At 42.1% G+C, this 47,444-nt stretch carries 43 protein-coding genes, 1 pseudogene and 1 other annotated feature; all 44 genes and pseudogenes read left to right on the forward strand.

The genetic code is table 11. From position 1 onward, the window contains the following. The first annotated feature begins 65 nt into the window (after positions 1-65). The 44 genes and pseudogenes from proB (at position 66) to sdbB (ending at position 47,257) form a co-directional block, all read left to right on the forward strand. Positions 66-1,175, forward strand: a complete 1,110-nt coding sequence (gene proB, locus HMPREF9389_RS03385; protein WP_032906525.1) for a glutamate 5-kinase — start codon at positions 66-68, stop codon at positions 1,173-1,175. A 21-nt stretch (positions 1,176-1,196) separates the two neighbouring features. Then, positions 1,197-2,459: a glutamate-5-semialdehyde dehydrogenase gene (locus tag HMPREF9389_RS03380; RefSeq protein ID WP_002930311.1), complete on the forward strand. Its 1,263-nt coding sequence runs from the start codon at positions 1,197-1,199 to the stop codon at positions 2,457-2,459. A 2-nt stretch (positions 2,460-2,461) separates the two neighbouring features. Further along, a complete protein-coding gene (gene proC / locus HMPREF9389_RS03375; RefSeq protein ID WP_002930312.1) occupies positions 2,462-3,262 on the forward strand; it encodes a pyrroline-5-carboxylate reductase in 801 nt (266 codons plus the stop codon). Between the two features lie 65 nt (positions 3,263-3,327). Then, positions 3,328-4,287: an aminoglycoside phosphotransferase family protein gene (locus HMPREF9389_RS03370; RefSeq protein WP_002930314.1), complete on the forward strand. Its 960-nt coding sequence runs from the start codon at positions 3,328-3,330 to the stop codon at positions 4,285-4,287. 119 nt (positions 4,288-4,406) lie between these two features. After that, positions 4,407-5,537 (forward strand): radical SAM family heme chaperone HemW, encoded by a 1,131-nt coding sequence (gene hemW / locus HMPREF9389_RS03365; protein WP_002930315.1) that lies wholly within the window; start codon positions 4,407-4,409, stop codon positions 5,535-5,537. Between the two features lie 3 nt (positions 5,538-5,540). Next, complete coding sequence (locus HMPREF9389_RS03360) at positions 5,541-6,290, forward strand: acyl-[acyl-carrier-protein] thioesterase (protein ID WP_002930317.1); 750 nt, start codon at positions 5,541-5,543, stop codon at positions 6,288-6,290. A 2-nt stretch (positions 6,291-6,292) separates the two neighbouring features. Next, the gene (locus tag HMPREF9389_RS03355) at positions 6,293-7,063 is read left to right on the forward strand and encodes a TIGR01457 family HAD-type hydrolase (RefSeq protein WP_002930319.1); all 771 of its coding nucleotides are present in this window, start codon (positions 6,293-6,295) and stop codon (positions 7,061-7,063) included. Beyond that, positions 7,056-7,685, forward strand: coding sequence for a TIGR01906 family membrane protein (locus HMPREF9389_RS03350; protein ID WP_002930320.1), 630 nt, complete (start codon positions 7,056-7,058; stop codon positions 7,683-7,685). Before HMPREF9389_RS03355 ends, HMPREF9389_RS03350 begins: the two co-directional genes overlap by 8 nt. Before the next feature lie 13 nt (positions 7,686-7,698). Then, the gene (locus tag HMPREF9389_RS03345; protein WP_002930322.1) at positions 7,699-8,682 is read left to right on the forward strand and encodes a CPBP family intramembrane glutamic endopeptidase; all 984 of its coding nucleotides are present in this window, start codon (positions 7,699-7,701) and stop codon (positions 8,680-8,682) included. A gap of 168 nt (positions 8,683-8,850) precedes the next feature. Then, positions 8,851-9,594, forward strand: coding sequence for a DeoR/GlpR family DNA-binding transcription regulator (locus HMPREF9389_RS03340; RefSeq protein ID WP_002930325.1), 744 nt, complete (start codon positions 8,851-8,853; stop codon positions 9,592-9,594). Further along, entirely contained in the window at positions 9,591-10,502 is a 912-nt protein-coding gene (gene pfkB, locus HMPREF9389_RS03335; protein ID WP_002930326.1) for a 1-phosphofructokinase, read from the forward strand. The genes HMPREF9389_RS03340 and pfkB overlap by 4 nt, the downstream gene beginning before the upstream one ends. Beyond that, a complete protein-coding gene (locus tag HMPREF9389_RS03330; RefSeq protein ID WP_002930327.1) occupies positions 10,499-12,460 on the forward strand; it encodes a PTS fructose transporter subunit IIABC in 1,962 nt (653 codons plus the stop codon). The genes pfkB and HMPREF9389_RS03330 overlap by 4 nt, the downstream gene beginning before the upstream one ends. 274 nt (positions 12,461-12,734) lie before the next feature. Beyond that, positions 12,735-13,109 carry a DUF1149 family protein gene (locus tag HMPREF9389_RS03325; protein ID WP_002915309.1) on the forward strand — a complete coding sequence of 125 codons (375 nt, stop codon included), beginning with the start codon at positions 12,735-12,737 and terminating at the stop codon, positions 13,107-13,109. Between the two features lie 2 nt (positions 13,110-13,111). Then, complete coding sequence (locus HMPREF9389_RS03320) at positions 13,112-13,960, forward strand: DegV family protein (protein WP_002930328.1); 849 nt, start codon at positions 13,112-13,114, stop codon at positions 13,958-13,960. A 40-nt stretch (positions 13,961-14,000) separates the two neighbouring features. Next, the gene (gene dapB, locus HMPREF9389_RS03315; protein WP_002930329.1) at positions 14,001-14,768 is read left to right on the forward strand and encodes a 4-hydroxy-tetrahydrodipicolinate reductase; all 768 of its coding nucleotides are present in this window, start codon (positions 14,001-14,003) and stop codon (positions 14,766-14,768) included. After that, a complete protein-coding gene (locus HMPREF9389_RS03310; protein ID WP_002930331.1) occupies positions 14,765-15,964 on the forward strand; it encodes a CCA tRNA nucleotidyltransferase in 1,200 nt (399 codons plus the stop codon). The genes dapB and HMPREF9389_RS03310 overlap by 4 nt, the downstream gene beginning before the upstream one ends. Beyond that, complete coding sequence (locus HMPREF9389_RS03305) at positions 15,961-17,829, forward strand: ABC-F family ATP-binding cassette domain-containing protein (protein ID WP_002930333.1); 1,869 nt, start codon at positions 15,961-15,963, stop codon at positions 17,827-17,829. The genes HMPREF9389_RS03310 and HMPREF9389_RS03305 overlap by 4 nt, the downstream gene beginning before the upstream one ends. A gap of 40 nt (positions 17,830-17,869) precedes the next feature. After that, entirely contained in the window at positions 17,870-18,280 is a 411-nt protein-coding gene (locus tag HMPREF9389_RS03300; RefSeq protein WP_002930335.1) for a GNAT family N-acetyltransferase, read from the forward strand. 112 nt (positions 18,281-18,392) lie between these two features. Next, positions 18,393-19,352, forward strand: a complete 960-nt coding sequence (locus tag HMPREF9389_RS03295; RefSeq protein WP_002930338.1) for an ROK family glucokinase — start codon at positions 18,393-18,395, stop codon at positions 19,350-19,352. Positions 19,353-19,456: 104 nt separating this feature from the next. Continuing rightward, a complete protein-coding gene (locus HMPREF9389_RS03290) occupies positions 19,457-20,296 on the forward strand; it encodes a thymidylate synthase (protein ID WP_002930341.1) in 840 nt (279 codons plus the stop codon). 124 nt (positions 20,297-20,420) lie between these two features. Further along, entirely contained in the window at positions 20,421-20,933 is a 513-nt protein-coding gene (locus tag HMPREF9389_RS03285; RefSeq protein ID WP_002930343.1) for a dihydrofolate reductase, read from the forward strand. A gap of 2 nt (positions 20,934-20,935) precedes the next feature. Continuing rightward, complete coding sequence (locus tag HMPREF9389_RS12165) at positions 20,936-21,106, forward strand: hypothetical protein (protein WP_002895584.1); 171 nt, start codon at positions 20,936-20,938, stop codon at positions 21,104-21,106. 51 nt (positions 21,107-21,157) lie between these two features. Beyond that, on the forward strand, positions 21,158-22,387 hold the full coding sequence (clpX, locus tag HMPREF9389_RS03275; RefSeq protein WP_002917310.1) for an ATP-dependent Clp protease ATP-binding subunit ClpX: 1,230 nt from the start codon (positions 21,158-21,160) through the stop codon (positions 22,385-22,387). 10 nt (positions 22,388-22,397) lie between these two features. Next, positions 22,398-22,985, forward strand: a complete 588-nt coding sequence (yihA, locus tag HMPREF9389_RS03270) for a ribosome biogenesis GTP-binding protein YihA/YsxC (protein ID WP_002930345.1) — start codon at positions 22,398-22,400, stop codon at positions 22,983-22,985. Positions 22,986-23,132: 147 nt separating this feature from the next. Further along, positions 23,133-23,831, forward strand: coding sequence for a glucosaminidase domain-containing protein (locus tag HMPREF9389_RS03265; protein ID WP_002930347.1), 699 nt, complete (start codon positions 23,133-23,135; stop codon positions 23,829-23,831). Between the two features lie 122 nt (positions 23,832-23,953). Further along, a complete protein-coding gene (gene mmuM, locus HMPREF9389_RS03260; protein WP_002930349.1) occupies positions 23,954-24,901 on the forward strand; it encodes a homocysteine S-methyltransferase in 948 nt (315 codons plus the stop codon). 113 nt (positions 24,902-25,014) lie between these two features. Beyond that, on the forward strand, positions 25,015-25,812 hold the full coding sequence (locus HMPREF9389_RS03255; protein ID WP_002930351.1) for a formate/nitrite transporter family protein: 798 nt from the start codon (positions 25,015-25,017) through the stop codon (positions 25,810-25,812). A gap of 248 nt (positions 25,813-26,060) precedes the next feature. Continuing rightward, entirely contained in the window at positions 26,061-26,402 is a 342-nt protein-coding gene (locus HMPREF9389_RS03250; RefSeq protein ID WP_002930353.1) for a hypothetical protein, read from the forward strand. A 106-nt stretch (positions 26,403-26,508) separates the two neighbouring features. Further along, entirely contained in the window at positions 26,509-27,138 is a 630-nt protein-coding gene (locus tag HMPREF9389_RS03245; RefSeq protein ID WP_002930354.1) for a hypothetical protein, read from the forward strand. Between the two features lie 111 nt (positions 27,139-27,249). After that, positions 27,250-27,385 (forward strand) — a sequence feature (ribosomal protein L10 leader region). A 36-nt stretch (positions 27,386-27,421) separates the two neighbouring features. After that, entirely contained in the window at positions 27,422-27,922 is a 501-nt protein-coding gene (gene rplJ, locus HMPREF9389_RS03240; RefSeq protein WP_002897628.1) for a 50S ribosomal protein L10, read from the forward strand. Positions 27,923-27,995: 73 nt separating this feature from the next. Beyond that, entirely contained in the window at positions 27,996-28,364 is a 369-nt protein-coding gene (gene rplL, locus HMPREF9389_RS03235) for a 50S ribosomal protein L7/L12 (protein ID WP_002900419.1), read from the forward strand. A gap of 286 nt (positions 28,365-28,650) precedes the next feature. Then, positions 28,651-34,101 carry a ZmpA/ZmpB/ZmpC family metallo-endopeptidase gene (locus tag HMPREF9389_RS03230; RefSeq protein WP_002930356.1) on the forward strand — a complete coding sequence of 1,817 codons (5,451 nt, stop codon included), beginning with the start codon at positions 28,651-28,653 and terminating at the stop codon, positions 34,099-34,101. 382 nt (positions 34,102-34,483) lie between these two features. Further along, a complete protein-coding gene (locus tag HMPREF9389_RS03225; protein WP_002930364.1) occupies positions 34,484-36,220 on the forward strand; it encodes an ABC transporter ATP-binding protein in 1,737 nt (578 codons plus the stop codon). 13 nt (positions 36,221-36,233) lie between these two features. After that, a complete protein-coding gene (locus HMPREF9389_RS03220; protein WP_002930366.1) occupies positions 36,234-38,012 on the forward strand; it encodes an ABC transporter ATP-binding protein in 1,779 nt (592 codons plus the stop codon). Between the two features lie 54 nt (positions 38,013-38,066). Then, on the forward strand, positions 38,067-38,621 hold the full coding sequence (locus tag HMPREF9389_RS03215; protein WP_002930369.1) for a GNAT family N-acetyltransferase: 555 nt from the start codon (positions 38,067-38,069) through the stop codon (positions 38,619-38,621). Between the two features lie 399 nt (positions 38,622-39,020). Further along, the gene (gene brnQ / locus HMPREF9389_RS03210; RefSeq protein WP_032906530.1) at positions 39,021-40,349 is read left to right on the forward strand and encodes a branched-chain amino acid transport system II carrier protein; all 1,329 of its coding nucleotides are present in this window, start codon (positions 39,021-39,023) and stop codon (positions 40,347-40,349) included. A gap of 156 nt (positions 40,350-40,505) precedes the next feature. Further along, a complete protein-coding gene (ccdA2, locus tag HMPREF9389_RS03205; RefSeq protein ID WP_002930373.1) occupies positions 40,506-41,216 on the forward strand; it encodes a thiol-disulfide oxidoreductase-associated membrane protein CcdA2 in 711 nt (236 codons plus the stop codon). A 27-nt stretch (positions 41,217-41,243) separates the two neighbouring features. Continuing rightward, positions 41,244-41,579 carry a hypothetical protein gene (locus HMPREF9389_RS03200; RefSeq protein ID WP_002930375.1) on the forward strand — a complete coding sequence of 112 codons (336 nt, stop codon included), beginning with the start codon at positions 41,244-41,246 and terminating at the stop codon, positions 41,577-41,579. Between the two features lie 70 nt (positions 41,580-41,649). Next, on the forward strand, positions 41,650-42,213 hold the full coding sequence (locus HMPREF9389_RS03195; protein WP_002930377.1) for a redoxin domain-containing protein: 564 nt from the start codon (positions 41,650-41,652) through the stop codon (positions 42,211-42,213). 15 nt (positions 42,214-42,228) lie between these two features. Beyond that, complete coding sequence (msrB, locus tag HMPREF9389_RS03190; protein WP_032906532.1) at positions 42,229-43,338, forward strand: peptide-methionine (R)-S-oxide reductase MsrB; 1,110 nt, start codon at positions 42,229-42,231, stop codon at positions 43,336-43,338. Between the two features lie 59 nt (positions 43,339-43,397). Continuing rightward, positions 43,398-44,132: a response regulator transcription factor gene (locus HMPREF9389_RS03185; RefSeq protein WP_002930381.1), complete on the forward strand. Its 735-nt coding sequence runs from the start codon at positions 43,398-43,400 to the stop codon at positions 44,130-44,132. Continuing rightward, positions 44,129-45,832: a cache domain-containing sensor histidine kinase gene (locus HMPREF9389_RS03180; protein WP_002930382.1), complete on the forward strand. Its 1,704-nt coding sequence runs from the start codon at positions 44,129-44,131 to the stop codon at positions 45,830-45,832. The genes HMPREF9389_RS03185 and HMPREF9389_RS03180 overlap by 4 nt, the downstream gene beginning before the upstream one ends. 221 nt (positions 45,833-46,053) lie before the next feature. Next, positions 46,054-46,667: pseudogene (locus HMPREF9389_RS03175) on the forward strand (cytochrome c biogenesis CcdA family protein). A 14-nt stretch (positions 46,668-46,681) separates the two neighbouring features. Beyond that, entirely contained in the window at positions 46,682-47,257 is a 576-nt protein-coding gene (sdbB, locus tag HMPREF9389_RS03170; protein ID WP_002930386.1) for a thiol-disulfide oxidoreductase-associated lipoprotein SdbB, read from the forward strand. Positions 47,258-47,444: the final 187 nt, after the last annotated feature.

Below are 47,444 nucleotides of genomic sequence, written 5' to 3' on the forward strand. Positions count from 1 at the left end.
GGGTGGTTATGATTTTTCTGTAAATCGTGGTATAATAAGACAATCTAGCAGTGAAGGAAAAGGAAATGAAAGCAAAGCGAATCGTATTTAAGGTGGGGACTTCGTCATTAACCAACGCAGATGGTAGTCTGTCACGCGCCAAGGTAAAGGAAATCACTCGGCAGTTGGCTCTTTTGCATGAGGCGGGACATGAGTTGATATTGGTCTCATCAGGAGCTATTGCCGCAGGTTTTTCTTCTCTGGGCTTTAAAAAGCGACCGACAAAGGTGGCTGATAAACAAGCCTCAGCTGCGGTTGGACAGGGTTTGCTCTTGGAAGAATATACAACCAATCTTCTTTTGAAGCAAATCATTTCTGCTCAGATTCTTTTGACCCAGGATGATTTTGCAGATAAGCGTCGGTACAAGAATGCCCATCAGGCCTTATCTGTCTTGCTCAATCGCGGAGCTATTCCCATCATCAATGAAAATGACACTGTGGCCATCGAGGAGCTCAAGGTCGGGGATAATGATACACTGAGTGCGCAGGTGGCAGCTATGGTTCAGGCGGACCTCTTGGTACTCCTGACAGATGTAGATGGACTGTACACAGCTAATCCCTCTACCAATCCAGATGCTCGACGTCTTGAAAAGATTGAGAAGATTAGCTCTGAGCTGATTGAGATGGCAGGGGGTGCAGGAACGAGCAATGGAACTGGTGGTATGCTGACAAAGATTAAGGCAGCAACACTTGCGACCATGTCTGGTGTTCCGGTCTATATCTGCTCCTCACTCAAGACGGATGCTCTGCTGGAAGCGGCGGAGGAAACCAAGGATGGCAGTCTCTTTTTGGCCCAGGAGAAAGGTCTAAAAACGCAGAAGCAATGGCTGGCTTTCTATGCTAAGAGTCAAGGGGAAATCTATGTAGACCAAGGAGCAGCCGACGCTCTCAGAAATAAGGGAAAAAGTTTGTTGGTGTCCGGTCTTGTATCTGTATCGGGAAGCTTTTCCTATCAAGATACGGTGACAGTTTATGAAGAAAGCAGCGGATCTATTCTTGGTAAAGGGCGCGTGCGTTTTGGCAAGTCAGCTCTTAAAGATATGCTCAAGTCCAATAAACCTAAAGGAGTCGTCATTCATCGGGATGACTGGATTTCTCTGACACCGGAATTAAATGATTTATTTGCAGAATTTTAGAAGACAAGGAAAGGAGAAGCTATGACCTCAACACAAGCGATTTTTGAAAAGGTTCAGAAAGTCAAGAAGACGATCAATACGGCCACAACGGCTGAGAAAAACCATGCTTTGGAAGAAATGGCAAAGCAGCTCTGGCTTTCTCGTGCAGATATTTTAGCAGCCAATGAATTGGATATGACCACAGCTAAAGGTGAGATTTCAGATGTGATGCTGGACCGCCTCTATCTGGATGAGGATCGCATTGCTGCCATGGCAGAGGGTATTCGCCAGCTGATTGATTTGGAGGATCCTGTAGGGCATGTCTTGGAAAGGACCGAGCTTGATAACGGCCTTGTCATCAGTAAAAAGCGGGTGGCTATGGGCGTGATTGGGATTATCTACGAAAGCCGGCCTAACGTCACCTCTGACGCAGCAGCTCTGGCTCTAAAGAGCGGTAGCGCAGTCGTTCTCAGAAGTGGTAAGGATGCTTATCAGACAGCGCTAGCTATTGTCACAGCTCTGAAAAACGGCTTGGCTCAGACGGAGATTTCGCCGGATTGTATCCAGTTGGTTTCTGATACCAGTCGGGCTTCCGCCCAGGCTATGATGAAGGCCAAGGGCTATCTGGATTTGCTCATCCCTCGTGGAGGTGCCGGGCTGATTCAGGCGGTCGTGGAAAATGCTACTGTGCCGGTTATTGAGACAGGTACTGGAATTGTCCATGTCTATGTAGATAAGGATGCTGATCAAGACAAGGCATTGGCCATTATTGAGAATGCCAAGACCAGTCGCCCTTCTGTCTGCAATGCCATGGAGGTACTGCTGGTTCACGAAGCGATTGCAGCTGAATTTTTACCACGTTTGCAGAAGATACTGGTGACAGATCGTGATGCTGCGCAAGAAAAACCTGTTGAATTACGTTTGGATGAGAAAGCAGCTCAGTATATCTCAGGAACACAAGCTAAATCGGAAGATTTTGACACCGAATTTTTGGACTATATCTTAGCGGTTAAGGTGGTGCCTTCGCTAGAAGAAGCGGTGGAGCATATTGAGGCTCACAGCACCCATCACTCGGATGCCATTGTGACGGAGAACGATGCATCAGCAGCTTACTTCACAGAGCAGGTGGATAGCGCAGCAGTTTATGTCAATGCCTCAACCCGCTTTACAGATGGCGGTCAATTTGGCCTCGGCTGCGAAATGGGGATTTCTACTCAAAAACTGCATGCTAGAGGTCCTATGGGGCTGAAAGAGTTGACCAGCTATAAGTATGTCATCCAAGGGACTGGTCAAGTGAGGAAATAATGATGAAAATTGGATTTATCGGCCTGGGAAATATGGGCGGCAGTCTCGCTCGTCTAGTTGCCCAAGATGAAAGATTTAGAAGCGAATTACTCCTGGCTAATCGCAGTCGTGACAAGGCTGAAAAGATTGCTGCAGAACTTGGTGGGCAGCCGGTCAGTAATGAAGAGGTTTTTACTCAGGCAGAAGTGATTTTTCTAGGTATCAAACCAGCTCAATTTGCTGACTTGCTGGCTGAGTATCAGGAAATTCTAGACAAACGGGAGTCTATTTTGTTGGTTTCAATGGCTGCTGGTCTAACCTTAGAGCTATTAGAAAAAATGACATCTAGTCACCATCGTTGGATTAGGATCATGCCTAATACTCCAGTAGTCGTAGGTGAGGGCGTTATTAGCTTTGCCTTATCCCAGCAGGCGAATCAAGTGGATGAAGACTTGTTGTGGGAACTTCTGTCTTCGGCTGGCCTTTTAGTCAAACTAGAGGAAAAGCAGTTGGATGCGGCGACAGCTCTTGCTGGCTGTGGACCAGCTTTCGTCTATCTCTTTATAGAGGCTTTAGCGGACGCTGGTGTCCGAGCAGGACTCAGTCGTGACATATCGCTTGAACTGGCCAATCAAACTCTCTTAGGCGCTGCCAAGCTAAGTCAGGTCAGTGGGCAACATCCTGCCCAACTCAAAGACCAGGTCTGCAGTCCGGCCGGTTCGACCATCGCCGGGGTAGCCAGTCTGGAAGAAAATGCCTTTCGAGGAACAGTCATGGATGCCGTTCAAGCTGCCTACAAGAGGACGCAAGAGTTGGGGAAATAAAGAAATCTACCAGTTTTAAGCTGGTAGATTTTGTATAGATTGGTAGTCAAATCAGAGGGGAAACTATGTTCTTTCAACAATTTACAGATGAAAATTTTATCTTGAATATTTTTCATAAATGGTATGGTCATGATTGTCAGATTTCTCAGCTCTCAAAAGGTAGTGAAAATCTAAATTATTTGATTGATGGCCAGTTGGTGGTTCGTGTGCTTTATTTAGCCGAAAGTTCGCCAATTTTTTCGCAAGCCTTTCCGTATCTAGAAAGAGAAGTGTATTTTGTCAATACTTTATACGAGAACAAGTTAAATCCGCTTCGGTATCTGTCTTTTCCAGATGGGAAGTTCATTCATCGGCTGGATGTGAAGGATGGGAGTCTCTTTTTTCTGAAATATCCTTATTTAAGAGGTGACCGAATGACATTCTCTTCCTCTAATCTGTCAGAACTTACTCGAAAATTAGCAAATATACATGATTTTTCTCAGAGATATTTGATGACATTTGAAAGAGTCCCCTTTTATGACGACCTGGTTTCTTCTTTACATTTCAGAGCTTTTTCTTACAATCCTCAGCTTGAAAGAATCATTCCAGGCTATCAGGCATTGTGGAAAATATTTCAAGAGAACACAGAAACTTTGAAGTCAATGAAGTGTGAGAAGAGGAATATTTTTATTCATAACGACTTACATGATGAAAATCTACTCCTTTGTCCAAAGGAAGTAGCCATGTTGGATTTTGGAGATTGCAGATATTCATTACCAGAAGAGGATATTGGAACCTTGTTTTGGGGAATCCTGCAGAAAGTTGAACAGTCAAAATATGAAGAAATGCTAGATTATTTTTTTAAATATTATTCCAGACCAATCGATAAAACTGTTTGTTTTCGTTATGCCTTGCAGAGATTTTTAGATATTCATTTGTATTATCTGAATGAAAATCTAAAAGAACCTGGCTTAATCAAGTATCAAAAAGAAAAATTCAACAAAGAAGAAGCAATGATTAATTTTCTCAAATCGAAAATTACTTAATAATACTTGCTTAATAAAAGTTTTTAAAGCTTGAAGCAAGGATTTGACGATTATGATTTTAACCTTATTAATCCAACATTTATCCCGCTTGTCTTTGTGATTTATGTTATAATCTTACTATGCAAACCAAACCGACTTCTGCTTATGTGCACATTCCTTTTTGTACTCAGATTTGTTATTACTGCGATTTTTCCAAGGTTTTTATCAAAAATCAGCCAGTAGATAGTTATCTGGAGCATTTGATTAAGGAGTATCATTCTTACGATATCAAAAAGCTCCGTACCCTCTATATCGGTGGCGGAACTCCGACAGCTTTATCGGCACCTCAGTTGGCCTTTTTACTGGAAAAACTGACAGACAAACTGGACTTGTCTTATCTAGAAGAGCTGACCATTGAAGCCAATCCTGGAGATTTGGATGAGGAGAAGATTGCTGTACTTAAAGACTCGCCGGTCAATCGGGTTTCGTTGGGCGTACAGACTTTCAATGATCGCATGCTCAAGCAGATTGGTCGCAGTCACTCAGAAAAGGACATCTATGAGAATATTGCCAATCTCAAAAAAGCGGGTTTTGATAATATCTCGATTGACCTGATTTATGCCCTGCCCAAGCAGACTATGGAAGATGTGAAAATCAATGTGGCCAAGGCCATTTCCCTGGACATTCCCCACATGAGTTTGTACAGCTTGATTTTGGAAAACCATACGGTCTTCATGAATCGGATGCGGCGAGGGAAACTGCCTCTGCCTAAAGAAGATTTGGAAGCGGAGATGTTTGACTACATTATAGCTGAGCTCGAAAAAGCAGGCTTTGAGCATTATGAGATTTCCAACTTTTCCAAGCCAGGATTTGAGAGTCGCCACAATCTCATGTACTGGGACAATGCGGAGTATTATGGTATTGGAGCGGGAGCGTCTGGCTATGTCTATGGTGTTCGCTATAAAAACCACGGACCGATTCGCCATTATCTGCAGGCGGTGGAAGCGGGCCATGCCCGTGTGCAGGAAGAAGTGCTGACGCTGAAAGAAAAGATGGAAGAAGAGATGTTTCTAGGACTGCGCAAGAAGTCAGGTGTTTCTAAAAAGCGCTTCGAGGAAAAATTCGGTGTCTCCTTTGAAGACCAGTACGGAGCTGTTGTGTCTGAGCTGACTGAGCAGGGCTTGCTAGTGCCAGACAGAGATATCGTGCGCATGACCAAACAAGGCCTCTTTTTGGGCGATACGGTTGCTGAGAAATTTATATTGGAGTAAATCATGGGTTTAACTTATCAAATGAAAATGAAAATTCCTTTTGATATGGCAGATATGAATGGCTATATCAAGCTGCCGGATGTTATCCTGCTGTCCTTGCAGGTATCGGGGATGCAGTCGATTGAGCTTGGCGTCAGTGACAAGGATATGCTGGAGCAGTATAATCTAGTCTGGATTATCACGGACTATGATATTGATGTGACACGACTGCCACGATTTGCAGAGGAAATTACCATTGAAACAGAAGCTTTGACCTACAATAGGCTTTTTTGCTACCGTCGCTTCACGATTTTTGATGAGGCGGGTGAAGCCATTATTCAGATGATGGCAACCTTTGTCCTTATGGATCGAGATAGCCGCAAGGTTCGTGCTGTTGATCCGGAGATTGTAGCGCCATATCAATCTGAGTTTTCCAAGAAATTACTGCGCGGTCCTAAGTATCCAGACTTGGAAAATCCTGTCAGCAAGGACTACCATGTACGCTTTTACGACTTGGATATGAACGGCCATGTCAACAATAGCAAGTATCTGGACTGGATCTTTGAGGTCATGGGCGCAGACTTCCTCACCAAGCACATTCCCAAGAAAGTCCATCTTAAGTATGTCAAGGAAGTCCGTCCGGGCGGCATGATTGCTTCTAGCTATGACCTAGAAGGTCTGCAGAGCAATCACCAGATTTCCAGTGACGGCGAAGTGAATGCTCAGGCTTTGGTGACCTGGCAAGAGTTTAAACAAGAGAATAAGGAAGAGTAGAAATGACTTATAAAGGATATTTGATTGATTTAGACGGGACGATTTATAAGGGCAAGAGTCGGATTCCGGCTGGTGAAGCCTTTGTGCATGAGCTACAGAAGCGCAAGATTCCCTATCTTTTCGTGACCAATAACACTACTCGCACGCCAGAAGCAGTGCAGACCATGCTGGCTGAAAGTTTCAATATTGAGACGCCACTTGAGACTATTTACACAGCTACTTTAGCTACCATTGACTATATGGAGGAGAAAAAACTGGGCAAGAAAGTCTACGTCATCGGTGATGTCGGACTTAAACATGCCATAGAGGAAGCTGGATATATAGAGGATACAGAAAATCCTGACTATGTAGTAGTGGGTCTGGACTGGGAAGTGGACTATGAGAAGCTGACAATAGCGACTCTGGCTATTCAAAAAGGTGCTCACTTTATCGGGACCAATCCTGATCTCAATATTCCGACGGAGTGCGGTCTGCAGCCGGGAGCAGGTGCTATCAATGCCCTCTTGGAAGCGGCCACTCGAGTTGAGCCAACCTTTATCGGTAAGCCAAATGCCATTATCATGGAAAAAGCCATAGAGAATTTAGGACTGACGCGTGAAGAAGTGGTCATGGTGGGTGATAACTATTTGACAGATATTCGAGCAGGAATCGATAATGGCATTCCGACCCTCTTGGTTACGACAGGCTTTACCCTGCCAGAAGAGGTGCCCAATCTGCCGATTCAACCGACGCATGTCTTGTCCAGTCTAGCGGAGTGGGACTTCGATGCGTGATAAGTTGAGATTTTTAGCCAGCGTCTTGGGCTTGCTGGCAGTAGCCATCCTGCTAACTATTTATCTGGCTTGGCTCTTATACCCGATGGAGATTTCTTATTTCAACTTGCCGGATAAGGTTTATTTGAAAGCTGAGACCATTCAGTATAATTTTAATATTTTGATGAATTACCTGACAAATCCTTTTAGTCAGAAGCTGGCGATGCCTGATTTTCGCTCGTCAGCAGCTGGCCTGCATCATTTTCAAGTGGTTAAGTATCTTTTTCACTTGGCGCAAGCTATTTTTCTAGTTACTCTGCCTGCTTTGATTTTCTTTATCAAAAAAGTGGTCAAAAAGGGATTTTTAGGTCTCTACAGACGGGCTTTTCTAGTGATTACTCTTTTGCCGCTTGTCTTTGCTGGACTGGCCTTTCTGATTGGCTTTAACAGTTTTTTCACACTCTTTCATCAAGTTCTCTTTGCCGGAGACAATACCTGGATGTTTGACCCAGCCAAGGATCCAGCCATTTGGATTCTGCCAGAAGAATTTTTCATGCACGCCTTTATTCTTTTTACTTTGCTTTATGAGGGAATCTTTTTGACCTTATATTTTCTGAGCAGAAAGGGTAAAGAGCAAACTTAATATAGGAGATTTTATGTATTATATACCCGAACCTTTAAATCCTAAAAAAGATCTAGGACGATTTTCAGCGACCTGCTTTACTTATTTATGGGTTATGCTTGGTTCTGTTTTCATTTATGCATTTGTGGCTTTTTTCGTTATCATGTCTGGTCAAGGTATGGATATCCAAAAGACCCAGGAAGTTCTCACTAAATTTATTGAAAAAGATGGTGGAGCATATATTTTAGCTTCCTGTCTTGGTGTTCTTACTTTCACGGTTTCTCGGGGTAAGCAGCTTTTTAAGTATGACCTTCGTCGTAAAGGACGGAAGATGACTCCTAAAGTTTTCTTTTACATGATTTGCTTCCTTTTATTTGCCCAATTATTCACAGCTGTTGTTAATCAGCTCATGGAGGCTATCATTCAGCTCTTCAATCTGAATCTTTCTGGTATGGAATCAGGCAGCGGTGGTTCTGAGACACTGACTATGCTGATTTATTCATCTTTGATGGCTCCAGTTACAGAGGAAATTATTTTCAGAGGTGCTGGTTTGCGAGCGTTAGAGAAGCATGGAAAGATTTTTGCCATTCTTATGACTTCGATTTTATTTGGCCTTTTTCACGAAAATCTATATCAGCTTTATTTTGCTAGTTTTATCGGTTTGGGGCTTGGCTATATCGCTTTTGAGTATTCGATTATCTGGTCTATCGTGTTTCATGCTATCAATAACTTTGTCATAGCAGAAGGTTTAGCTTTTCTTTCAAAAAGAGCTCCGGAGCCTGTTGTTAACATCTTTTTTTACAGCCTATTAATTGCTGGCAGCACAGTATTTCTTTTGCTCTTAATCTTGAAATGGCCAAAATTTAAGGAATACATTGATGCCAATCGTTCGCTCCCAGGGACCTACCGCCAGGCTTTTAAATCTGTCTGGTTCTGGGTTTTGGTTGTGTTTACTTTTCTTGGAACTTTTCTGCCTGTTATGGCAGCCTATATTGTATCCTTGATTAATAATAGCTAATTGCCTTTTATTTGGCAGCTATGCAATGATATGAAAGGGTTGGACATCGTCCAGCTCTTTTTTGTTCGGTAAAAAGATAGAATTTGAAAGTTTTTGACAGAAAACGCTTGACATTGAAAAATAAAGAGGTATAATAATATTCGTAAACGATTCCAAAGGAGGTGCTTTATGCTGAAGTCGGAAAGAAAGCAGGTTATTCTAGAGACCGTCATAAGAGAAAAATTTGTTTCTTTAGACTATCTAGTACATGCTTTAAACACTTCAGAGTCAACTATCAGAAGAGATTTGGATGAACTGGAGAGCGAGCATAAACTGCGACGAGTTCATGGTGGAGCCGAAAGCTTTCATTTTCTGCAGGAAGAAGAGAGCAATCAGGAAAAATCTATCAAAAGCATTCAAGAAAAGACAGCTATTGCCAAGAAGGCAGCAAGCTTGATTCAAGAGCATGATGTGATTTTTATTGATGCGGGGACAACCAATGAGCTCTTAGTCAATGAGCTGCATGATCCAAGAGTGACAGTCGTCACCAACTCCATTCACCATGCAACCAAGTTGGTAGAGCGCAACATCCCGACAGTCATCATTGGCGGAAAGGTCAAGCGCTCAACGGATGCCAGCATTGGAGGTGTTGCCCTAAATCAAATCGGTCAGTTGAATTTCGATAAGGCCTTTATTGGAATGAATGGCATTGATGATGGTTTCTTTACCACTCCAGATATGGAGGAAGGAGCTGTCAAAAGAGCGATTTTAGAGAACGCTAAGAAGACTTATGTCTTGGCTGATCTTTCTAAACTAGGACAGACGTCCTTTGTCAAGGTCGCTCCTCTTGCCAAAGCAAGCATTATTACTAATCAAAATGAATCTGAAGTGATTCAAGCGCTCAAAGAAAAAACGGAGGTGATTGAAGTATGATTTATACTGTCACACTAAACCCTTCCATCGACTATATTGTCCGTCTGGACAAGGTCCTTATAGGAAGCGTCAATCGGATGGACAGTGACGACAAATTCGCTGGCGGAAAAGGAATCAATGTTAGCCGAGTTCTCAAACGTCTAGGTATTGAGAATACAGCGACTGGCTTTATCGGTGGTTTTACTGGCAAGTTCATCACAGATACTCTGAAAGAGGAAGGAATTTCCAGCCATTTTGTAGAGGTTGAGCAGGATACTCGTATCAATGTCAAGATTAAAGCAGATGCTGAGACAGAGATTAACGGACCAGGTCCAGAAATTTCTCATCAGAAACTAGAAGAACTGGAGTCATTTCTTTCTTCTCTGACTTCTGAAGATACGGTAGTATTTGCGGGCAGCAGTCCTAAAAATCTAGGAAATGTTATCTACAAGGAGTTAATCAGTCTGACCAGAAAGACAGGAGCACAAGTTGTCTGCGACTTTGAAGGACAGACGCTGCTGGATTCTTTGGAGTTTGAGCCACTCTTGGTCAAACCTAACAATCACGAACTAGGTGATATTTTCGGAGTCAAGCTCGAAAGTTTGGATCAGATTGAGAGTTATGCCCGTCAAATCTTAGACAAGGGTGCCCAACATGTGATTATTTCCATGGCTGGTGATGGTGCCTTGCTTGTAACTCAAGAGGGTGCTTACTTCGCCAAACCTATCAAGGGCAACGTGAAAAATTCTGTTGGTGCTGGCGACTCTATGGTGGCTGGATTTACTGGAGAGTTTGTCCGCTCTGGTGATGTTATTCAAGCCTTCAAATGGGGAGTGGCCTGCGGAACGGCAACCACCTTCTCAGATGATTTGGCAACAGCTGAGTACATAAAAGAAATCTATGAAAAAGTAGAGGTAGAAAAAATATGAAAATTCAAGACTTACTAAGAAAAGATGTGATGTTGCTAGACTTGCAGGCAACAGAGAAAAAAGCTGTTATCGAAGAAATGATTCAAAGACTAGTGGATCATGGCTATGTGACGGACTTTGAGACTTTCAAAGAAGGGATTTTGGCTCGTGAAGCCTTGACTTCTACAGGCTTGGGTGACGGAATTGCCATGCCCCACAGCAAAAATACTGCAGTGAAAGAAGCGACGGTTCTTTTTGCCAAGTCAAATAAAGGCGTAGATTATGAAAGTTTGGATGGCCAGCCAACTGACCTTTTCTTCATGATTGCAGCTCCAGAAGGTGCTAACGATACTCACTTGGCTGCCTTGGCTGAATTGTCCCAATACCTGATGAAGGATGGTTTTGCAGATAAATTGCGCCAAGTGACTTCGCCTAATCAGGTGATTGAGCTCTTTAACCAAGCTTCAGAAAAAGCAGAAGAACCTGCTGTCGTCGCACCTGCCAATGAAGGCGGAGACTTCTTAGTGGCTGTAACAGCATGTACAACAGGGATTGCGCATACCTACATGGCTCAAGAGGCCTTGCAGAAGGTCGCTGCTGAAATGGGTGTCGGCATCAAGGTTGAAACCAACGGTGCCAGCGGTGTCGGAAATAAACTGACTGCAGAAGATATTAAAAATGCTAAAGCTGTTATCATCGCAGCTGATAAAGCGGTAGAGATGAATCGCTTTGACGGCAAGCCGTTGATCAATCGTCCAGTTGCAGACGGTATTCGTAAGACAGAAGAACTGATTAATCTAGCTCTTTCAGGAAATGCTGAGATTTACAAGGCTGCCAATGGCGGCGGTGCTGCCGAGTCTAGCAATGAAAAACTTAGCCTGGGCGGCGCTTTCTACAAGCACTTGATGAGTGGTGTTTCCCAAATGTTGCCATTCGTTATTGGTGGCGGGATTATGATTGCCATTGCATTCTTACTGGATCAGATCTTAGGTGTACCAAAAGATCAGCTTTCTAATCTGGGTAGTTACCATGAGATTGCAGCGCAGTTTAAAGCAATTGGTGGAGCAGCCTTTGGTTTCATGTTGCCAGTATTAGCTGGTTATATCGCTTACTCAATCGCTGAAAAGCCAGGTCTAGTTTCTGGTTTCGTAGCTGGTGCCATTGCAAGTAGCGGCGCATCATTTGGCGGTGTTGCTTACGCTAAAGGCGGTCAGAAAACTCTTGATTTAATTGGTGTATCATCTGGTTTCCTTGGTGCTTTGGTAGGAGGATTCTTAGCTGGTGGTATCATCCTTCTCCTTCGTAAGCTTCTTGCAGGTCTGCCTCGCTCACTTGAAGGTATCCGTTCAATCTTGCTCTTGCCTCTTCTGGGCGTTCTTGTGACTGGATTTGTGATGTTGGCGGTCAATATTCCAATGTCAGCGATCAATACAGCCTTGAACGATTTCTTGGCAAGTTTGAGCGGAAGCTCGGCTGTCCTTCTTGGTCTCTTAGTTGGTGGTATGATGGCTGTCGATATGGGTGGACCGGTCAATAAGGCTGCTTACGTATTTGGTACTAGTACACTGGCAAGCACTGTTTCAACTGGTGGTTCTCCAGTCATGGCAGCGGTAATGGCAGCTGGTATGGTTCCGCCTTTGGCAGTATTTATTGCAACTCTTTTGTTCAAACATAAATTCACTGAAGAAGAACGCGATTCAGGTTTGACAAACATTGTCATGGGTCTGTCTTTCATCACAGAAGGAGCTATCCCGTTTGGAGCTGCTGACCCAGCCCGTGCTATTCCAAGCTTTATTGTAGGTTCTGCTCTTACAGGTGCTCTTGTAGGATTGTCTGGTATCAAGCTCATGGCTCCTCACGGAGGAATCTTCGTTATTGGTTTGACAAACAATCCAATCCTTTACTTGGTATATGTATTGATTGGTGCAGTAGTCAGCGGTCTTATCTTTGGTTACTTGCGTAAACCACTTGAAAAATAGTATTTAAAAGAGAGTGGGACAGAAATCGGGAATTCGTTAGAATTCGATTTCGTCGTCCCACCTCCGCACAGTTGAGTAGGGCTGTAAAAGCTGAAATCAGCGTAGTAGAGCCCACTCAACCACTGCGTCTTGCTCGACAATCCAAAGACAATTGAGAGGCTAGGACTTTTGTCCCAGCCTCTTTTTTGTGTTTTCCAACATGCAAATTTTAGCATGGAAACTTCGCTCGATATATGGTATAATGGGCCTATCGCATATTTTTAGGAGAATAAAAATGAACATACAACGCGAAAAAGAATTTGTTAGTCAGTACCATTTTGACGCCCGAAATTTTGAGTGGGAAAAAGAAAATGGAACACCTGAAACCAAGGTTGATGTGAATTTCCAATTGGTCAAAAGAGATGTCGAAGCCCACACAACTTCATTGATTGTGATTTTGACCTTTATGATTGTTTTTGAGAATTTTGTTATTAGTGGAACTATTTCGCAAGCCAACCACATTCACGGTCGCCTTATTGAAGAACCGAGTGAATTTGACCACGATGAAGTAGAAGAGCTGGCTCGGCCTTGTTTAACCATGCTCAACCGCTTGACTTATGAAGTGACAGAAATTGCTCTGGATTTGCCAGGCATTAATTTGGAGTTTTAATTATGAAGTTAGCGGTTATCACAGATTCATCGGCCTATCTGCCGGCTTCTCTGCTGGAGAATGAAAATCTTTTCGTCTTGGATATTCCGGTCGTGATTGCTGGTGAGACTTATGTTGAAGGCAGAAACTTAACAGCCAGTGAATTTTATGAAAAAATGGCTCAGTCAGATGAATTACCCAAGACCAGTCAGCCTAGTATTGCTGAGTTAGAAGAGATTCTCACCATTCTAGACGGAAAGGACTATACCCATGTTTTGGGGCTCTTTCTATCCAGCGGTATTTCTGGTTTTTACCAAAATATTCAGTATCTGAAAGATGAGTTTCATGGTTTGAAAATTGCCTTTCCGGATTCTAAGATTACTAGCGCTCCGCTCGGGATTATGGTCCAATCTGCTCTAGAGTGGGCAGCGCAAGGCCTGGAGTTTGAAACAATTTTAGCTAATGTCCAGAAGCAGATAGATGGCACCAGCGCTTTTATCATGGTGGACGACTTGAACCACTTGGTCAAAGGAGGACGCCTGTCTAACGGTGCAGCTATTCTGGGAAATCTGCTCAGTATCAAGCCTATTCTGTATTTTAACGATCATGGTGTGATAGAGGTTTTTGAAAAGATTCGGACGGAGAAGAAGGCAACCAAGCGTATGCTGGAACTTGTCCAAGAAAGAACAGCAGGCGGTGCTTATCAGATTATGGTTATCCATGGCAATGCACCAGAAAAAGCAGCTGATCTACAGCAAAATCTGCTAGACAGCGGTATTGCTAGTGAAGTCCCTATCGTAACCTTTGGCAGCGTCATCGGGACGCACTTAGGTGAGGGCAGCGTTGCATTGGGCTATATTCCTGTGATCTGATTGCTTGAAAGTCAGAACTTATCTCTGTAAGGAGGAAAACATGAGTATCAAAGTTATTATTGCTGGTTTTAAAGGAAAAATGGGCCAAGCAGCCTATAAAATGGTGATAGAAGATCCTGAACTAGAACTAGTTGGACTACTGGATCCTTTTACGGATGAAAAAGAAGTGGCTGGTGTTCCTGTCTTCAATGCCAAGGAAGAATTGGCTGGGCTGTTAGCCCATGTCTGGGTTGATTTTACAACCCCAAAAGTAGCTTATGACAATACTCGCTTCGCTCTAGACCAGGGGTTTTGCCCAGTGGTCGGAACGACAGGATTTACTCCAGAGCAGTTGGAAGAGTTAATCACGCTGTCTAGGGAAAAGGAACTGGGCGGATTGATTGCTCCGAATTTTGCCTTGGGAGCTGTATTGCTAATGCAGTTTGCGGCTCAGGCCGCCAAGTATTTCCCAAATGTAGAAATTATCGAACTACATCATGACCAGAAAAAGGACGCACCGAGTGGGACAGCTATTAAGACAGCCGAGCTCATCAGCCAAGTAAGAGCGAGCAGGCAGCAGGGAGCTGCTGATGAGGAAGAGTCTATAGCTGGCGCTCGTGGAGCTGATTTCGATGGCATGCGTATCCATTCAGTTCGCTTGCCTGGTCTGGTTGCTCATCAAGAAGTAATCTTTGGCAGCCAGGGAGAGGGATTGACCCTGCGGCATGATTCCTATGACCGTGCTTCCTTTATGACAGGAGTTAATCTTGCCATTAAAGAAGTTGTCAAACGCTCAGAATTAGTCTATGGATTGGAACATTTACTATGAGATTAGAAACTCTGCCTTCTGAATTTCAGGAGGCTTTGCCAGTATTAGAGAAGATAAAAGCGGCTGGCTTTGAAGCTTATTTTGTTGGCGGTTCTGTTCGAGATGCCCTTTTGCAGCGACCTATTCACGATGTGGATATCGCTAGCTCCAGCTATCCTGAGGAAACCAAGCGTATCTTTGACCGGACAGTTGATGTGGGTATTGAGCATGGGACCGTCTTGGTTTTGGAAAATAACCGTGAATACGAAGTGACGACTTTCCGAACCGAGGATGTCTATGTGGACTACCGCAGGCCCAGCAAGGTTTCTTTTGTGCGCTCTTTGGAAGAAGATCTCAAGCGACGTGATTTTACCATCAATGCTCTAGCTTTGGATGAAAACGGTCAAGTTATCGATCTTTTCCAAGGTTTGGATGATTTGAAAAATCGGATTTTGCAGGCAGTTGGAACTGCTGCAGAGCGCTTTAATGAAGATGCTCTACGCATCATGCGGGGCTTTCGTTTTCAAGCTGCCTTGGATTTTGACCTGGAGCAAGATACTTTTGCAGCGATGAAGGATTGTGCTTCCTTGCTGGAAAAGATTTCAGTTGAACGAATTTTTATTGAGTTTGACAAGCTACTGCTAGCTCCGTTTTGGCGCAAAGGCTTAGAGGCACTCTTGACAAGCGGTGCCATAGAATTTTTGCCAGATTTGAAAGGAAGCAGAGCTAAGTTAGAAAGACTCTTCGAGTTGGATTCAGATTTTCGCTTTTCAGCATCCGAGCAGGCTTGGGCAGCACTTTTACTGGCCTTGGATGTGCAAAATGTCAAAGGCTTTCTAAAAAAATGGAAGACCTCTCGTGAATTTGCTAAGAAAGTAGAAGATTTGGTTGAGATTGCGGCTATTCGCTCAGAACGAGACTTGACCAAGCGAGACTGCTATGACTATGATATTGACTTATTGCTACAAGCAGAAGAGCTTCGGGAGGCACAAGGTTTGTCAGTTGATTTCTCTGCGATTCAGAATCTTGATGCCAGTTTGACTATTCATAGTAAGCAGGAAATGGTGGTCAATGGCGGCATGCTGATGCGGGAGTTCGGCTTTGAGCCAGGACCAAAACTTGGCCAAATGTTGAAAGAGTTAGAATACGCTATTGTAGACGGCCACTTACCTAATGAGCTAGAGGCCATTTACGCTTATATCAAGGAGAAGAAATGAGCGATTTTATCGTTGACAAGCTAACCAAATCAGTAGGAGATAAGACTGTTTTTCGGGATATTTCCTTTATCATTCATGACCTGGATCGGATTGGTCTGATTGGTGTCAATGGAACAGGAAAGACAACGTTGCTGGATGTCTTGTCGGGCAAGTCGGGCTTTGACGGAGATGTCAGCCCCTTTTCTGCTAAGACAGGCTATAAGATTGCTTACCTGACTCAGGAGCCTGATTTCGATGAAGAGCAGACAGTGCTTGACACTGTTTTGTCCAGTGATTTACGGGAAATGCAGTTGATCCGAGAGTATGAGCTGCTCCTGACGGCTTATGATGAGAGTCAACAGTCTAGACTAGAAGCGGTTATGGCCGAGATGGACTCGCTCCATGCTTGGGAAATCGAAAGTCAGGTCAAGACGGTCCTGTCCAAGCTTGGTCTGACTAATCTGTCACTTAAGGTTGGTCAGTTATCAGGAGGCCTTCGTCGCCGAGTTCAGCTGGCCCAGGTTCTCTTAGGTGATGCTGATTTGCTTTTGCTGGACGAGCCAACCAACCACCTAGATATTGATACGATTGAATGGCTGACCCATTTCTTGAAGAATTCCAAGAAGACCGTGCTTTTCATCACCCACGACCGCTATTTCTTGGATAATATTTCGACACGGATTTTTGAATTGGATGGCGGTTGCTTGATTGAATACCAGGGAAATTATCAAGACTATGTCCGTCTCAAGGCGGAGCAGGATGAGCGGGATGTGGCCTTGCTTCATAAGAAACAGCAGCTATACAAGCAGGAGCTATCCTGGATGCGGCGGCAGCCTCAGGCTCGGGCAACCAAGCAACAGGCTCGTATCAATCGTTTCCATGACCTCAAGAAAGATTTGGCAGGCCAGACGACTGAGAGCAATCTGGAAATGAACTTTGAAACCAGCCGTATCGGTAAGAAAGTCATCGAGTTTCAAAATGTGGACTTTGCTTATGATCAGAAGCCAATTCTCTCTCAGTTCAGTTTTTTGATCCAGAACAAGGACCGTATTGGAATCGTCGGAGATAACGGTGTCGGCAAGTCGACCTTGCTCAATCTAATTGCCGGTAAACTTCAGCCTCAGGCTGGTCAGCTCATTATTGGAGAGACAGTCCGAGTGGCCTATTTCTCTCAGCAGATTGAGGGCTTGGATGAGTCTAAGCGGGTCATAAATTACCTGCAAGAAGTGGCTGAGGAGGTCAAGATTGGCAGCGGAACGACTTCCATTGCAGAACTCTTGGAGCAGTTTCTTTTTCCTCGTTCAACTCATGGGACTTTAATCGAAAAGCTTTCTGGCGGAGAGAAAAAGCGCCTTTATCTACTTAAGCTTCTCTTGGAAAAGCCCAATGTCTTGCTTCTTGATGAGCCAACCAATGATTTGGATATTGCGACTCTGACGGTATTGGAGAATTTTCTGCAAGGCTTTGCAGGTCCAGTTATTACAGTCAGCCACGACCGTTATTTCCTGGACAAGGTAGCCAGCAAGATTTTGGCTTTTGAAGATGGGGGCATTAGAGAATTTTTCGGTAATTACACGGATTACCTGGATGAAAAAGCCTTTGTAGCAGAAAGCTCTGCTATTTCCCAAAAGACTGAAAAGGAAAAATCGGCCAAAGTGCGCGAGGAGAAAAAGCGTATGACCTACTTTGAAAAGCAGGAGTGGGAGTCTATTGAGGACGATATAGTGGCGCTTGAGGAGCGGATTTCTGAGATTGAAGCGGCCATGCAGGAGAATGGCTCGGACTTTGCTCGCCTGTCTCAATTCCAGCAAGAACTGGATGAGCAGAACGAAAAATTGCTTGAAAAATACGAGCGCTATGAATACCTGAGTGGGTTAGACGGATGAAGGAAGTAGTGTTTAGGCAGAAATCTAAACGGAGGCATCTATGAAACTAAGATTGGAAAGTAGAAAATCGAAAAAAACACAAGAACTTGGAAACTTAATCAGGGCCTACAATCAATCTAAGAGGGAGCCCTCCAAAAGTGAGCCTCTTAACATCTATGTAGAAGACGAACAAGGAAATCTGTTGGCTGGTATGGCGGCCGAAACTTTTGGAAATTGGCTGGAGATAGAGTATTTGTATGTGAGCGAAGATTTACGAGGGCAAGGCATAGGCTCAGAAATACTGTGCAGGGCTGAACAGGAAGCCAGAGAAAGGAAATGCAAATATTCATTTGTAGATACGTATCAGTTTCAAGCGCCGGATTTTTATAAAAAGCACGGCTATACAGAAGTGTTTTCGCTGAAAGACTATCCGTATACTGGTGAAAGATATTATTGTACAAAAGAGTTGTGAGTTTACTTTAGTAATAAAGATGGATTTGATTTTGACTTTTCTTTATGCAAACCTTTTCCTTACTGAAAAAATCTGATATAATGATGATAAATAAAACACAGAGGAGAACATCATGTCGAAAAAAATAATCGGAATTGACCTTGGTGGAACATCTATTAAGTTTGCTATTTTGACTTCAGAGGGCGAAATCCAAGAAAAATGGTCCATTAAAACCAATGTTTTAGACGAAGGTAGCCACATCGTAGATGATATGATTGAGTCAATCCTGCATCGTTTGGATTTACTTCAGCTTTCAGCAGAGGATTTTATCGGGATTGGTATGGGCTCGCCAGGAGTAGTTGACCGTGAGAAAGGGACTGTGATCGGTGCTTACAATCTCAATTGGAAGACGCTGCAGCCGGTCAAGGATAAGATTGAAAAAGCGACAGGGATTCCTTTCTATATTGACAACGACGCTAACGTTGCCGCTTTGGGTGAACGCTGGATGGGAGCTGGAGAAAACCAGCCTGATGTAGTCTTTATGACACTGGGTACAGGTGTTGGCGGAGGAATTGTTGCTGAAGGCAAGCTCTTGCACGGACTTGCTGGAGCAGCAGGAGAGTTGGGTCACATCACTGTTGACTTTGATCAGCCGATTCAATGTACCTGTGGCAAGAAGGGCTGCTTGGAGACGGTTGCATCTGCGACTGGTATTGTCAATCTGACTCGTCGCTATGCTGATGAGTATGCTGGTGATGCCGAGTTGAAAAAGCTGATTGACAATGGTGAAGATGTTAATGCAAAGATTGTCTTTGACTTAGCGAAAGAAGGCGATGAGCTAGCTTTGATTGTCTATCGCAATTTCGCTCGCTACCTAGGAATTGCCTGTGCCAATATCGGCTCTATCCTAAATCCATCTACAATTGTTATCGGTGGTGGTGTGTCGGCTGCGGGTGAATTCTTACTTGATGGCGTGCGCAAGGTTTATGAAGAGAATAGCTTCCCGCAGGTTCGTACTTCAACCAAGTTGGCCTTGGCTACTCTTGGAAATGATGCCGGTGTTATCGGGGCAGCTTCATTGGTTTTACAATAATTCAACAAGTATGCTTCATTTGTTCTCCTGCAGAAAGGTCTGTAGGAGAATTTTTATGGAAAATTTGCTATACTAGAAAAAGCTCACTGAACGAAGGAGAAATCATGACGCTTGCAGATACGATTTTCAAAGAGAATATTAAAAAAATTATGGAGCAGGGTGTTTTTTCTGAAAATGCCCGTCCGCGCTACAAGGATGGAAATGTGGCCAATTCCAAATATATCACCGGTTCTTTTGCGGAATACGATTTGAGCAAGGGCGAGTTCCCTATTACGACTCTGCGCCCTATTGCCATCAAGTCTGCCATCAAGGAAGTCCTTTGGATCTATCAAGATCAGTCTAATAGTTTGGAACTGCTCAACGACAAGTATCATGTTCACTATTGGAATGACTGGGAAGTTGGCGATACGGGTACTATCGGGCAGCGCTACGGAGCTGTTGTCAAGAAGCATGATATTATCCATAAAATTCTCCAACAGCTGGAAGCCAATCCTTGGAATCGTCGTAATATCATCTCTCTCTGGGATTATGAAGCTTTTGAAGAGAGTGACGGCTTGCTTCCATGCGCTTTTCAAACCATGTTTGACGTTCGGCGTGTAGATGGTGACATTTATCTGGATGCGACTCTGACTCAGCGCTCAAATGATATGCTGGTTGCTCACCACATCAATGCTATGCAGTATGTGGCTCTGCAGATGATGATTGCCAAGCATTTCGGATGGAAGGTCGGCAAATTCTTTTACTTTATCAATAACTTGCATATCTATGACAATCAGTTCGAGCAGGCGGAGGAGCTATTGCGTCGGGAACCTAGCGAATGTCAACCTCGACTCGTTTTAAATGTGCCGGATGAGACTAATTTCTTTGATATCAAAGCAGAAGATTTTGAGTTATTAGACTATGATCCTGTTAAACCTCAGCTGAAGTTTGATTTGGCTATTTAACGATTTTAATAAGTGTATGCGAAAACTGCCAACCTCTGCAAAAGTTCTGCTTGAATCATACTTTAAACATGCCTTTTTACAGCAAATTTGATAGAATAGAGTTACTAATACAAAGGATAAAAGGATGACAAAGAAGATTATTGCCATTTGGGCTCAGGCAGAGGATGGTCTGATTGGAAAAGACAAGGTCATGCCTTGGCATCTCCCAGCAGAATTGCAGCATTTTAAAGCAACAACGACTGGACATGCTATTTTGATGGGCCGAGTGACCTTTGATGGTCTGCAGCGTCGCGTTTTGCCAAATCGAATCAGTTTGATTATGAGTAAGGACAAGAACTATCAAGTCGATAACGAGAATGTCCTGCTATTCAGTAATGTGGATGATGTCTTGGATTGGTATCAGAAGCAAGACAGAAACTTGTATATTATTGGCGGAGCGCAAATTATCAGGGCTTTTGAGCCGTATTTGGAAGAATTGATTCAGACTCAGATTGCTGCTAAGTTGGAAGGAGATACCTATTTCCCTGAGACATTTGACTGGGCTCCTTATCAGGAAGTTAGCAATGAATTTCATGCCAAAGATGAAAAGAATCCTTATGATTTTACTATAAAAAGATACCAAAGGAAGGACTCGTAAGAATGGAACGTAGTATTTTTGGTTTTTTTACGGCCTTTTTATGTGTCATTTGTCTTATTTGTGCCGTTCAAACCTTTCGAAAAAAGCGATTCGGACTGGCGGCTTTATTTTTGCTGAATGCTTTTACAAATCTTGTAAATTCCATTCATGCTTTTTATATGACACTTTTTTAACATGTACGAAAGAAAATAAATAGATTTAGAATTTTAGAATTGGAGTAAACAATGCCTACAAGTCGTAATGATGATATGATGGTTTTTTGTTCTTTCTGTGGGAAGAACCAAGATGAGGTGCAGAAGATTATCGCTGGTAACAATGCCTTTATCTGTAATGAATGTGTGGAACTGGCACAGGAGATCATCCGTGAAGAGCTAGCCGAGGAAGTGCTGGCAGATCTGTCTGAGGTACCAAAACCTCAGGAGCTGCTGAATATCTTGAACCACTATGTTATCGGGCAAGACCGAGCTAAGCGTGCCTTAGCAGTAGCGGTCTATAATCACTACAAACGTATTAACTACCACGACAGCCGTGAAGAAGAAGATGTGGAACTGCAAAAGTCAAATATTTTGATGATTGGCCCGACCGGGTCAGGTAAGACCTTCCTGGCGCAGACTCTTGCTCGCAGTCTCAATGTGCCTTTCGCAATTGCGGACGCAACAGCTCTGACTGAAGCTGGTTATGTCGGTGAAGATGTGGAAAATATCCTCCTCAAGCTTTTGCAGGCGGCTGACTTTAATATTGAGCGTGCAGAACGCGGCATTATCTATGTCGATGAGATTGATAAGATTGCCAAGAAAGGTGAGAATGTCTCAATTACTCGTGATGTTTCGGGTGAAGGAGTTCAACAAGCTCTTCTGAAGATTATCGAAGGAACAGTAGCTAGTGTGCCGCCGCAAGGTGGACGCAAGCATCCGCAGCAGGAAATGATTCAGGTTGATACCAAGAATATTCTCTTCATCGTTGGTGGTGCTTTTGACGGTATTGAAGAAATCGTCAAACAGCGTCTGGGTGAGAAAATCATTGGTTTCGGTCAGAATAACCGTGCGATTGACGAAGATGGCTCCTACATGCAGGAAATCATCTCAGAAGACGTCCAAAAGTTTGGTATTATCCCTGAGTTAATCGGTCGTTTGCCGGTCTTTGCTGCGCTGGAGCAGCTGACAGTGGATGATTTGGTTCGGATTTTGAAAGAGCCGAGAAATGCCCTTATTAAGCAGTATCAGGCACTCTTGTCCTATGATGATGTTAAGCTTGAATTTGACGAAGATGCTCTGCAGGAGATTGCCAATAAAGCGATCGAACGTAAAACTGGTGCACGAGGGCTTCGCTCTATCATTGAAGAAACTATGATGGATGTCATGTTTGAAGTTCCGAGTCAGGAAAATGTCAAACTTGTCCGCATTACCAAAGAAGCAGTAGATGGAACAGATAAGCCTATTCTAGAAACTGCCTAACGAGGTGCTTATGGAAATCAATACACACAATGCTGAGATTTTGCTGAGTGCAGCCAATAAATCGCACTACCCTCAAGATGATATTCCAGAGATTGCCTTAGCTGGCCGATCAAACGTCGGAAAGTCCAGTTTCATCAATACACTTCTCAATCGCAAAAATTTAGCGCGAACTTCAGGAAAACCTGGAAAAACTCAGCTGCTAAACTTTTTCAACATTGATGACAAGATGCGTTTTGTCGATGTGCCAGGTTATGGCTATGCCCGTGTTTCCAAAAAAGAGCGTGAAAAATGGGGCCGGATGATTGAGGAGTATCTAACCAGTCGTGAAAATCTCAGAGCGGTTGTCAGCCTTGTTGATCTTCGGCATGATCCTAGTGCAGATGATGTGCAAATGTATGAATTTCTGAAATATTATGACATTCCAGTCATTCTAGTAGCGACCAAAGCTGATAAAATCCCTCGCGGAAAATGGAATAAGCACGAGTCAGCTATTAAGAAAAAGCTGGACTTTGACAAAAATGATGATTTCATTCTTTTCTCCTCAGTCACCAAGGATGGCTTAGATGCTGCTTGGGATGCGATTTTGTCAAAAATTTAACAATACGAATTAAATCCAACTCGTTTTTGAGTTGGATTTTTTGAAATAAAACGAAAAATGTCATATACTTGTAAATTATCAATAGTGTTTTTTTAATCTTTAGTATGTTACAATGGTATCATTAACATCTTATTCAGGAGAAGTGCTGTGAAAAAGAGAATTTCAAAAAAAGGTAAGAGAATCCTTTCAGCTTTATTCATCATGACAACGACGATTGCTGTTGGTTTTGTCTTGGCAAAGCATATTAATCCTGCTAGTGCCAGTAATAGTGATCAGCAGCCTATGAATCAAACAGACTATTTCATCTCACAAATCGGTGAGCCAGCTCGTCAGTTGGGACAGGACAATGATCTTTATGCTTCTGTTATGATTGCACAGGCTATTTTAGAAAGTGGCTCAGGACAGTCTGGTCTGTCTGGTGATCCTCATTATAATCTTTTTGGTATCAAAGGTCACTATGATGGTCAGTCTGCTAATATGGAGACTTGGGAAGATGATGGAGAGGGAAATGCTTATACCATCAACGACAGTTTCCGTTCATATCCTAGCTATGTAGAGTCTCTGCAAGACTATGTTACGGTTCTCAAACAGGGGCATTTTGCAGGCGCATGGAAGAGTAATGCGCCAACCTATCAGGACGCAACAGCTGCCCTGACTGGTGTCTATGCGACAGATACTAGTTACAATGCTAAATTGAATTATATTATTGAAAAATACAATTTGACTCGCTTTGATTCACCACTCTATGAGTCTGGTGCTGGCTATATCGTTTACAATCCCTATCGTCAGCAATACACTACTCAAGATATCTTGGATGTCGATACCGCCTGGGCGAATAGATTATAATGTAGACAACAAAAAAAGAGGGAGACCTCTTTTTTATGTCTCCTTGCCGGTCTCTCTAGTTTCGAATTTTCGTATTTGCTAGTATTGATCCTGCTCACTTAAGTAGATTCTAGGAGTGTTTCATGGGAAAATTTAAAGATTTGCTTGAAAAGCAAGAGATTATTATTTTAGATGGAGCCTTGGGTACAGAGTTGGAAAGCCTGGGTTATGATGTATCTGGTAAGCTTTGGTCCGCTCAATACCTATTAGACCAGCCTCAGATTATTCAAGATGTGCATGAAAGCTATGTGAGAGCTGGCAGCGATATCATCACTACGTCCAGTTATCAGGCCAGTATTTCAGCATTTATAGAGGCAGGACTGACTCCTGAAAAGGGTTATGATCTTTTGAAAGAGACAGTCTTCTTAGCACAAAAGGCAATCGAAAATGTCTGGCAAGAATTATCTCCAGAAGAGCAAAAGCAGCGACCCTATCCTCTGATTGCAGGCTCGGTAGGGCCTTATGCTGCATATTTAGCTGATGGTTCGGAGTATACGGGAGACTACCAGCTGAGCGAGGGAGAATTCCAAGAGTTTCACCGTCCGCGTATTCAAGCTTTGTTAGAAGTAGGCTGTGATTTATTGGCTATTGAAACCATTCCAAATGGGGCAGAAGCGGCAGCAATCCTCCGACTTTTAGCTGAGGAATTTCCGCAGGCTGAGGCTTATTTGTCCTTTGTTGCCCAGTCGGAGAATGCTATATCAGATGGCACTAAGATTGAGGAATTAGGAAACTTGGCTCAAGAAAGTCCACAAGTCTTGGCAGTTGGTTTTAACTGTACAGCTCCGCATTTAATTGCTCCATTATTAGATGGGCTTGGACAAGTGTGCAACAAACCTTTTCTGACCTATCCAAATTCTGGCGAAACTTATAATGGCTTGACCAAGACTTGGCACGACGATCCAGAGCAGAAGCGGAGCTTGCTGGAAAATAGTAAACTTTGGCAAGAGCAAGGAGTGCAGCTTTTTGGTGGTTGTTGTCGAACACGACCAGAAGATATTGCTCAGTTAGGAAAAGGATTTAAGGATTGAAAATTTATTTTCAATCCTTTTTTAGAAAATTTAAAAAGGTTCTCGAAAACGCTATCAAAAGCAAGAACTTTGTGATATACTATACATAGTTTAAATTAATAGGAGAATTTTTTATGCCTGAATCGACATTTATCCCTAAAATTGAAGCAGCTTGCCGCAAGAAAGAAGCTTTGTTTGATACAAGCAAGGCCAAGTACGCTGTTCGTTCCATCTTTGCTGGAGCTTTCCTAACCTTTAGTACTGGTGCTGGAGCCATTGCGGCAGATTTGACGAATAAGATTGTTCCAGGAACTGGGCGTTTTCTCTTTCCTTTCATCTTTGCTTGGGGATTGGCTTACATTGTCTTTCTAAATGCAGAGTTGGTGACTTCCAATATGATGTTTCTGACTGCTGGTACCTTTTTGAAGAAGATTGACTGGAAAAAAGCCTTGATGATTTTGCTTTATTGTACCTTTTTCAATCTGATTGGGGCTTTGATTGCCGGCTGGCTCTTTGCTAACTCGGCTGCTTATGCAGGGCTTAGCAAAGATAGTTTCATTTCTGGTGTTGTACAGATGAAGCTTGCCCGATCTAATGAGCTGATTCTGCTTGAGGGAGTGTTAGCCAATATTTTTGTTAATATCGCTATTCTTTCCTTCGTTTTGGTCAAGGATAGTACAGCTAAGCTCTTCTTAGTTATATCAGCCATTTATATGTTTGTATTCCTGACTAACGAACACTTGGCTGCTAACTTTGCTTCCTTTGCTATCGTGAAATTCAGCTCAGCAGCAGCGGAAATGCAAAATTTTGGTATTGGAAATATCCTACGCCACTGGGGCGTAACCTTTATCGGTAACCTCATCGGTGGTGGCCTACTCATAGGTTTGCCATACGCTTGGTTTAATAAAAAGGAAGAACATTACGTAGATTAAAATGCAGCCTTAGGGCTGTATTTTTTTGAAAAAATATTTGGATTTCACTTTTCTAAAGTCTAATTCAAAAAAAGATGTCAATGCCTTTCAGTGCCTTTCAGTTCTCTAGTACGATCTCTGACTAACTTTCTAGTCTCTTCTTTAATTTTTATTGCCTATCAATCTCTAATATCTAAACAAAACAGTTGACAGAATTATCGGAGTTTGTTAAATTTATTTGGTATATTATGTAATCAAAAGGAGATGTTATGAATAAGATCACTATTCAGTCACCAGATGGAAGCAAAGTTAAAAGCTTGTCACCATCCTACTCTATTACAACGTTGCTATTTAGTTTTTTTGTCCCGCTTTTTCGAAAGGACTGGAAATACTTTGGTATTATTTTAGGTTCTTTCTGCGCTTTGCTTGTTATTGCCGTGCTTTTCATTCCAGAAGATTTGTTAAAGCCAACTGGAACAGCCTTTAATTTCTTTTGGACTTTTTTCTATAATCGTTTTTGGATAAAAGATCGTGTTTTCAAAGATGGATGGCTGCCTGCCGATGAAGAAAGCAGAAATCTGCTTAAGAAGACTTTTCCTAATATGCCATAAAACTACTGAAATAAATTTTTTCTATGATAAACAAAGTTAAATACACAAGAGGGGGGATGCGATATAAAAGGAGATAAAGAATTGAGTTTAGGAGGAACTGAGGGAAGTGGGAAAAAGATTTAAGTTTTCGCCGCTTAGAGCTAGAATTTTGTTGATGATTGGTCCAGTAATAAGTGCTATCTTCTTTGGTTTATATTCGTGTAGTTTTATTTATCATACATTAAAAGAAGGATTATCATTTTGGCTAGATATGATTCGTGAAAATTTTATGTTTATTCTTTTCTTTATTTGGATCCATATGAGTTTAGTCGAGTCTATCTATAGAATGATAAAAAATAATCTTTTGTTAAACAGTAATATTCAGGAATTGAGAGATTGTTATCCTGAGCTTGAGGAGGACTGGCAAAATCTTAATGATGCGGACTACTTTGACAAAGATTTGCAAGTTTTGGTTTATGGCGATCATCTCATTTGTTACAGGACATTTGATATTGCCTACCTGCCAGAATGTTCTAAGATAGATGCATTTATGAAGGCATCTGTTTTTCGTCTTTCCCGTTTTCGTGAGGTAAGACGAGTTCATTTTTCTGCATGGTACCTTGATGGCAATGAATCTGAACTCCGGACAGATGAGTTGCGAAAGTTTATTGGAATGAATCAGAAAGCTCATAAAGACGCCTTATTTGATTATTTAAGAGAGAACTTTGATTATATTGAACTCGAAACTTTCGACTAAGGGAAAGAAGTAGATATTAGTCAAGTAAGAAATTTGCAGAAAATAATGACTAAATTTAAAAAAGATTGTATAAAAAGCTTGCAATCTTTTTTTTCTTTTGCTATAATTATCAATGGTTTGAAAAAACTGCCTAAGACAGTAGGGGAGCTCGACTCATAAAGATCCTACCGAGGACAAAACGTATCATGTAAAAAGAAGCGTATTGTACTTTCGTGTCTAGGTTTGGGCGCGTTTTTCTTTTGGAAAATTCCCAAGCAAAATAATTACGGAGGTGAAACACTAAATGAGTGAAGCTATTATTGCTAAAAAAGCGGAACTGGTTGACGCAGTTGCTGAGAAAATGAAAGCTGCTGCATCTATCGTCGTTGTTGACGCTCGTGGTTTAACTGTTGAGCAAGATACCGTTCTTCGTCGTGAGCTTCGTGGAAGCGAAGTTGAGTACAAAGTTATCAAAAACTCAATCTTGCGTCGTGCAGCTGAAAAAGCTGGACTTGAAGACTTGGCATCTGTTTTTGTTGGACCATCTGCAGTAGCATTTTCTAACGAAGATGTTGTTGCTCCAGCGAAAATCTTGAACGACTTTGCTAAGAACGCTGATGCACTTGAAATCAAAGGTGGTGCAATTGAAGGCGCTGTCGCATCAAAAGAAGAGATTCTTGCACTTGCAACTCTTCCAAACCGCGAAGGACTTCTTTCTATGCTCCTTTCTGTACTTCAAGCGCCAGTTCGCAACGTTGCACTTGCTGTCAAAGCAGTTGCAGACAACAAAGAAGACGCAGCTTAATCTTAAGCTACGCAGCGTAGCCTAGCTACGAAAAAAATATTATAAATTTAAAAATTATTTGGAGGAAATAACAATGGCATTGAACATTGAAAACATTATTGCTGAAATTAAAGAAGCTTCAATCCTTGAATTGAACGACCTTGTAAAAGCTATCGAAGAAGAATTTGGTGTAACTGCAGCTGCTCCTGTAGCTGTAGCTGCTGCTGGTGCTGGTGAAGCTGCCGCTGCTAAAGATTCATTCGATATCGAATTGACTGCAGCTGGCGACAAGAAAGTCGGCGTTATCAAAGTTGTACGTGAAATCACTGGTCTTGGCCTTAAAGAAGCTAAAGAACTTGTTGATGGTGCACCAAACGTTATCAAAGAAGGCGTTGCTGCAGCAGAAGCTGAAGAACTTAAAGCTAAATTGGAAGAAGCAGGTGCTTCAGTTACTCTTAAATAATAGAGTTTCCAATCATAGAAATCAACCAAGTCGAAAGACTTGGTTTTTTTGTATCCCAAAATCATTTTTATGTTAAAACGCTAACAAAAAATAGGATTGTATGATATAATTTAGACAGATTATTGCGATTTAGGAGATATTATGAATAAAATAAAAGTTATATGAGATTGTTGATTAGGAGATTTTTGTTAGGGGGATTCAGATGAATGAATGCAATGGCTTACTGTTGCTCATTCTCTGGTTAAAGGATTTGTTATTCTTTTTAGAATAATTTGAAAGGGTTTTTATGAAAAAGTTTTTTGGGGAGAAGCAAACTCGGTTTACTTTTAGGAAATTAGCTGTCGGGCTTGTTTCGGCTGCTATTTCTAGTTTGTTTTTTGTTTCTATAGTTGGGGTTGACTCTGTTCAAGCACAGGAAAAGTTGAATGTACACTATAAATACGTGACAGATACTGAAATAACTCCGCAAGAAAAGGAGTTGATTGTAAGTGGATTTCCTAAAATGTCAGAAGGCAACGAGGAAACTTACTATCTTGTCTACAGGTTAAACTCAAATACTGGAGCAAAAACGTTACCGAATACAGGCGACAGCAACAACTCCAATACTATGATGACGGCCGGTCTGTTAACGACGATAGGATTGGTTGTTTTTGTTGTGTCAAAAGGAAAAGTTAAAAGCAAGTTCCTATTAACTGTTTTGGTGGGGGCTGGTGTCGGAGGTGGTTTGATACTATCCGTCGATGCGCTGGAAAATGGGATCTTACTGCAGTATAATGCGGAATATCAAGTGTCAGCTGGGGAAAGTCTGCCGTCACCAGGTGAAATTTCGGGCTATACCTATGTTGGCTATATAAAAGATGAATCAATTAAAAAATTATTAGACAATAAGATTCTTGATAATCAGCAGAATGCTAATGAAGATAAAGAAGTTTTAAACCAAAATAAGAAGCTAGATTATTCTGTTTCTTTTGATAAGAATGGGCTGAAAAATCAAACTCTTGGCGTCAATACAATTGAGCCTCAAGATGAAGTCTTGTCTGGCCGAGTAGCTAAGCCAGAATTATTATACAAAGAAGAGACTGTTGAAACTGAGATAGCCTTTGGAGAACAAATACAAGAAAATGCGGATTTAGCCGAGGGGGCTGTAAGAGTAAAACAAGAAGGCAAACCAGGCCGAAAAATCGAAGTTGTTCGAATTTTTACTGTAGATAATTCGGAAGTTTCAAGAGAAGTTCTTTCGACTAAAATAGAGGAAGCGACTCCTAAAATAGTGGAAAAAGGGACTAAAAAGCTTGAAACGACTAGCGAAAAACCAGTAGCTTCTAACTTGGTGGAACCCGAGCAATTCGCTCCATTGCCTGAATACACTGGTATTCAAGCAGGTTCAGTAGTGTCACCCGAGCAAGTTACACCATTACCGGAATACACAGGAACTCAATCAGGTGCAGTAGTGTCACCCGAACAAGCGACTCCCTTACCAGAATACACAGGAACACAAGCTGGAGCCATAGTTGAGCACGAACAAGTCACCCCGTTGCCTGAATACACAGGAACTCAATCAGGTGCGGTGGTCGCTCCCGAGCAAGCTACACCATTACCGGAATACACAGGAACTCAATCAGGTGCAGTAGTGTCACCCGAACAAGCGACTCCCTTACCAGAATATACAGAAGTTCAAGCAGGAGCGGTAGTGGAACCTGAGCAGGTCGCTCCATTACCTGAGTATACAGAAGTCCAAGCTGGAGCCATTGTTGAACCCGAGCAGGTAGAGCCTCCGCAAGAATATACTGGAAACATCGAACCAGCAGTACCTGAAACGGAAAATCCTACTGAAAAAGCTCAAGAGCCTAAAGAGCAGAAGCAAGAACCTGAAAAGCATATTGAATTGAGAAATGTATCTGAACTGGAATTGTATAGTCTATCTGATGAAAAATACAAACAACACGTTTCTCTGGATACAATTCCGAGCAATCAAGACAATTATTTCGTGAAGGTCAAATCTTCTAAGTTTAAAGATGTCTTCTTGCCGATTTCTTCAATAGTTGATAGCACAAAAGATGGTCAGCCGGTTTATAAAATTACAGCAAGTGCTGAAAAATTAAAACAGGACGTCAACAATAAGTACGAGGACAACTATACTTTTTACCTTGCCAAAAAGGCAGAGAGAGAAGTCACAAACTTCACTTCCTTTAGTAACCTGGTTCAAGCTATAAATAACGATCTCAATGGAACCTATTATTTAGGTGCTAGTCTGAATGCCAATGAGGTCGAACTAGAAAATGGCGCTAGCAGTTATATAAAGGGCAGATTTACTGGTAAGCTGTTTGGTAGCAAAGATGGGAAAAATTATGCTATTTATAATTTGAAGAAGCCTTTTTTTGATACATTGAGCGCTGCTACTGTAGAAAATCTGACTCTTAAAGATGTGAATATCTCAGGAAAAACTGATATTGGCGCCCTTGCAAATGAAGCCAATAATGCAACAAGGATTAATAATGTCCATGTAGACGGTGTTCTGGCTGGCGAACGTGGCATTGGTGGCTTAGTGTGGAAGGCTGATAATTCTAAGATTACCAACAGCAGTTTCAAAGGAAGAATTGTCAACTCCTATGAAACGAGGTCTCCATACAATATCGGAGGCCTAGTAGGTCAACTGACTGGCATCAATGCAGTAGTTGATAAGTCAAAAGCTACAATTACCATCTCGTCAAATGCGGATAGTACAAACCAAACTGTCGGCGGCCTTGCAGGTCTTGTCGAGAAAGATGCGCTTATCAGCAATAGTTACGCTGAGGGCCATATTAACAATGTCAAACGCTTTGGAAGCGTTGCTGGTGTGGCTGGCTACTTGTGGGATAGAGACTCTAACGAAGAGAGACATGCTGGAAGATTGCATAATGTTCTTAGTGATGTCAATGTTATGAACGGAAATGCCATTAGTGGGTATCACTATCGAGGAATGAGGATAACTGACTCATATAGCAACAAAGACAATAGAGTTTTCAAAGTGACTCTTGAAAAGGATGAGGTCGTCACCAAGGAATCCCTCGAAGAGAGAGGAACATTGATTGATGCTGCTAAAATCGCAAGTAAGAAATCTGAAATCAATTCTCTTACCGCACCGAAAGTCGAAAGCTTACTGACTAGCAGAAATATAGAAAGTGATTTTTCTAAGGTTAAAGACTATCAAGCCAGTCGAGCTTTAGCATATAAGAATATCGAAAAATTACTTCCGTTTTATGATAAGGCAACCATTGTCAAATACGGTAATCTGGTAAAAGAAGATAGCGCTTTGCATGAAAAAGAAGTCTTATCTGCAGTCATGATGAAGGATAATAAAGTAATTACAGATATTGCTTCGCATAAAGAGGCAGCTAATAAGCTCTTGCTGCACTATCAGGATCATTCATCTGAAATACTAGATATTACCTACCAATCTGATTTTAGTAAGTTAGCACAATACCGTGTTGGCGATACAGATCTCATCTATACGCCGAATCAATTCTTATATAATCATAATTCAATCATTAATGAAATCTTGCCTGATTTGAGAGCGGTCGATTATCAGTCAGAGGCTATCAGAAACACCCTAGGTATTTCTTTAGGAGTTTCATTAACGGAATTATACTTAGAAGAGCAGTTTGCCAAAACAAAGGAAAATCTAGCAAATACACTGGAAAAACTGTTGTCTGCTGATGCAGTCATTGCCAGCGAAAATCAAACGATTAATGGTTACGTCGTTGATAAAATCAAACGCAACAAGGAATCCTTGCTTCTAGGTTTGACCTATTTAGAGCGCTGGTACAACTTTAACTATGGTGACGTGAATGTCAAAGACTTAGTCATGTATCACATGGATTTCTTTGGCAAGGGAAATGTGTCACCGCTAGACACAATCATTGAATTAGGTAAATCTGGTTTTAACAATCTTCTGGCCAAGAACAACGTAGATGCGTATAGCATCAGCCTAGCAAACAATAATGGAACAAAAGATCTGTTCAGCACGCTTGCCAATTACCGAGAAGTATTTTTACCAAACAAAACAAATAATCAATGGTTCAAAGAGCAAACCAAGGCTTATATCGTTGAAGAAAAATCAACTATTGATGAGGTGAGGGTCAAACAAGAGCAAGTTGGCAGCAAGTATTCTATCGGGGTCTATGATCGAATTACCAGCGACACTTGGAAATACCGAAATATGGTTCTACCTTTGCTGACAATGCCTGAAAGATCAGTCTTTGTCATCTCGACTATATCCAGTCTTGGTTTTGGTGCCTATGACAGATATAGAAATAATGAGCACAGAGCAGGGGCAGAACTCAATAAGTTTGTTGAGGAAAATGCTCAGGAAACCGCAAAACGCCAACGCGACCATTATGATTATTGGTATAGAATATTAGACGAGCAGGGCCGTGAAAAGCTCTATCGAAATATCTTGGTCTATGATGCCTATAAGTTCGGTGATGACACTACTGTTGGCAAGGCTACAGCGGAGGCACAATTTGACAGTTCTAATCCAGCCATGAAGTACTTCTTTGGACCTGTTGGAAACAAGGTTGTACACAATAAGCATGGTGCTTATGCTACTGGAGACGGTGTTTACTACATGGGATATCGTATGCTGGACAAGGACGGAGCCATTACCTATACTCATGAGATGACGCATGATTCTGATAACGAGATCTATTTAGGAGGATATGGAAGAAGAAGCGGTCTTGGTCCAGAATTCTTCGCCAAGGGCTTGTTGCAAGCACCGGATCATCCAGATGATGCGACCATCACGGTCAACTCAATTCTCAAATATGACAAGAATGATGCGACTGAAAAATCTCGTTTGCAAGTCCTTGATCCAACTGAACGATTCCAAAATGCGGATGATCTGAAAAACTATGTTCACAACATGTTTGATGTCATTTATATGTTGGAGTACCTAGAAGGGATGTCAATTGTTAACCGTCTATCTGATGTGCAGAAAGTGAACGCGCTGAGAAAAGTTGAGAATAAATATGTCCGAGATGCTGATGGAAATGATGTTTACGCAACCAATGTGATAAAAAATATTACAATGGCAGATGCGCAAAAATTAAATTCATTCAATAGTCTCATTGAAAATGATATTCTTTCAGCGCGTGAGTACAAAAATGGTGATGTAGAAAGAAATGGCTACCATACGATTAAACTCTTCTCTCCGATTTATTCGGCATTAAGCAGTGAAAAAGGAACTCCTGGAGATCTTATGGGACGGCGTATGGCTTATGAGCTTTTGGCAGCCAAAGGCTTTAAAGATGGTATGGTCCCTTATATCTCTAACCAGTATGAAGATGATGCGAAGCAAAACGGAAAAACCATCAGTATCTATGGTAAGAGCAGAGGTCTGGTAACTGATGACTTGGTTTTACGCAAGGTCTTCAATGGTCAGTTTAATAATTGGGCTGAGTTTAAGAAGGCTATGTATGAAGAGCGTAAAAACAAGTTCGACAGCCTGAACAAGGTCACATTTGATGATACGAGACAACCATGGACAAGTTATGCTACTAAGACTATAAGTACTGTAGAAGAGTTGCAAACCTTGATGGATGAAGCAGTTCTCAAAGATGCCAATGATAATTGGTATTCTTGGAGCGGCTATAAACCAGAACATGACAGTGCTGTCCACAAGCTGAAAAAAGCAGTCTTCAAAGCCTACCTCGATCAGACCAATGATTTCAGAACATCAATCTTTGAAAACCAGAAGTGATGGATTTGAGCCGGTCAACCAGTCTGCAAAATGGCAAATCTGACAAGTTGGTGCTGGGTAAGAGCTTGAATTGCTCTTAAATTCAGATCTCAGACCTTCTTGCAGATAAGAAATTACAAACCTAGTGAAAACTAGGTTTGTTTTTCTACATAAGTCAAGCAATTAAAACTGTAGCTGGTCTGCTTTCAGGCAGTTTGCTGCTGACAGTCATTTATGAGGCTGATGATAAGCAGAAAAAAGTCTGAAATGACCTTTACCCTCCTTCATATTTTTGTTATAATATTTGTATTAAGGCGTGCATTTGCGCGCTCTTTTCTGTGTTTTAAAAGCAGATGGTTGCTTTAGAGTGAGTTATTTTTGAATAGATAGTGAAGGAGGAGTTATGTTATACATTTGGTCTTATTTGAAGAGATATCCTAAGTGGCTGGTCTTAGACTTTGTCGCAGCAATCTTTTTTGTAATCGTCAATCTAGGGTTGCCAACGGTGCTGGCTCGGATGATTGATGAAGGAATCAATCCTAGGCAGATAGACCGGCTCTTTTTCTGGGCTTGGGTCATGTTTGGCGTTATTATCTTAGGAGTGTTGGGGAGAATCGTCCTGGCTTATGCGGCTGGGAAGCTAACGACAACCATGGTGCAGGACATGCGCAATGATCTCTATGCCAAGCTGCAAGAGTATTCTCACCATGAGTATGAGCAAATCGGTGTATCCTCTTTAGTCACGCGCTTGACTTCTGATGCTTTTGTACTCATGCAGTTTGCGGAGCAAACCCTGAAAATGGGTGTCATTACTCCCATGATGATGCTGTCCAGTATTCTCATGATTTTTCTGACCAGTCCGTCTCTGGCCTGGATTGTAGCTGTTTCAGTGCCTTTCTTGGCAGTCGTGGTCATTTATGTAGCGGTTAAAACCAAGCCCTTGTCTGAAAAGCAGCAGAAGACTCTTGATAAGATTAATCAGTATGTGAGGGAAAATCTGACTGGTCTGCGCGTTATTCGGGCTTTTGCAAGAGAAGAATTTCAAGAGAAGCGTTTTGCTGATGAAAATGAAGTCTATGCGCAAAACTCCAATAAGCTCTTTAAGCTGACTGGTCTGACTGAGCCGCTCTTTGTGCAGATTATTATTGCGATGATTGTGGCCATTGTCTGGTTTGCCCTAGACCCCTTGCGGGACGGCAGTCTTGAAATCGGAAATCTCGTTGCCTTTATCGAATACAGCTTTCATGCGCTGCTATCCTTCCTCTTCTTGGCTAATCTCTTTACCATGTATCCACGGACAGCGGTATCGAGCCAGCGGCTCAAGGAAGTCATGGACATGCCCATTTCGATCAATCCTAATGAAGATGGTGTAACCGAGACAGATACGCAGGGGTATCTGGAGTTCGACAATGTAACTTTCGCTTATCCGGGTGAGACGGAAAGTCCTGTACTGCATAATATTTCCTTCAAAGCCAAGCCGGGTGAGACTATTGCCTTTATTGGTTCTACTGGTTCGGGTAAGTCTACACTGGTACAGCTGATTCCGCGCTTTTACGATGTAACACTAGGTAAGATTTTAGTGGATGGTGTGGATGTCCGCGAGTACAATCTGAAGGCTCTGCGTCAGAAGATTGGCTTTATTCCGCAGAAAGCTCTGCTATTTACCGGAACTATCGCAGCGAATCTACGCTACGGAAAGGAAGAGGCTAGTCAAGAGGAGCTGAGTCAGGCGGCTGAGGTTGCTCAAGCCAAGGACTTTATCGAGAGCCGGGAAGAGCGTTTTGAGACTCATCTAGCTGAGGGAGGCAGCAACCTATCCGGTGGGCAGAAACAGCGACTCTCTATCGCCCGTGCAGTGGTTAAAAAGCCGGATATTTATATCTTCGACGACTCTTTTTCTGCTCTGGATTACAAGACGGATGCAGTGCTTCGTCGTCGTCTCAAGGAAGTGACAGGTCAGGCAACAGTGCTGATTGTAGCTCAACGGGTGGGAACTATCATGGACGCTGACCAAATTATCGTTCTGGATCAGGGCGAAATCGTCGGACGCGGGAAGCATGAAGAACTGATGGAAACCAATGATATTTATCGTGAAATTGCAGATTCTCAGCTGAAGAATCAAGCTTTGACAGAGGAATAGAAAGGAGACTGACATGAAAAACACATCAAGTTTTGCTCGTCTGTGGAGCTACCTAAAAGTTTATAAATTTGCAGTCGCCTTTGCCATCTTCCTCAAAATCCTCAGTGTCGTTATGAGTGTCGTCGAGCCCTTTGTCTTAGGTTTAGCCATTACTGAACTGACAAATAATCTGCTAGATATGGCTAAAGGGGTGGCTGGCGCCCAAATTAATGTGTCTTATGTCGGCTGGGTCATGGTCTTGTATTTTGTGCGGGCGATTATTTATGAAATCGGTTCTTACTATTCTAATTACTTTATGACCAATGCAGTGCAGGCTACCATTCGTGACTTGCGCAATGAACTTAGTCATAAGATTAATCGTATTCCCGTTTCTTACTTTGACAAACATCAGTTTGGTGATTTGCTGGGGCGTTTTACCAGCGATGTCGAAGCTGTTTCAAATGCCTTGCAGCAGTCCTTTCTGCAGGTTATCAACGCAGTCTTTACTCTAATGTTGGTTATCGTCATGGTATTAGTACTCAATCTGCAGTTGGGTATCATTGTGGTAATTTCGATTCCGATTACCTACCTTAGTGCTCGCTTTATCGTGAAGAAATCCCAGCCATACTTTAAACAGCAGGCAGATGCACTGGGAGCTATGAATGGCTTTGTTCAGGAGAATTTGACTGGTTTTAATATCTTGAAGCTTTATGTCAGAGAAGAAAGCTCCCAGGAGGATTTTCGTCAAATTACGCAAAACTTGCAGAAAGTAGGTTTTAAAGCCAGCTTTATCTCGGGTTTGATGATGCCTGTTTTGAATGTTATTTCAGATCTGACCTACCTCTTGCTGGCTCTGCTGGGCGGTCTTCAGGTTATTGCAGGGCGCTTGACAGTCGGGAATATGCAGGCTTTTGTTCAATATGTCTGGCAGATTAACCAGCCTATTCAAAACCTGACTCAGCTGGCAGGTCAGCTTCAGAGTGCCAAGTCTTCTTTGGACCGAATTTTCCAAGTACTGGACGAAGCAGACGAAGTCAATGATAAGACAGAAAAGCTGGAGCAAGATCTGACAGGTCAGGTTAGCTTCAAGGATGTGGACTTCCAGTATGTAGCAGACAAGCCGCTCATTCGGAATTTCAATCTGGAAGTCAAACCTGGAGAAATGGTCGCCATTGTTGGTCCGACTGGTGCTGGTAAGACCACGTTGATCAACCTGCTTATGCGTTTCTACGATGTGACCAAAGGCGCGATTACAGTTGATGGGCATGACATTCGCCATCTGTCCCGTCAGGACTACCGTAAACAGTTCGGTATGGTGCTGCAGGATGCCTGGCTTTATGAGGGGACTATCAAGGAAAACCTTCGCTTTGGCAATCTGCAAGCCACTGATGAAGAAATTGTAGAGGCAGCCAAGGCTGCTAATGTGGATCATTTTATCCGTACCTTGCCAGGCGGCTACAACATGGAAATGAACCAAGAATCAAGCAATATCTCGCTTGGTCAGAAGCAGTTGCTTACAATTGCGAGGGCTCTTTTGGCCAATCCTAAGATTTTGATTTTGGATGAAGCGACCTCATCTGTCGATACACGGCTGGAGCTCTTGATTCAGAAGGCTATGAAAACACTCATGCAGGGTCGGACCAGTTTTGTCATCGCACACCGACTGTCGACCATTCAAGAAGCGGATAAGATTTTGGTGCTCAAGGATGGTCAGATTATCGAGCAAGGCAATCACGAGAGTCTCTTGGCTGATAAAGGATTTTATTATGACCTTTACCAGAGTCAATTTTCTAAAAAAGCAGAAGAAGTTTAAAAGGTTTGCTAAATCATTTGATAACTGCTAGAATATAAGCAAAGTGAGGTAGCAATGTCTTTAACGAGTCAAATTATTACAGCAGAATTTCCCGATTTGGATAAGGTGGAGGCCTTAAACCACGAGGCTTTTCCTGTAGAGGAAAGGGTGCCTATCAGCGAATTTCTTCGTTATACAAACGATGAACGGTCTCATTTCTTTGCCTTCTACAATGAGGAAGAATTTGTTGGTTTTGCTTTTGCAGTTTATAACGAAAAAATGTTTTACGTCAGCTTCTTTGCGATTATGTCGCACCTTCGCAGCCATGGCTATGGGGGAGAGATTATTCATAAACTGACAGAGTTTTATCAAAAAACCATGGTTCTAGAGGTGGAACGTGTCGATGAAGAATGTGACAATCTAGAGCAACGTCAAGCACGTATGGACTTCTATAAGCGTAATGGCTTTCGAACGACCAATGCTTTTCTGGAATATGAAGGATTAAGCTTTGAAATCTTGTATTTGGGAGACCATTTTGATGAGGAGGCTTATCGAGATATTTTCCATATGCTGCAAGAGAAGAACTTCTTTGAATTCGAAATTAAGTACCGAAGATTTAGCGATGTGTAAAGAATGCTAAATGATTTATAGCCATTTTTAAAAGGTTGAGATAGGATGTCTCCACCTTTTTACTATGAAAAATCTCTTTTATTTTGTTTTGGATCAGGAAGGACAATATTGTATTTTTCTCGCATTCAGCAACAGTAGAGCATGTCTGTTTAAAGAAAGTAAACCATCAAAAAAGATAGAGAGAGGTTGGTGAATCGTACGATTTAAAACAAAATTATTTATATTACTTTAAAATAAGCCTTAAATCTGTGGATAAGTGAGGAATTTGCTAAAAATCTTCAAAGATTTTTCGATTTATTTCGTTTTTCAAATCAACTTACCGTGAAAAGTTAAAAATCTTGTGGAGCGGGCTATTTACGTATATAATGATAAAGCATGAAAAAAATTAAGGAGATTCCTGTGATTAAAAAAGGTGCCTTGACAGGCTTGCTCTTATTTGGAATATTTTTTGGTGCTGGGAACTTGATTTTCCCGCCTTCGCTTGGAACATTATCTGGTCAGCATTTTTGGCCAGCTATTGCAGGATTTGTCTTGTCTGGGGTTGGACTTGCTGTTCTGACTTTGATTATTGGAACACTCAATCCTAAAGGCTATATCCACGAGATTTCTCAGAAGATTGCGCCTTGGTTTGCTATTGTCTATCTTGTAGCCTTGTATCTGTCAATCGGTCCCTTTTTTGCTATTCCGCGGACAGCGACAGTAGCCTATGAAGTTGGTATCGCTCCTATGCTGTCTAAAAATATGACAGGTATCGGATTGATTGTTTTCACGACACTTTACTTTGCGGCGGCTTATCTGATTTCTTTGAATCCATCTAAGATTTTGGATCGGATTGGACGTATTCTGACGCCTGTCTTTGCAGTTTTGATTATTATCTTAGTAATTCTAGGAGCTTTGAAATACGGCTCAAATGCACCTCAGCAGGCTTCGCAAGCTTATTCTGCGTCAGCTTTTGGGCAAGGGTTCTTGGAAGGTTATAACACTTTGGATGCCTTGGCTTCCGTGGCCTTTAGCGTAATCGCAGTAACGACTCTAAATCAGCTAGGTTTCAAGAATAAAAAAGAATATGTTTCAACCATCTGGGTTGTTGGTTTGATGGTGGCGTTAGGCTTTAGCGCCATGTATATAGGTTTGGCTTTTCTAGGCAATCATTTCCCAGTTCCAGCTGAGATTATTGCCAAAGGAAATCCTGGTGTTTATGTCCTGTCGCAGGCGACACAGGCTATTTTTGGACCTACAGCACAGATTTTCCTTGCAGCTATGGTTACTGTGACTTGTTTCACCACAACAGCAGGACTTATTGTATCGACTGGAGAATTCTTCCATAAAACTTTCCCTAAGGTGTCTTATAAAGTTTACGCAACTGTCTTTACTTTGATCGGGTTTGCGATTGCTAATCTTGGCCTTAATGCTATTATTCAATATTCAGTTCCGGTACTGCAAATTCTTTATCCAATTACCATTGTTATCGTGCTGATTGTCATTGTCAATAAATTCTTGCCACTGTCCAAAATCGGTATGCAATTAACGGTGGCAGCAGTGACTCTGATTTCCTTTGCTGGTGTTCTTGGGGAGCAGTTCCATATCACTAGGATAAGTGATATTATAAACTCACTTCCATTTGCTCAGGCATCCCTGCCTTGGTTGGTGCCAGCTCTAGTTGGAATCCTGCTTTCTCTCTTTTTGCCAAACAAGCAGAAGAGTGAGCGTTTTGAGATGGAGAGCTAATAGATAACATCCGCCACAATGTGGTGGATGTTTTGCCAAATCCAGAAATCTCAAGCAAGATAACATCAAATTCAAGTTTTTTCAAATCTTTCTCCCTATTTTTAGGGAGATTTTTATTTTATACTAGAGTCAGAATTTGATAGAGAGGTTTTTGAAATGGCAACAAGTTTTTTGTTCTTTATTTCTGTTTTTCTGGCGGGGATTCTATCTTTTTTCTCGCCCTGTATTTTACCGCTTATGCCAGTCTATGTAGGGATTCTGCTGGATTCAGATCAGCCGAAAACAGTTCGGTTTATGGGAAGGGATTTTTCTTGGTACGGTCTAGTTAAGACGCTCAGCTTTATCGCTGGCTTATCAACTGTATTCTTGGTTTTAGGCTACGGAGCTGGCGCTCTAGGGCAAGTCCTCTATGCCCCTTGGTTTCGCTACGTTCTGGGCGGGATTGTCATTCTACTGGGAATTCACCAGATGGGGATCATCAATATCCAGCAGCTGCAAAAGCAAAAGAGCATCCAACTTAAAAAGAATAGTAAAAGAAGTGATTTTCTTAACGCTTTTCTCTTGGGGATTACCTTTAGCTTTGGTTGGACGCCCTGTGTGGGACCTGTTCTGAGTTCTGTTTTAGCAATTGCAGCTTCTGGAGGTAACGGCGCTCTTCAGGGAGGTTTGCTTATGTTGGTTTATACACTTGGATTAGCCCTTCCATTTCTAGCTATGGCTTTGGCTTCCGGCTGGGTATTACAGCGCTTTGCGAAACTCAAACCTTATATGGGAACACTTAAGAAAATCGGCGGTGCACTCATCATTCTCATGGGAATTTTGTTAATGCTTGGAAATCTCAATATCCTAGCATCGTTATTTGGATAAATATTGTATAATTAAAGGAGAAACATCATGAAAAAAATCACTACACTTACAATCGCTGCACTTAGTATCTTTGTCCTAGCTGCCTGCTCTAATCAAAAATCAGATTCTGATATGAAGAAGATGGATGACAGCAGCATGATGAAGAAGGATGATATGAAAAAAGATGACATGAAGAAAGAAGATATGAAGAAAGAAGATATGAAAGACTCTAGCATGTCCGATGATAAAATGAAAAAGGATGATATGAAGGATTCTTCTATGATGTCCGACAGTAAGTCTGACATGAAAGATGATATGAAATCAAGCGATTCAAACATGAAGGATGAAATGAAAGATTCATCCGAAATGTCATCTGACAAATAAGAATTCCACCATAGGAAAGAAAGTCGTCAGCTTTGTCGGCTTTCTCCTTGTTTTGAGAGGAAAGAAAACGATGAAAAAATTATCCATTTTAACTGTTAGTCTGCTTTGTGCAGGCTTACTGGGAGCTTGCTCAAATCAGAAAATGAACTCGGAAATTTCTAAAAGTGATAAAAGTTCCATGACTAGCAAGTCAAATTCTAACCAAGCTACAAAAATGGTTAAGGACTTCGCTTTGCAAGGAGTAGATGGCAAGACCTACAAGCTTTCTGATTTTAAAGGAAAGAAAGTCTATTTGAAGTTTTGGGCTTCCTGGTGCTCTATCTGTCTATCCACACTTGGAGATACCAATGATTTGGCTAAGGAGCAGTCAGGAAAAGATTATGTTGTGCTGACGGTGGTGTCTCCGACTTTTAACGGAGAAAAGTCTGCCGATGATTTCAAGGAATGGTATAAGTCTTTGGATTACAAAGACTTCCCAGTTCTCATGGACATCAAGGGAGAATTGCTGAAAGAATATAGTATTCGCTCTTATCCATCTGCTCTTTTTGTTGGCAGCGATAGCTCTCTTGCCAAGACACATATTGGCTACATGAGCAAGGAAGATATTGAGAAAACACTAAAGGAAATCAAGTAGAAAGGTGCAATGAACATGGAAGGAAAATGGAAAATTCTTCTGGTTATGCTTGGCTTGCTTGTCTGCTTTGGACTGGTCTATGTGATTGCAGGGAATGGTAAGCAATCATCTCCAGAACAGATCAAGAAAGCATCTATGAGTAAGACAGAAGCTGTATCCCAACAAAAGCAAGAAGATGTCAAGGAAGAAGATAAGCGGGAGATTTATCTGGCTGGCGGCTGTTTCTGGGGAGTAGAAGAGTACTTTTCTCGTGTGCCAGGTGTACTTGATGCAGTGTCAGGCTATGCAAATGGTAAGGGTGACACGACCAAATATGAATTGGTCTCTCAAACTGGTCACGCTGAGACGGTAAAAATTACCTATAACGTTAAAAAGATATCTCTCAAAGAAATCTTACTACATTATTTCCGCATCATTGATCCAACTTCTAAAAACAAGCAGGGAAATGATCAGGGTACCCAGTATCGAACAGGTGTTTATTATAAGGACGAAGCTGATCTTGATACTATTAATCAAGTCTTTGATGAGATTGCTAAGAAATATGATAAGCCTTTGGCTGTTGAAAAAGAAGCTCTGAAAAACTTTATCAAAGCAGAAGATTATCATCAGGATTACCTAAAAAAGAATCCTAATGGATATTGCCATATTGATGTCAATCAAGCTGCTTACCCAGCTATCGAAGCTAGTCGCTATCCAAAGCCTAGCGATGAAGAGATTAAGTCCAAGCTCTCTCCAGAAGAATACGCAGTCACACAAAAGAATGACACAGAGCGGGCTTTTTCTAATCGCTATTGGGATAAGTTCGATGCTGGTATCTATGTGGATGTGGTGACAGGCGAGCCTCTATTTTCATCAAAGGATAAGTTTGATTCTGGCTGCGGTTGGCCGAGTTTCACCCGTCCTATCAGTCCAGATGTAGCGACTTACAAGGAAGACAAGAGTTTCAATATGACACGGACAGAGGTTCGTAGCCGAGTTGGAAATTCGCATCTGGGCCATGTTTTCACTGACGGCCCTAAGGACAAGGGCGGCCTGCGCTATTGCATCAATAGTCTGTCAATTAAGTTCATTCCAAAAGCTGAGATGGAGGAGAAGGGCTACGGTTATCTTTTGGATTATGTTTAAGAGCATTTTGTTTGAAAATTTGCTATAATAAATCCAGTATAAATAAGGAGTTGAATCTTGTGTATTCAATTATGATTGTAGAGGATGAGTATCTGGTAAGACAGGGGATTGCGTCCTTGGTAGACTATGAACAGTTTGGTATGCAAGTCATTGCCCAAGCTGAAAATGGAAGAGAAGCTTGGCAGAAGTTTCAGGGAAATCCTGCTGACATCCTGCTGACCGATATCAATATGCCACAGATGAACGGCCTCGAACTGGCCAAGCTAGTCAGAGACCAGGCTCCTAAGTGCCATATCGTTTTTCTGACGGGCTATGATGATTTTGACTATGCTCGGACTGCCATTAAGCTAGGTGCAGATGACTATCTTCTCAAGCCATTTTCCAAGGATGATGTTGAGGAGATGTTGGCCAAGCTGCAGAATAAGCTTGATAAGGAACGTAAAAAAGCACAGATTCAAAGCTTGGTCGATCAGGGGCAGCACTCTGAGTTGGAAGAGGCTATTCATGCGCGTCTAGCAGATTCAGAATTAAGTCTGAAAAGTTTGGCTTTCCAATTGGGGTTTAGTCCGTCCTATCTTAGCGTTCTTATCAAAAAAGAATTAGGCTTGCCCTTTCAAGATTATCTGATCCAAGTGCGGATGAAAAAAGCCAAACTCTTACTCTTAACTACAGATTTGAAGATTTATGAAATAGCAGAGCAGGTAGGTTTTGAAGATATGAACTATTTTTCTCAGCGCTTCAAGCAGGTGGTTGGGCTGACACCTCGGCAGTTTAAAAAAGGAGAGGAGAAATGAAACGATATCCGCTTCTTATCCAGTTGATTGTCTATATTTTTCTGTTGGTTCTTTTACTCTTGGGGGTTGTTGGGAGTCTTTACTATCAGACTAGCTCGGGGACTATTCGACAGCTGACAGAGCGGACGACGCGTAATAGTATGGAGCAAAGCGGGCAGTTCATTGCTTCCTATTTGCAGAAATTAAAACAAACCACCTCCACACTGAGCAAGGAAGAAACGATTCGGAAGTTTGCTCAGAATCAAGAAAGTAGTGAAACGTCAGTTCAGTCTTTGATGAAAACCATTATTGAGACAGATCCGGATTTGGTGTCAGCAGTTTTGGTTACCAAGGACGGGCGCGTGGTATCGACAGATACTCAAATTAGCATGCAGACATCTTCTGATATGATGAATGAAAAATGGTATCAGGAAGCGGTTCATACCAGAGCCATGCCTGTCTTGACTCCTGCTCGCAAGGAGTCTCTATCATCAGAGAAGGAGAAGTGGGTTGTTTCCGTCACTCAGGAAGTGGTGGATGAAGCAGGGCAGAATCTCGGTGTTTTGCGTCTGGATATCGGCTATAACAGTCTCAAAGCCTATCTGGATCGGCTTCAGCTAGGGAAGAAAGGCTTTAGTTTTATTGTCAATAGCCAGCATGAATTTGTCTATCATCCTAAGAAGAGTGTTTATTCATCCAGTCAGGAAATGAAAGCGATGCAGCCCTATATCTCAGTCAAGGACGGTTACGCAGACCAGAAACAGGCTTTCGTCTACCAGATTGATATTGCGGACAGCGACTGGACTTTAATTGGCGTCGCTTCATTAGAGCAGTTGCAGATGCTTCAGTCACAGATGCTTTATTCTTTTGTGGGAATGGGCATTTTAGCACTCCTGCTGTGCTTGACTGGTATTTGGTTTGTCCTACGTTTGTGGATTAAACCCCTGCAGAATCTACAGGCTGTTATTCTAAAGATTGGGGCAGGTGACTCAAACCTTCGGGCAGAAGCAAAGGGTTCTCCAGAGTTGGTTGACTTGGCTCAGCAGTTCAATAAAATGCTGGATCAGATTGAACAGCTGATGGAAGCTGTCAAGACTGAAGAACAAAACGTCCGACGCTATGAGCTCCGAGCTCTCTCAGCTCAAATCAACCCCCATTTCCTTTATAATACCTTAGATACGATTGTCTGGATGGCTGAGTTTAATGACAGCAAGCGTGTTGTTGAGGTAACAAAATCACTCGCTCAGTATTTCCGTTTGGCGCTTAATCAAGGGCACGAACAGATTTCTCTTAGAGATGAGATTGATCACGTTCGTCAGTATCTCTTTATCCAGAAGCAGCGCTATGGTGACAAGCTCCAATATGAGATTGAAGAGGATGAATCTATAGCTGATTATAAACTGCCCAAGCTGGTACTTCAGCCTTTGGTTGAAAATGCTATCTATCATGGCATCAAGGAAATTGACAGACAGGGCATGATTCGGGTGACATCGGTAGCAGAAGAGAGGCAGCTGATATTGTCTATCTATGATAATGGCCGAGGCTTTGATGTCAAGACCTCTATGGATGCGACTCTCCTTCGTTTAGGTGGTGTCGGCCTGAAAAATGTCGATCAACGCTTAAGATTGCAGTTCGGAGACGACTACCATATGGAAATCCAGTCCGAACCAGATAAATTTACCCAGATTAGTCTTTATTTGCCACTAGTTGCAGATGATTAGGTCTATTAAGTTTTAAAATATTCAAGCCGGTAGGATTTTCTCCGGCTTTTTACTGTTTGAAAAAAATGCACTGGTTTTGCTGTTCATCAAGCGAAATTTTCTCTTTTCTACTCTCATGAGTTTGCAAGAAAATTACCATAGCGGATTTGTGAAAAATCTATAAGATTCATTTATAATGATAAGTGAATGTATATTCTACGTAAGTAGTTAGAGGAGAGAAAATGGAATCACCTTTATTTTTTGTTTCAGTTTTTTTAGCTGGTATTTTGTCCTTCTTTTCCCCTTGTATTTTTCCCTTATTGCCGGTTTATATTGGCATTTTATTGGATGACAAGGAGGTCAAGACCCTGAAAGTATTTGGTCGGGAGCTTGCTTGGCAAGGCATGGTTAGAACACTGTTTTTCATTGCAGGCATCTCAACAGTCTTTTTTTTGCTAGGCTTTGGAGCTGGCTTTCTAGGAACAATTATATACAGTTCTACCTTTCGTTATGTGATGGGCGGCCTTATCATTCTGCTAGGTCTGCATCAGATGGAACTAATTAATATTCGTCAGTTACAGTTTCAAAAGAGTTTGACTTTCAAAAAGAATGGCCAGAAACATCATTTTTGGTCTGCATTCTTATTGGGTATTACCTTTAGCTTTGGTTGGACTCCCTGCATTGGACCAATCCTCAGCTCATCTTGGCTTTGGCATCTAGCTTTGTTATGCAGTATTTTAATAAAATCAAGCCTTATATGGGCCTGATGAAGAAAATTGGCGGAGCCCTGATTATTCTGATGGGAATTCTGCTGATGTTAGTACAGCTTAATGCCCTGTCTGGACTTTTTGGATAAAAGGAGAAAGAAATATGAAAAAAATCGTTACATTATTAGCAACTGTATCAGCTGCAGCCTTTTTGGCAGCCTGCTCGGAACAGGAGGATAAGCCTATGACTATGCCTACAAGCAGTAGTTCATCTAGCGAGGTTGCTCAGACAAGCACAGTCACCCAAGCAGCTGTCGGTCAAGAGGCACCTGACTTTACTCTGCAGTCTATGGATGGAAAAACAGTCAAACTTTCTGACTATAAAGGCAAGAAAGTTTATCTAAAATTCTGGGCTTCTTGGTGTGGACCTTGTAAGAAGAGTATGCCAGAATTGGTCGAATTGGCTGGAAAAACGGATCGTGATTTCGAAATCTTGACAGTTGTAGCACCAGGTCTCCAAGGAGAGAAATCTGTTGAGGAATTTCCAAAATGGTTTCAAGAACAAGGTTATAAAGATGTACCAGTTCTGTTTGATACTTCAGGAGAAATTTTCCAAGCCTATCAGATCCGCAGTATCCCGACTGAAATCCTCATTGACAGTCAAGGGAAAATCGGTAAAATCCAGTTTGGCGCTATCAGTAATGCTGATGCAGAAGCAGCTTTCAAAGAAATGAAATAAAGCAAAAAGAGGCTGGGACAAAAGTCCTAGCCTCTCAATTGTCTTTGGATTGTCGAGCAAGACGCAGTGGTTGAGTGGGCTTTACTACGCTGATTTCATCAGCTTTTACAGCCCTACTCAACTGTGCGGAGGTGGGACGACGAAATCGAATTCTAACGAATTACCGATTTCTGTCCCACTCTCTTTT

It is taken from the genome of Streptococcus sanguinis SK355, assembly GCF_000212855.1.
Taxonomy (GTDB): domain Bacteria; phylum Bacillota; class Bacilli; order Lactobacillales; family Streptococcaceae; genus Streptococcus; species Streptococcus sanguinis_A.

Bases quoted from the DNA above. Each gene is read 5' to 3' on its own strand.
- hemW (WP_002930315.1), top strand. From the start codon at position 4,407: ATGCAAACCAAACCGACTTCTGCTTATGTGCACATTCCTTTTTGTACT.
- HMPREF9389_RS03360 (WP_002930317.1), top strand. From the start codon at position 5,541: ATGGGTTTAACTTATCAAATGAAAATGAAAATTCCTTTTGATATGGCA.
- proB (WP_032906525.1), top strand. From the start codon at position 66: ATGAAAGCAAAGCGAATCGTATTTAAGGTGGGGACTTCGTCATTAACC.
- HMPREF9389_RS03250 (WP_002930353.1), top strand. From the start codon at position 26,061: ATGAATAAGATCACTATTCAGTCACCAGATGGAAGCAAAGTTAAAAGC.
- mmuM (WP_002930349.1), top strand. From the start codon at position 23,954: ATGGGAAAATTTAAAGATTTGCTTGAAAAGCAAGAGATTATTATTTTA.
- pfkB (WP_002930326.1), top strand. From the start codon at position 9,591: ATGATTTATACTGTCACACTAAACCCTTCCATCGACTATATTGTCCGT.
- HMPREF9389_RS12165 (WP_002895584.1), top strand. From the start codon at position 20,936: ATGGAACGTAGTATTTTTGGTTTTTTTACGGCCTTTTTATGTGTCATT.
- HMPREF9389_RS03220 (WP_002930366.1), top strand. From the start codon at position 36,234: ATGAAAAACACATCAAGTTTTGCTCGTCTGTGGAGCTACCTAAAAGTT.
- HMPREF9389_RS03180 (WP_002930382.1), top strand. From the start codon at position 44,129: ATGAAACGATATCCGCTTCTTATCCAGTTGATTGTCTATATTTTTCTG.
- rplJ (WP_002897628.1), top strand. From the start codon at position 27,422: ATGAGTGAAGCTATTATTGCTAAAAAAGCGGAACTGGTTGACGCAGTT.
- HMPREF9389_RS03230 (WP_002930356.1), top strand. From the start codon at position 28,651: ATGAAAAAGTTTTTTGGGGAGAAGCAAACTCGGTTTACTTTTAGGAAA.
- HMPREF9389_RS03215 (WP_002930369.1), top strand. From the start codon at position 38,067: ATGTCTTTAACGAGTCAAATTATTACAGCAGAATTTCCCGATTTGGAT.
- HMPREF9389_RS03370 (WP_002930314.1), top strand. From the start codon at position 3,328: ATGTTCTTTCAACAATTTACAGATGAAAATTTTATCTTGAATATTTTT.
- proC (WP_002930312.1), top strand. From the start codon at position 2,462: ATGAAAATTGGATTTATCGGCCTGGGAAATATGGGCGGCAGTCTCGCT.
- ccdA2 (WP_002930373.1), top strand. From the start codon at position 40,506: ATGGCAACAAGTTTTTTGTTCTTTATTTCTGTTTTTCTGGCGGGGATT.
- yihA (WP_002930345.1), top strand. From the start codon at position 22,398: ATGGAAATCAATACACACAATGCTGAGATTTTGCTGAGTGCAGCCAAT.
- HMPREF9389_RS03355 (WP_002930319.1), top strand. From the start codon at position 6,293: ATGACTTATAAAGGATATTTGATTGATTTAGACGGGACGATTTATAAG.
- sdbB (WP_002930386.1), top strand. From the start codon at position 46,682: ATGAAAAAAATCGTTACATTATTAGCAACTGTATCAGCTGCAGCCTTT.
- HMPREF9389_RS03295 (WP_002930338.1), top strand. From the start codon at position 18,393: ATGTCGAAAAAAATAATCGGAATTGACCTTGGTGGAACATCTATTAAG.
- HMPREF9389_RS03200 (WP_002930375.1), top strand. From the start codon at position 41,244: ATGAAAAAAATCACTACACTTACAATCGCTGCACTTAGTATCTTTGTC.
- HMPREF9389_RS03285 (WP_002930343.1), top strand. From the start codon at position 20,421: ATGACAAAGAAGATTATTGCCATTTGGGCTCAGGCAGAGGATGGTCTG.
- msrB (WP_032906532.1), top strand. From the start codon at position 42,229: ATGGAAGGAAAATGGAAAATTCTTCTGGTTATGCTTGGCTTGCTTGTC.
- HMPREF9389_RS03330 (WP_002930327.1), top strand. From the start codon at position 10,499: ATGAAAATTCAAGACTTACTAAGAAAAGATGTGATGTTGCTAGACTTG.
- HMPREF9389_RS03300 (WP_002930335.1), top strand. From the start codon at position 17,870: ATGAAACTAAGATTGGAAAGTAGAAAATCGAAAAAAACACAAGAACTT.
- HMPREF9389_RS03380 (WP_002930311.1), top strand. From the start codon at position 1,197: ATGACCTCAACACAAGCGATTTTTGAAAAGGTTCAGAAAGTCAAGAAG.
- clpX (WP_002917310.1), top strand. From the start codon at position 21,158: ATGCCTACAAGTCGTAATGATGATATGATGGTTTTTTGTTCTTTCTGT.
- HMPREF9389_RS03310 (WP_002930331.1), top strand. From the start codon at position 14,765: ATGAGATTAGAAACTCTGCCTTCTGAATTTCAGGAGGCTTTGCCAGTA.
- HMPREF9389_RS03320 (WP_002930328.1), top strand. From the start codon at position 13,112: ATGAAGTTAGCGGTTATCACAGATTCATCGGCCTATCTGCCGGCTTCT.
- HMPREF9389_RS03195 (WP_002930377.1), top strand. From the start codon at position 41,650: ATGAAAAAATTATCCATTTTAACTGTTAGTCTGCTTTGTGCAGGCTTA.
- HMPREF9389_RS03345 (WP_002930322.1), top strand. From the start codon at position 7,699: ATGTATTATATACCCGAACCTTTAAATCCTAAAAAAGATCTAGGACGA.
- dapB (WP_002930329.1), top strand. From the start codon at position 14,001: ATGAGTATCAAAGTTATTATTGCTGGTTTTAAAGGAAAAATGGGCCAA.
- HMPREF9389_RS03255 (WP_002930351.1), top strand. From the start codon at position 25,015: ATGCCTGAATCGACATTTATCCCTAAAATTGAAGCAGCTTGCCGCAAG.
- HMPREF9389_RS03305 (WP_002930333.1), top strand. From the start codon at position 15,961: ATGAGCGATTTTATCGTTGACAAGCTAACCAAATCAGTAGGAGATAAG.
- rplL (WP_002900419.1), top strand. From the start codon at position 27,996: ATGGCATTGAACATTGAAAACATTATTGCTGAAATTAAAGAAGCTTCA.
- HMPREF9389_RS03350 (WP_002930320.1), top strand. From the start codon at position 7,056: ATGCGTGATAAGTTGAGATTTTTAGCCAGCGTCTTGGGCTTGCTGGCA.
- HMPREF9389_RS03290 (WP_002930341.1), top strand. From the start codon at position 19,457: ATGACGCTTGCAGATACGATTTTCAAAGAGAATATTAAAAAAATTATG.
- HMPREF9389_RS03325 (WP_002915309.1), top strand. From the start codon at position 12,735: ATGAACATACAACGCGAAAAAGAATTTGTTAGTCAGTACCATTTTGAC.
- HMPREF9389_RS03225 (WP_002930364.1), top strand. From the start codon at position 34,484: ATGTTATACATTTGGTCTTATTTGAAGAGATATCCTAAGTGGCTGGTC.
- HMPREF9389_RS03340 (WP_002930325.1), top strand. From the start codon at position 8,851: ATGCTGAAGTCGGAAAGAAAGCAGGTTATTCTAGAGACCGTCATAAGA.